This is a genomic window from Arthrobacter sp. AL12 (assembly GCF_029960645.1).
Lineage (GTDB): Bacteria > Actinomycetota > Actinomycetes > Actinomycetales > Micrococcaceae > Arthrobacter.
In genome coordinates, this window is the sequence record NZ_JASBQY010000009.1 from 1 (window position 1) to 57,671 (window position 57,671).

Genomic DNA, 57,671 nt, shown 5'->3' on the forward strand with positions numbered 1-57,671 from the left:
AAACCCCGACGCAACTACTACTTCCGCCCCGCAGACCTCAACACCGCAGCATGACACTGCGCCCGATAAAGGCCGCAGGCGGGCGGCGGGCAGCGAGCGCGAAGATCAAAGGTGGCGTTGGGGCATTCCATGATCCAGCTATCTCGATCATGGAGATAACATCGAACTGTGAAGGATGTCAGACCGGACGACCCCGAACACTCGACGCGCCTTAGCTCGGCAGTCCTGCACTGGAGTGCCGTCGTCGCTGTCTTGGCGCTGATCGTGGTCCCGCTCTGGATGTTGCTTGGCAACAGCGCCGTCCTCGGTGGCCACCCCGCCCTGCACATCCTCCTCTCGGCGGCTTCCATACTGGGCCTCCTCTGGATGTTCAGACTGGTCACACGCTCCCCTCTGCTCGAGCGCCGGAGCCTGGACAAACACCAGAACCTGCGAAGACGCCAACGGCCGCAGCGCCACGTGTCGGGCCTGCAGCTGCTCCGTGGCCTCGCGGGCCGCATTGTTGCTTTGTGCCTCGTCGCGGCTCTGGCGTGGCTCAATCCGTTTACGTACCAGCCCGGAGGTAGCGCCGGTCAGGCACTGGGGTCGCCTGGGACCACGCGTACGAGCATTACCGAAGACGCCACCACCATCACCCTCGCCCCGGAAGGGAGGGCCAGCGCGGGTCTCGTCTTCTACCCGGGGGCGCGGGTTGAAGCGCGCGCCTATCAAGACATCCTGCGCCCGCTCGCGAACGCCGGCTATCTGGTCGTCATCTTGAAAGTGCCTCTGGGCATCTCCCTGCTGCATCCAGGACAGGCCCGCGCAACCATCGACCGGCACCCCGAGATCACCACGTGGGCGGTTGGTGGCCACTCGCTGGGAGGAGTCAGCGCGTCAGCCTTTGCACAGTCGACCCCCGAGGTGTCCGGACTGCTGCTGTTTGCCGCGTACCCCGCGGACAGCATGGCGGAGTCCGGTGGCCTCGCGGTGTTGTCGATCTCCGGCTCGAACGACGGCCTCACCACTCCGGACAAGATCGCGGCGTCGAAGCCTCTGCTTCCCCCGACCGCCATCTTCGCAACAGTGGAAGGCGGCGTGCACGCCTTCTTCGGAGACTACGGTGCCCAACCCGGGGACGGCGAGCCGAGCGTGTCCCGCGAACAGGCACAGCAGCAGATCGCCGCGGAGTCGGTCCGCTTCATGGACCGGCTCGCACCGGCCGGCTGACAGGCGTTGACTCGCCGCCCCGCCGCAGGCAGCCGCCTTCTGCCACGATGGAAGCATCCGCACTCGCACTGCGAGAGAGGAGGCCCGGCATGCTAAACCGCTTCTACGTCAATCCAATCCTGCCCGCCCAAGACGGCTACCGGGCCCGAAGGTTCTATCGTGACGTTCTCGGCGTCGAGCTGCTGACCGGCGAAACGGACGACCCCATGGTGTTCGGCGCGGCAAACGGCTCGAGCATTGCGCTGAGCGAAATGCCGGACCGCGTTCCACCGCCCTACCCCGTGGTCAGTTTCATGGTCACGGGCATCGAGGAAGTCCTCGAGGGGCTCAAGCCCGGGGCGCTCCGTTCAAGCCTGCCGGCCCTGCCAGCTTCGCAGGCGTCGAAGGCGTCGAAGGCGTCGAAGGCAAGGCCAGCGGGGACGTGATGGACTTCGGCCCGGCGAAATCCGCGTTCCTGAACGACTCCGAAGGCAACCTGATTGCGCTCAACTAATTCCTCGGCTCAGACACTAAAACGCCCTGCTCGCTCGAGCCGACACGCCAGGCGGCTCAGGGAGAGGGACGCAGAGCCCACAACTCCGCGCCTAGCGTCCGGCAGCACGCCTCCGCTTGCTAACGCCCAGCGGCGTACCCTTGCGCGCCGCGGGGGTTGGCCGCCGCCTGCAGCACCCCGGTCTCAGGATCCCGCACCACCGCCGACAGCCGTCCCAGCGTCCAGCCGCCGGCCCGGGTGACAACATGGCCGCGGCGTTCGAGTCCCGCGATGACATCCTCCCCCAGCCGGTCCTCGACTACGGCGCCGCCGGGCTCCCAGGTGCGCGGCCAGAACGAACCTGGCATCGATGTCGTATGAAACGTGGGGGCATCGACGGCCTGCTGCGGCGAGTAGCCGCCGACAATCGTGCGCAGCAGGTACGGCAACTGCCACTGATCCTGCTGGTCACCGCCCGGCGAACCGAGCGCGGTGACGGCCTTGCCGCCGCGCAGCACGAGGGTCGGCGTCAGCGTGGTGCGCGGCCGTTTGCCCGGTGTCAGCGTGGACGGTGTGCCCGGTTCCAGCCAGGTCATCTGCAGCCGGGTACCGAGGCAGAAGCCCAGCTCCGGGATGGCGGGCGAGGACTGGAGCCAGCCGCCGGAGGGTGTGGCGGAGACCATGTTGCCCCAGCGGTCCACGACGTCGATATGGCAGGTGTCGCCGCGGGTCTCCCCGCTCGGCGCCACGGTGGGCTCCCCCGCCCCGAGCCCCGAGGATCCCTCCCCCGCAAGTGCCGGCGGCGTGTAGTGGGTGCGCAGCGGCGGCAGGTACGGCGCCCGCCCGGGCACGGTACCGGGCCGGAACTCGTGCGAGGCCCGCTCGCCAATCAGCATCCGGCGTTGGGCGCAGTACTCCTCGGACAGGAGGTACTCCAGGGGCACGTCCGTATCGCCGTAGTACGCTTCGCGGTCCGCGAGGGCCAGCTTCTGGGCTTCCAGGATGGTGTGCGCCCCGAGCTCGGTGGACGGGTCGAGGTACTCGTCCTCGAACCCCTCGAGCAGGGCGAGCGTCTGCAGCAGCGCCGGGCCCTGCCCCCACGGCCCCGTCTTGGCGATGGTGTGCCCACGGAACTCAACGGTGGCTGCCGGCTCGTAGCCTGCCTCGAACCCCGCAAGGTCCCCCATCGTCAGAACCCCGCGGTGGTCGGTGCCCGAGGAATGCCGGTGCGGGGCCTGGCCGGAGTCCACCATGGCCTCGGCCACGAAGCCCTCGCGCCATTCGCGGCGGGCCGCGTCGATCCTGCCCTCGCGGGACTGCCCCACCGGAACCCCCACCGGAGAAACCCCCGTAGACTCCGGCGGAGCGGCCACCCCGGCGCCGATCAACAGCTGCAGGGTCCTTGCGTAGGCCGGGTTCCGGACCAGCTCCCCGTCGGCCGGGATCCGTCCGCCGGGCATCCAGAGCTCGGCCGAGGTGGGCCAGTGCGTCTGGAACAGCTCCGCCACGGCCGCGATGGTCGTCCCGACCCTGCCCAGCATCGGGTGCCCGTCGCGTGCATAGCCGATCGCGAATTCCAGCACCGCGTCCAGTTCCCAGGTCCCGTGGTCGCGCAGCAGCAGGAGCCAGGCATCGACGGCGGCGGGCACCGCGGCGGCCAGGGCCCCCGAGCCCGGAACGAGCTCCAGGCCTTCGGTGAGATAGTGCTCCACGGTAGCCCCGGCCGGGGCCGGGCCCTGGCCCATCAGGACGACCGGCGTGCCCGGCGCCTCCGCGGTGACGAAGACGCCGGTCATGTCGCCGCCGGGACCGTTGAGGTGCGGCTCGACGACATGCAGCACGAACGCTCCCGCCGTCGCGGCGTCGAACGCGTTACCGCCGCGTTCGAGCACGGCCTGCGCCGCCGCCGTCGCCAGCCAGTGCGTTGACGCGCTCATCCCGAAGGTGCCTTGCAGCGTGGGGCGGGTGGTGAAGGTCTCCGCGGGCGTGAACGCGGCGGCAGCGGCGTGTGCGGTTGCCACGGACTCCTGCGCGGTGTCAGCCAAACAGTGCCGCCACCCGGGTCAGGGTTTCGTACACGCCGTAGCCCAGGGGCACTCCGACCAGCGCCCAGGCGACGGTCAATTTCCCGGTGGACTGTTTCACCGATGTCTGTGCAGTGCTCATCTCAGGCCTCCATGGCGGGTTCTTCGGCCCGGACACGGTCCGGGCGTGGTTCGTGGAACCGGGCGTCGACCGGTTTGACCAGGAGGTTGGCCACAAAGCCGATGACCAGCAGCCCCACCATGGTCAGCAGTGCCGGCTGGTAGGACGCGGCGGTCAGCTGGCCGGGCTTGCCCTGGGCGTCCAGGAACGCATTGACGATGAGCGGCCCGGCGATGCCGGCCGCGGACCAGGCGGTGAGGAGCCGGCCGTGGATCGCCCCGACCTGGAAGGTGCCGAAGAGGTCCCGCAGGTAGGCCGGGACGGTCGCGAAGCCGCCGCCGTAAAAGGAAATGATGACGAACGCGAGCGCCACGTAGAGGAAGGTGCTGGAGGATCCGGCGAGTGCCAGGACCATGTAGAGCACGGCACCGGCCCCGAGGTACATCATGTAGATGCGCTTGCGGCCGGTCATGTCCGAGGTTGCGGACCAGGCGAAGCGGCCGGACATGTTGCCGATCGAGAGCAGCCCGACGAATCCGGAGGCGACGGCGGCGCTGACCAGGGACACGCCGTCGGACTGGCGGAAGAAGTCCTGGATCATCGGGGCGGCCTGCTCCAGGATGCCGATGCCGGCGGTGACGTTGCAGAAGAGGGCGATCCAAACGAGCCAGAACTGCCTGGTCTTGACGGCGTTCTTGGCGGAGACGTTGTCAGTGGTGACGAGCGTGGCAGCCTTGACCTTAGAGGGGTCAAAGCCGTCCGGCTTCCAGCCCTCGGCCGGGACCTTGATGGTGAAGGCGCCGAACATCATGTAGGCGAGGTACACGACCGCGAGGGTCAGGAAAAGCTTGCCGACGGAGTCGCCGCTGGCCACCCAGCCCTTGGCGCCGGAGTTCGGATCGTACATTTTCAGCAGCGCGGTGGAGACCGGGCTGGCGATTAGGGCACCGCCGCCGAAGCCCATGATGGCCATGCCGGTCGCGAGGCCCGGCCGGTCCGGGAACCATTTGATCAGGGTGGAGACCGGCGAGATGTAGCCGATGCCCAGACCGATGCCGCCGATGAAGCCGTAGCCCAGGTAGACGAGCCAGAGCTGGCTGCTGAAGATGCCGAGCGAGCCGATCAGGAAGCCGCTGGCCCAGAACATCGCCGAGGTGAACATCGCTTTGCGCGGGCCGTTCTTATCCACCCACGTGCCCATGATGGCGGCGGAGAGGCCCAGCATCACGATGGCGATCGAGAAGATCACGCCAATCTCGGTCAGGCTCGCACCGAAGTGCTTCACCAGCGCCGTTTTGTAGACACTCGTCGCGTATGCCTGGCCGATGCACAGGTGCACTGCGAGCGCTGCGGGCGGCACCAGCCAGCGGTTGAATCCGGGTGGGGCGATCGTTCGGTCACGGTCCAGCCAGCCCATAAGTGCTCCCAATACTTGTCGAAGACGTCGGTGTCCCAACGGCGTAGAGGCGAAGGGACCCGATATGGGCCGTTGCCTCCGGCAATCATGGTGCAAATCGACAGCAAACGTACTACTTATGCGACGAGCGGTAGGAAATCCGCGATAAGTGGTCAGGCTACTTCGCGATGAACGGTCTGCTTACCTGCCGAGTCCAGCCTTCCGGAGTGCCTCGGCCATCGCCGTGTTGGCGGGCGCTGGCACAGGCGCCGTTTTCTGCGGCTGCCTGGCGGGATTCCTCCGGTCGGGTGCCGGCTTGCCGGACGGCTGGCCGGAGGGCGTACTGGAAGGCTGCCTTGTCGGCGCTCGCTGCGACGGCCCCTGCATCGTCGGGGCCTGCTGAGCCGCCTGTCGCGCGCGGTCTGGCCGGTCAGCCGCACGCCCACCGGCACGGGAGCCGCCGGCGGCCGATCCGGCGGCCGCAGGTTCGTCGTCGAGCCGCAGCGTCAGCGAGATGCGTTTCCGCTCCGGATCGGCCTCCAGCACCTTGACCCGCACCATCTGGCCGGACTTGACCACCTCCCGCGGATCGGAGACAAAGCGGTTGGCCAGCGCGGAGACGTGCACCAGGCCGTCCTGGTGCACGCCGACGTCGACAAACGCGCCGAACGCCGCCACATTGGTCACCGTCCCCTCCAGCACCATCCCCGGCCTGAGGTCCGAGATCTTCTCGATGCCCTCCGCAAAGGCCACCGCGGCGAAGGCCGGCCGCGGATCCCGCCCGGGCTTCTCGAGCTCGGCGATGATGTCCTGCACCGTGGGCAGGCCGAAGGACCCGTCAACGAAGTCCCGCGGGTTCAAGGCGGCGTAGCTTCCCGCAGGCCCCTTCCCGCCGGCGGCGGCCTTGATCTTCCGCGCCACCGGATACGCCTCCGGGTGCACGCTGGAGGCGTCCAGCGGCTCCGCTCCCCCGGTGATCCGCAGGAATCCGGCGCATTGTTCGAACGCCTTGGCGCCGAGCCTTGGCACCTTCTTCAGCTCGCTGCGTTTGCTGAACGGGCCGTGTTCGTTCCGGTACGCCACGATGTTCTCGCTCAGCAGCGGCCCAACGCCGGCCACCCGGCTCAGCAGCGCCGGGGAAGCGGTGTTGACGTCCACCCCCACAGCGTTCACGCAGTCCTCGACGACGGCATCGAGGCTGCGGTCGAGTTTGGCGGCCGTGACGTCGTGCTGGTACTGCCCGACGCCGATCGACTTCGGCTCGATCTTCACCAGCTCCGCGAGCGGATCCTGCAGGCGCCGGGCGATGGACACGGCTCCCCGCAGGGACACATCCATCCCCGGCAGCTCGGCGGAGGCCAGCGCGGACGCGGAATAGACCGAGGCGCCCGCTTCGGAGACCACGATTTTCTGCGGTTTGGCTGTGGCCGGCGACGCGGCAGGACCGGAGGCCGTGAGCTGCTTGAGCAGGTCCGCGGCGAGCTTGTCCGTCTCCCGCGACGCGGTGCCATTGCCGATCGCCACAAGTTCGACGTGGTGCTTCCGCGCCAGGCCCACGAGCGTCCGCAGCGCCTCGTCCCACTTCCGGGCCGGGGCATGGGGGTAGATCGTGTCCGTCGCCACCACCTTCCCGGTGCCGTCCACCACCGCGACCTTCACTCCCGTGCGCAGTCCCGGGTCAAGGCCCAGGGTGGCGCGGTTCCCGGCCGGTGCGGCGAGGAGCACGTCGCGGAGATTGGCGGCGAAGACCCGCACAGCCTCGTCCTCGGCGGCAGCGAACATCCGGCTTCGCAGGTCCGCGGTCAGCCGGGCCAGCACCCGCGAGCGCCAGGCGAGCTGCGCGGTCTGCAGCAGCCACGCGTCGGCGGGCCGGCCGCGGTCGGCGACGCCGAGGAACCGGGCCACGGCGGCTTCGTAACGGCCGCGCGCAGCGGTAAGGGCGGCGTCGTCGTTCGGTTCGGCCTCGGCTAGGTCCAGCTCCAGCACCCCGTCCTTCTCGCCGCGCAGCAGCGCCAGGACGCGGTGCGAGGGCATCCCGGACGGCTGCTGGGAGAACTCGAAGTAGTCCTTGAACTTCTGCCCCTCGGCGTCCTTGCCCTTCTTCACGCGGGAGACCATCCGGCCCTGGGTCCAGAGCCGCTCCCGCAGCGTGGCGGCCAGGTCGGGGTCCTGCGCGACGCGTTCCACCAGGATGGCGCGGGCGCCGGCGAGCGCTGCGGCGGCGTCGACGATGGAATGTTCGTCGTTGACGTACCGGGCGGCTTCGCGTTCCGGATCGAGCTCCGGCCGCTGCAGCAGGGCGTCGGCGAGCGGCTCCAGTCCGGCCTCGCGGGCGATCTGCGCCTTGGTCCGCCGTTTGGTCTTGAACGGCAGGTAAATGTCCTCCAGCCGCGACTTCGTATCGGCACCCACGACGGCGGCCTGGAGTTCCGGCGTCAGGGCACCCTGCGCGGCGATCACCTCCAGAACGGTCCGGCGGCGGTCCTCCAGTTCGCGGAGGTAGCGCAGCCGCTCGTCCAGTTCACGGAGCTGGGTGTCGTCGAGTGTCCCGGTGGCTTCCTTGCGGTAGCGGGCGATAAACGGCACGGTGGAGCCGGCGTCGAGCAGGTCCACGGCCGCCTTGACCTGCCAGGCCTGCACGCCGAGCTCGGCGGCGATCTGGGCGGCGATGCCGGACTCCTGCGCTTGCGGGGCCCGCGCTTGTGGGGCCTGCGCTTGCGGGGCCCGCGCTTGTGGGGCCTGCGCTTGCGGGGCCCGCGTCCTGGCGGACGGAGTCCGCGGCGGCGGTGCGGGGGCTGAACTGGCGGGGCGCTGCGGGAGTTGGGTCACCCTGCCATTTTGCCTTACCCGGCTCAGGGGCCGGGCTCGCCTGACTCGGGAAGCGGCTCCTGCACGTCCTGGACAACCTCGTTGCGGCGCAGGAACCACGGTTTGAACGGCGGATCAAAGCGGGCGAATCGTGGCGGCCCCACCGGCGTCAGCCCAGCCAGCACCAGCGCCGCCTGGAGGCCGGTGTTGCGCCGTTCAAAAGCAGCTTCCGAGCCGCTGCCGGAGAACTGCAGAACTGCCGCCAGGGACCCGGGGACCGTCCGGATCTTGACTTGGGGGTTCGCCGGGACCGGAGCCGTCTCCGCCGTCATCTCTGCGGGGAGCACGAAGGCAACCTCAAAGTCAGCGGTACCTTCGCTTCCAGGCAGCGGACCGCTCTGGAGCACCGGGGCGGTCATCGCCAGCTTCTGTGAGGGCCCTGGCTCCTGGATCACCGGAGCCGTCATCGCCAGCTTCTGTCGGGCGCTGTTGCTGCCGCTGATGTAGTTGAACAGGTGCCGGAAGGCAGCATTCCCGGCCCGGTCAAACGTTGCATTGACATGAATCCCGGCCACCACGTACGCGGGATAGCGGCGCAGCTCGAAGTGCGCGAAACGCTGGACGAGTTCATAGGGTTGCTGTTCAGTCATGGTCCTCAGACCCTACGCCGATCCCCCTACGGGAAACAACGGTCTTTGCCCGTTAATGCTTGCTCGTGGCTGGTGGCTGGTTCCTGCTCAATTGTCAGAGGGCTTTGATAGCTTGAATAGCAGACGGACCGGCTGTGCTGCCTGCATGTCTAAGGCGGCAAGCCGATACATCCGCGGCGCATCAACATCGGGGGCACAGTGTTTTTTCTTGAACCGGAAGTAGCCGGTACCGCACAGGACCTGGTTTTCTCCGCGAGCGACCTCGTCACGGCGGCCAGCTGTGAGTACCAGCTGTTGCGCAAACTCGACGAGAAGCTCGGCCGCTCGCCCAAGGCCGCCTTTGACGCCGACGAGATGCTCCAGCATGCAGCCGTGCTGGGTGACCGCCACGAGCACAAGGTCCTCGACGGTTTCGTCGAGGAGTTCGGGCACTGGGATCCGGCCTCCGGTCGCGGCGTGTACGACGTCGTGCCCGCAGCAACCATGGACCGCGCCACCCTGTTGGCCAAGCATCGGGAATCCCTCGACGCCCTGCGCTCCGGCGCCGACGTTGTATTCCAGGCCGCCTTCTTCGACGGCCAGTTCCACGGCCGCTCCGACTTCCTGGTCCGCCAGGCCGACGGCAGCTACGCCGTATTCGACACCAAACTGGCCCGGCACGCGAAAGTGACCGCGCTGCTCCAGCTGGCCGCCTACGGCGATCAGCTACTCAAGGCCGGGATCCCACCGTCCCCGGTGGTGACCCTGGTCCTCGGCGCGACGGTCCCGCTCCCGGGCGGCGGCTTCGACTACGTCCGCAGCCACCATAAACTCTCGGAAATCCTGCCGGTCTTCCGCGAGCGGCGGGACCGCTTCCTGACGCTGACCTCTTCGCATCTGGCGCAGCCCGGGACCGCGCATTGGGGCGCGCCCGGGCTGAGCGCCTGTGGCCGCTGCGACTACTGCCAGGAGCAGGTCGCGGCCACCGACGATCTGCTGCTCGTGGCGCGGATGAACTCGGCGCAGCGCAAGACGCTCCACGGACAGAACATCTTCACGGTCAAGGAGCTCGCGGAGGCCCGTCTTCCCGGGGCGAACGGCGCACTCCTGCGCCTGCAGGACCAGGCGAGGATGCAGAGTGGGGTCGGTGCTTCCGACGGCGGAGTCCGGTACCTCAAGGACGGAGCGGAACACAGCATCAGCTACCGGGTCGTCCTGGAAAACACGCTGGCCGAACTGCCGCCACCCAGCGCGGGGGACATTTTCTTCGACTTCGAGGGCGATCCGCTGTGGCAGGAAAGCGCCACAGGGGTCTGGGGACTGGAGTACCTGTTCGGCGTCATCGAAGCGCCGGCCGGTCCCGGCGTCCCGGGAGTGTTCCGGCCGTTCTGGGCGCACAGCCGGGAAGCGGAAAAGCAGGCCTTCCTCGATTTCCTGGACTATGTGCAGAAACGCCGCCAGGTCCACCCGGACATGCACGTCTACCACTATGCGGCCTACGAGAAGACGGCACTCCGGAAGCTCTCCGTAATGCACGTTGCCGGCGAGGACATCGTCGACCACTGGCTGCGCGAGGGGCTCCTGGTGGATCTGTACCAGAGCGTCCGCAACAGTATCCGCATCTCCGAGAATTCCTACAGCATCAAGAAACTCGAGCCGCTCTACATGGGGACGAATCTGCGCTCCGGGGTTGTGAAGGACGCCGGCGCCTCGGTGGTGGCCTATGCCCACTACTGCGATGCGCGCGACGATGAGCGGTATGAGGAAGCGGCCAGCATCCTCGCCGGGATCTCCGACTACAACGAATACGACTGCCTCTCCACACTGAAGCTCCGGAACTGGCTCCTCGGGCTGGCGCGGGAGCGCGGGGTCAAGCCGTCCGGGGCCGGCGACGGGTCCACGGCCGGCGACGGGTCCACGGCCGGCGACGGGCTGGGGGACGCTGACCTGGACCCACTGGAAGCGTCGCTGGCCGGGCTGGTGGATGCCGCGCCGGGTGCAGCTGACCTGGACCCGCTGGAAGCGGCGCTTGGCGGGCTGGCGGAAGCCGCCGTCGGGCTGTCCGAGGACGACCGGAAGGCGGTTTCCATTCTGGCGGCCGCGGTCAGCTATCACCGGCGGGAGCGCAAGGCTTTCTGGTGGGCGCACTTCGACCGCTGCGAGAACGGCCCCGACACGCATCACCAGCAGGACCGCAACGTCTTCCTGGTCGAGGATGCGGAGGTGCTGGAGGACTGGTGGAAGGATGGCGCCAAACTTCCGGAGCGGAAGGTGAAGCTGGTTGGCACGGTCAGTCCGGGCTCGGACCTCCGTGTGGGCAGCACGTGGTTCCGCATGTATGAGCCGCCGTTGCCGGCCGGGCTGGAGGGCACGGGGATCAACAGGACCGGACGCAACGGCTGGTTCGGCACCGAGGTGCTGGACCTGGGCCACGAGGACGGCAAGGACACCGTCATCATCCGGGACAAGCTGCGCAGGAACACCGAACCGTATTTCCAGGTCCCTGTCGCGCTGACCGAGGACCAGCCCATCCAGACCAAGAGCCTGGAGGACGCCCTGGCGTCCCTGGCCTCCAACGTCGCAGCGGGACTGCAGTCCAACCCGCCGGTGTTCCCGCGACATCCGGCCCTGGATCTCATCCGCCGGGTTCCTCCGAAGCTTGCCTCCGGGGCGGCTCTGCCCGCGCCGGGCGAGGGGCCGGACCGCTTCATCGACGCCATCACTTCGGCAGTGCTGGCCCTTGACCACTCCTACCTGGCCGTCCAAGGGCCGCCCGGAACCGGCAAGACCCATGTGGGATCGCATGTCATCGCCCGGCTGGTGGACCGGGGGTGGAAAATCGGCGTCGTCGGGCAGTCCCATGCGGTGGTCGAGAACCTGCTGAAGACCGCTGTGACCAAGGCCGGCGTCAACCCGTCCCTGGTCGCCAAGGAAGTGAAACACGCGGAGCCGCTTCCCTGGGAGCAGCGTTCGGCGAAGGACGTCGCGCGCCTGCTGGGCTCGCCGGGCGGGGCGCTCATCGGCGGGACAGCCTGGACGATGACGGGAGCCAACGTCCCAGCGGGGTCGCTGGATCTGCTGGTGATCGACGAGGCCGGGCAATTCTCGCTGGCCAACACCCTGGCCGTGGAGCAGGCCAGCAGCCGCCTGCTGTTGCTCGGTGATCCCCAGCAGTTGCCGCAGGTCAGCCAGGGCGCGCACCCCGAGCCAGTGGACGAGTCAGCGCTGGGCTGGGTTTCGGCCGGTCATGCCACGCTGCCGCCGGACCTGGGCTATTTCCTGGCCGACTCGTGGCGGATGACGTCCGAGTTATGCCGGGCCGTCTCCGAACTCTCCTACGAAGGGAAGCTGCGCTCGGCTCCGGCTGCGGTCCGCCGGCGGCTCGAAGGAATACCGGCCGGGATCGAAACCGTCATGGTGGAGCACCGCGGCAACGTCACGTTGTCGGCCGAGGAAGCCGCCGAGGTCGTCCGCCAGGTGCGGCGCCATCTGGGGCTGGGCTGGCACTCGGAACAGGGCACCCGGCCGCTGGCCGTCGCGGACATCCTGGTGGTCGCCGCCTACAACGCCCAGGTCAACGTGATCCGCGACGCACTCGATGCCGCGGCCCTTGCCGGCGTCCGGGTGGGAACCGTCGATAAGTTCCAGGGCCAGGAGGCTGCGGTGGTGATCGTGTCCATGGCGTGTTCCGCGGTGGCCGACGCTCCGCGTGGAATGGAATTCCTGCTCTCCCGCAACCGGATCAATGTGGCGGTGTCACGCGGCCAGTGGCGCGCCGTCGTGGTCCGCGCGCCCGAGCTGACCAACTACCTCCCCGCCCACCCCAAGGGCCTGGAGCAGCTGGGCGGATTCATCGGGCTGTGCCAGCGGTCGGTCGCCGCCAGCTAGACGGGACATGCCCATCCTTCGAGCTCCCACCGCGGGACATGCCCATTCTTCCTGGCCAAGCCCGCGGGACATGCCCATTCTTAAGCATGAACAGTGGGCAGAATGGCATTCTGCCCACTGTTCACCGCTGGGACTGGACATGTCCACCGGGAACTGTGCCGTGTTTCAGCCAGTCTGGCGTGCTTCATCCAACAGGAGTGCCTCATCCAGCACGGCGCCGAAGTTCGCGGGGTTGTGGGCGAACCGGCCCAGGAAGAGGCCGGAGACGCCGTCGAGCCTGGGCAGGAGCCCCGGTTTGGCCGAGCCGCCGTAGATGACCGGCAGACCCTCCAGCCCGGAGGCGGCGAGGTGGCTCCTGAGCCGCCGGACGACGTCGGACACGTAGCCGGCGCCTGCGGGCTCCGCCGCACCGATGGCCCAGACGGGTTCGTAGGCGATGACGAGCCCGGCCGCAAGCGCCCAGTCACTTTCGACCGCCGACCGGATCTGGCGGTACACAAATTCAACGGCGCCGGCGGCACTGCCGCCGTCGGGCTCTCCCACACAGAGCAGCGGCGTCAGCCCCGCGTCAGCCGCAGCCCTCACTTTGCGGGCAATCATGGCGTCGTCTTCGCCGAAGTGCCGGCGGCGTTCGGCGTGGCCTATTTCAACGAGGCTGACGCCAAGCTCGGCGAGCATGGACGGGGCGACTTCCCCGGTCCACGGCCCGTCCGCCCAGCCGCAGTTCTGCGCGCCAAGCAGCAGCGGTGAACCGTGCAGCAGCCCGGCGGCCGCCGGCAGGACCGGGAACGACGGAATGACAAACGGGACAACCCGCCCGGCCGCGAGGGCCGGGCGGGTGTCCACTTCACGGCGCAGCTGCCCCAGCCAGTCCAGGCTGTCCAGGTAGCCCAGGTACATCTTGGTGCTGACACCGACCAGGATGCTGCCGCTGGTCGTCTGGCCGGGGTGGTGCTGCTGCATTGGTGTTGCTTCCTACTTGGATCCGGGTGCGCCGGTCTGGACGGAGGGCTGCTGTTCCAGAAGCTCGTCCGCCTTGTTCTTGAACCGCTTGGTGGCGAACATCATCGCCGCGGCCAGGAAGGGCAGAACACCCAGCGCGTACACACCCATGGTCCCCGTGTCGGAGGCCGTCATCTGGTTGACCGAGGTCCGCAGGATCGGGGCGACAAAGCCGCCGAGGTTACCCAAGGAGTTGATCAGGCCAATGCCTGCGGCGGCGGCCGTTCCGGTGAGGAACGCCGTCGGGAAGGACCAGGCGATGGGGCCGATGGACAGGAAGCTGCAGACGGCCAGGGTGATGAAGATGATGCCCAGTGCCGGAATGTGGTTCGCGCCGGCCCATGCGGAGCCGAAGATGCACAACCCGGTGGAGATGAACAGCCCGGTGCCCCAGTTGCGGCGGCGGGCCACGGTGTTGGCTGCCTTGCCGATGAAGTAGCAGGCGAAGATGCCGAAGAACCACGGGATCGCGGCCATCAGACCGACGGCGAGGCCGACCTTTTGGCCGGTCAGCTGGGCCACCTGCTGCGGCAGGTAGAACGTCACACCGTAAACGGCAATCTGCAGGCAGAAGTAGATGACGGTGAAGTACCAGACCTTGCCGTTCTTCATCGCCGCGAGCACGCCGCGCGGGCCGGTTTCTTCCTTGACGGTGTCCTCCAGCGCCATGACCTCCAGGAGCGCGTTCTTCTCGTCCTTGTTCAGGAACTTGGCGTCCTGCGGGCTGTTGATGAGGAAGAAGAACGCAGCGATACCGGCGACAACCGCCAGCATGCCTTCAACGAAGAACATGACCTGCCAGCCCTGGACACCGGGGACCTGGTCGCCGATGTTGATGAGCCAGCCGGAGAGAGGTGCGCCCATCATCTGCGAGAAGGGCTGCGCCAGGTAGAAGATGGCGAACATTTTGACGCGGACCTTGTTGGGGAACCACGCGGCGAGGAACATAATGACGCCCGGGAACAGGCCGGCCTCGGTGACGCCGAGCAGGAACCGCAGGATGATGAACGAGGTCTCGCCCTGGACGAACGCAAAGCAGGCGGAGACGATGCCCCAAGTGATGGCGATCCGGGCGAGCCAGACCTTGGCGCCGAACTTCGTCAGCAACAGGTTGCTGGGGATTTCGAAGAGCGCGTAGCCGATGAAGAAGATTCCGGCACCCAAGGCGTAGGCGCCGGCGGTGATGCCCTTGTCCACGCCCAGGGCGGCTTCGGCGAAGCCCACGTTGGTGCGGTCCAGGAACGCGACCACGTAGAGGATGACCAGCATGGGCATAAGCCGGCGGGATGCCTTGGAGATCGCCGATTTCAGTACCGGCGTTTCCAGAAGGTCCCTGGTGGACGTTGTTACTACGGACATCAAAACTCCTCGTTGAGTAAGTCAGGTGAGCGAATCAGGGGTTGTGCAGGAGCGGAAATCTTCTAGCGTGAGAGAGCGATGATCATGATTCCGGCCAGGCAGGCGAGGATTCCGACGGCGAGGTAAAGCTTCCGTCCCTTGCTCCAGGACGCGAACCCTGAGGTCGGGGTGTTGTTGTGTTGTGCCACAATGCTTCTTCCCTAGTGCATGTAAAGTCCGCCATCGACATTCAGCGTCTGGCCGGAGATGTAGCCGGCGTCCTCGCTGATGAGGAAGGCGATGGCGGCCGCGATGTCCCGGGTGGAGCCCACCCGGTTCACCACGAGGTCTTTGGTGAGTTCGTCCTTGCGCTCCTGGCTCAGCGTGCCGCCCATGATGTCGGTGTCGATGGGGCCCGGAGAGATGGCGTTGACCGTGATGTCGTACTCGCCGAGTTCGCGGGCGGTGGAGCGGGTCAGCCCGATCACACCGGCCTTGGCCACCGAGTACGGGGTCTTGGAGAAGGTGCCGCCGCCGCGTTGGGCGGAGACGGAGGAGATGTTGACGATGCGGCCGATCCGGTTTTTGACCATGGACTCGGCGACCCGGCGGGTGGCGTAGTGGACGCCATTGAGGTTGATGCTGAGTACCCGGTCCCATTCGGCCGCGTCGAGTTCCAGGTACGGGACCGGGGAGCTGACGCCGGCCACGTTGGCCAGGGCGACGATCTGCGGCAGTTCGGCCTCGATCGCGTCGATGGCGGCGCGGACTGATGCCTCGTCGCCGACATTGGCGCCGGCGCCGAACGCCTGGACCCCGTGTTCCGCGGCCAGTTCCTTGGCCGCCGCCTTGCACCGGGCGTCGTCGAGATCGATGATGCCGATGTTCCAGCCCTGGGCCGCCAGGTAGTTGGCGGTCGCCCGGCCGATGCCGCGCTCGGAGACGGCGCCGGTGATGATGGCGGTGCGTTCAGCGGGGAAAGTGCTCATGGGAGTGCTCCTAAAAGTGTGAAAGTGGAGGGGCTCAGTTGATGGGGGCGGGGCCAAGCTCATCGATGAGCTTCTGCATGGCCACGTACGCCTTGTTCCGGTAGGCGATGAGTTCCGGGGTGCGCTCGGCGGGGACGTTGAGGAAACCGGCACCGGTCTTGGTGCCCAGCTTGCCGGCGTCGACGAGGTCGCTGAGGACCTTCGGCGTCGCAAAGCGCTCCGGGAATTCCGTCTGCAGCGACTTGTAGCAGAAGTTGTAGACGTCCAGCCCTGCCATATCGGCGATGGCGAACGGTCCAAAGAACGGCAGCCGGAAGCCGAAGGTGGTGCGGACCAGGGTGTCGATGTCCTCCGCCGTCGCGATCTCCTGCTCCACCAGCTGGGCGGCCTCGTGGAACAGGGCGTACTGGAGGCGGTTGAGTACGAACCCGGTGACGTCCTTGACGACGGCGGTCTGCTTGCCGGCGGCGTGGACCAGGTCACGGACAGCGCCGATGGTGGCCGCCGAGGTGCCGGCGTGAGGGATGATTTCCACGCCGGGGATGAACGGCGAGGGGTTGGAGAAGTGCACGCCCAGGAACCGGCCCGGGTTGGCGACGGGCTCGGACAGCTCCGCGATGGAGATCGTGGAGGTGTTGGACCCGATGATGGCGTCCGGGCGGGCGGCGGCGCTGATGCGCGCTAGCGTCTGGTGCTTGATGGCGATGACTTCGGGGACGGCTTCCTCGATGAAGTCGGCGTCGGCCACGGCTTCCTCGATGTCCTTGGCGGCCCAGAGATTCGCCTTCAGAATGGCGGTGGAGCCTTCCGGGAAGAGGCCGGCGGCGACGAACTCGTCGGATTCGGCCAGCAGCCGCCCGTAGTTCTTCTGTGCCACTTCGGCGGACACGTCGGCCAGGGCCACCCGGGCACCGCCGAGCGCCAGGACCTGCGCGATCCCGCCGCCCATGTAGCCGGAGCCGACGACGGCGATCTTGCGGGCGGCGTTAATGGCCGCAGCGGTGGTGGTTGATTCGGTCATGATCAGACTGCCTTCGTGTAGACGGGCTCATAGGAGCAGATGGCGTCCACCTTGGCGGCGGAGGAAGAGGTTTCGTCGAAGTGGTGGCCCAGCCATTGGGTGACGAGGTTTTTGGCGAGTTCCAGGCCGATGACACGCTGCCCGAGCGTGAGCACCTGGGCGTTGTTGCTGAGCACGGAGCGTTCCACCGAGTAGCTGTCGTGCGCGGTGACGGCACGGATGCCGGGGACCTTGTTGGCCGCGATGGCCACGCCCAGGCCCGTGCCGCAGATCAGCAGGGCCCGGTCGGCTTCGCCCTCGGCCACTTTGCGTGCGGCTTCGACGGCGACGTGGGGGTAGGCGGTGGAATCGTTGGCGCCGACTCCGATGTCCTGCACGGATGCGACGCGCGGATCGGCCTCCAGCAGTGCCTTGAGTGCGTTCTTGTACTCGACGCCGGCCTCGTCGTTGCCGACGACGATGCGCCAGCCTGTTGTTGTGCTCATGCTCGTGCTCCTTGTTCCGACGGCTCCGAGTTAGCGGGCCGGGTTACTGTGTCTGAAGTTTCGGTGTGGGTGGATATCCGGGTGGCGATGAGCGCGAAGGACACCGCGCCGGGGTCGGGGTGGCCGAGGCTCTTTTCCGCGAGCGGCCGGGCGCGGCCTTTGAGCGGACGCAACCCGGACGTCCCGTCCGCGGCGGCCGTGGCGGCTTCCGCTGCTGCGGCGAGCGAGGCAGCCACTGAGGTGCCTGCGTCGACGGCAGCGAGGAAGGAGTCCCTGAACGGCACGAGGGCGTCGACCATGGTCTTGTCGCCCAATTCGGCCTTGCCGAGTTCGGTGATGGCGTCGACGAAGGCGCTGACTGTGGCGCCCGCGTCCCCGCCGCTGTAGCTCTCCCGGTTTCCCAGGGCCAGTCCTGCAGCGATGATCGCGGAACCCCAGAGCGCGCCGGAGGTACCGCCGGCGCGTTCGCTCCAGGCCTCCCCCGCGGTCGTCAGGACGTGCGCCGGCGAGGCGCCGCCGTCGGCCGCGGCCGCCTTCTCAGCGGCGGTGACCGCTGCGTCCACGCCGCGGCGCATCCCGATGCCGTGGTCGCCGTCGCCGGCGATGGCGTCCAGCTGGCCCAGTTCCTCTTCGTGCTCGACGACGACGTCCCGCACCTGGCGGAGCACTGCGACGGCCTGCCGGCCGAGCTCTGCCGCGGCCGGGGTGGGGCGTTCGACGGCGGACGCCACTTCCGCGCCCGCGGCGGCCAGTTGGCGCGCACGCCGCGGCGCGAGGTTGCCCTTGCGGAACGCCGGGGTGTCGGCCGGGGCCGCCCAGTACTGCTCCAGTTCGTCGTCGAGCCAGAGCAGGGTCAGGGAGAGTCCGGACATGTCCAGGCTGGTGACGAGCTCGCCGCATTCGGGTTCCACCACGGTGAGTCCGGCCCCAAGGAGGAGCATTTCGATTTTTCCGAAGAGCAGGAACAGTTCGTCGTATTTGACGGTGCCGAGGCCGTTGACGATCGCGACGACGCGGTCACCTGCGTCGTGGGGTTTATCGGCGAGGAGTTTCGTGACGAGCAGGTCGGCGAGTTCCGAGGCGGTGGGCATCGGGTGCTCGGAGATTCCGGGTTCGCCGTGGATGCCCAGGCCCAGGGACATCTGTCCTGCGGGGACGGAAAACAGCGGGCCGTCGGCTCCCGGCAGGGTGCAGCCGTCGAAGGCCACGCCGAGTGAGCGGGTGCGGTAGTTCGTCCGGATGGCCAGCTGTTCGACGTCGTCCAGGTTCAGTCCGGCTTCGGCGGCGGCGCCGGCGATCTTGAAGACGGTCAGGTCGCCGGCGATTCCGCGGCGCTTCTCGATCTGGTCCAGAGGGGCGCTGGCGATGTCATCCGTGACAAGGACGGTGCGGGTCTGGATGCCTTCGGCGTTGAGGCGGAGCTGGGCCTGGCCGAAGTGCAGGACGTCCCCGGCGTAGTTGCCGTAGCTCAGCAGCACGCCTCCGCCGGCATTGGCGGCCTTCGCCACGCGGTAGACCTGGCCGGCTGCGGGGGATGCGAACATGTTGCCGCAGGCCGAGGCCGCGGCCAGGCCGGGTCCCACGAGACCGGCGAAGGCCGGATAGTGGCCGGAGCCGCCGCCGACGACGAGGGCGACCTGCCCGGCCGGTATCTCGGTGGAGCGGACGACGCCGCCGTCCACGCGGGCAACGTACCCGCGGTTGGCCGCCACAAAGCCGTCCAACGCTTCATCCGCAAAGTCAGCGGGGTTGTCGAAGATCTGGGTCATGGTTTCCTCATTGAATCCGTGTTGGAGAAGATTGAATCCGTGGTGGAGCAGTAAATACGGGGAATCCCCCGGTGGTGCGGCCGCCCCCCAAACGGCTTGACGGCCGCACTAACCCGGTTCAGACGCCGGCGAGTGCCGTGGCTGCGGGCAGCTGCCGGCCCTGTGCCACCAGGCTCTGGCCCAGGGCGTAGCCGTCGGTCTTCGGCAGGACCTGGCGGCGGAGGTAGTCCTGGTTGCTGGCCGTAACGCTGAGGCCATCGCCGCCGTAGTGCTCGGTGCAGAGGATGCCCTGAAAGCCAACGGAGAGCGCCGTTTTGAACGCCTCGCGGTAGTTGATCAGGCCGCTTTCCATCGGTGCGGGCATGGCGACGTAGCTGTCACGGGCCACATCCTCATCGCGGATGTAGTTCTTCATGTGCCAGTAGTTGGAGTACGGGAGGATCTTGGCGACCATCTCGCGCCAGTCCTCGATCGGGCGGTGCACCCGGATCAAGTTGCCGATGTCAGGGTTGATGCCGACGTTGGCCAGCCCGATGTCCTGGACCAGCTGCACGGACTGGTCGGCGGTGCCGAGGTAGGTGTCCTCGTACATTTCGAGCGAGAGCAGCACGCCGACCTCGGCCGCGTGCCGGCCAAGCTCCCGCAGGCGTGTCACGGCCTTGTCCCAGGTTTCCTTGTCCCCCACCGGGTCCTTGTAGCCCTCGACGGTCCAGAACCAGAGCTGCTTCTGCTGCTCCGCGGTGATGGCCTGGTGCAGCCCGAAGGAGACAACCTCGCAGCCGAGCTCCGCGGCGGCGTCGATCGTGCGGTGGCTGTAGGCCAGGTTCGCTTCCCAGTTGCCTTCCTCGATGACGCTACGGCGGATGGCGGAGATGACGGGGATGCCGATGCCCACGGTTGCGGCGGTCTGCTTGAATTCGGCGAGGCGGGCGGGGCTGAGGTCACCGGGGCGGACCCAGCTGTCGGTGAGGTCCGCGTTGGTGAAGCCCGCGTCCTTGACCTCGGTGAGGACTTCGGCCCACGCGGAGGCCTCGGCGTCGTTGACGTGGTTACCTTGCGCGTCGGTTCCCGGGAACTGCAGCAGCGCTGCCGTGATGGGCCAGTTTTCGGCTGTGTAAGCCATGGGTTCACTCCTTCGTGGAATCCTGTTTCCTATAGGATTTACTATCCAAAGGATGTTGTCAAGATCACATCCGGGTTTCTGGCAACAATCAAAGATCCTATAGGGCAGTCTCCGGGAGGGGAAGGCCCCGCGAACACCCAGGGTTGGCGCGCTGGTCGGACGGCGGATAATCCCCCGGAGTCAGCCCGAATAGAGCTCGGATTGAGCTCAGCCTGGGGCGGGGATCAGCCGGCCGGGGCGTCGGCGATGGCGCGGCCACGCACCTTTTGCACGTGGTCCGCCATCGCATGGGCGGCTTTCTCCGGGTCACCGGAAGCGAAGGCGTCCAGGACTGCCTGGTGCTCGGCAATGGCATTTTCAGCGTCGGTGATGCCGACTCCCCCGAAGAGGCGGAAACGCTGAACCTGCCCGCCGAGGGCCGCATAGGCGGCGACCATGAACTGGTTGCCGGTAAGTTCCGCGATCAGCCGGTGGAACCTCTCGTCCGCTTCCAGATAGTCGCGATACTCGGCGAACGACGGACCTCGCGGCGCGGTTTTGAGGTCAGCGACCGCCTGCCCCAGTTCAGCGAGCCGCCCTGGCGTCAAGCGGCCGCAGGCGAGGCGGGCGTTGACGGGCTCAATCGCCAGGCGTGCCTCCATGAGCTCAGCGAAGTCTTCCCTGGTGAACATGGGTGCAACCCGGTAGCCCTTCAGCGCCACCCGCCGCACCATGCCGGTGTGCTCCAACCGTGCCAGCGCTTCCCGCACCGGCGTCGGTGACACATCGAGCTCCCTGGCGGTGCCGTCGATGCTCACCGCGGCCCCGGGCTCAAGCCGCCCGTCCATGAGCGATGCCAGGAGCTCTTCATAAACGTGATCAGCCAGGACCTGGCGGCTGACGGGACGGCCGGCGGGGCGGGCCTCAGGCCGGCTCCCGGGCGAAGCTGGTTGCATGATCAAATCCTATAGGACTGGCCGAATCCTGAAGTCCTCCAGTCGCTCACACGGGGCATGCCCATTCTTCACCCCCTCGCCCGTGGGACATGCCCATCCTTCACGCCCTCGCCCGCGGGACATGCCCATCCTTAAAGGCGAACAGTGGGCAGAATGGCATTCTGCCCACTGTTGGTGGCGGCGGGGGGACATGTCCCGTGGGCACGGTGGCGGCGGGGGGACATGTCCCGTGGTGGTGGTGGCGGTGCCGTGCCGCCGGACGGTGCTAGTTCTGGTAAGCCGGGTAGTCGGTATAGCCCTCGGCACCGTCGCTGTAGAAGGTGGACGGGTCCGGCTCGTTGACCGGGAGTCCTTCACGCCAGCGGCGGACCAAGTCCGGGTTCGCGATGGCCGGGCGTCCGACGACGACGGCGTCAGCATGGCCGTCGGCGACCAACGCCTTTGCTTCCTCGCGGGTGGTGATGACGCCGAAGCCCGAGTTCAGCAGGAAGGTTCCGCCAAAACGGGTGCGCAGATCCTGCACCAGCTCACTGGTGGTGGGGTCCTTGTGCAGCACGCTCAGGTAGGCGAGCTTCAGGGGCGCCAGGGCATCGACCAGAACCTTGTAGGTCTCGGTGACATCGGCCGCGTCCAGTTCGGTGGCACCCTGGACATTGTGCTCGGGTGAGATGCGGATTCCGACCCGGTCCGCGCCAACCGCGTCCACCACGGCCCGGGCCACTTCAATGACGAAGCGCGCGCGGTTCGCGGGCGAGCCGCCGTAGACGTCGTCGCGCTGGTTGGCGGACGGCGCCAGGAATTCGTGCAGCAGGTACCCGTTCGCAGAGTGCAGCTCGACGCCGTCGAACCCGGCCGCAATCGCGTTGCGGGACCCCGTGACGAACTCCTGGACGATGCCCGGCAGTTCTTCGGCGGTCAGGGCGTGCGGGACGGGGAACGGCTTTTTCCCCTCGTAGGTGCGGGTCTCGCCGTCGATCGCGATGGCGCTGGGCGCGACCACCTGGTGGCCACCGTTGGTGTCCTCGTGCGTGACGCGTCCGGCGTGCATGACCTGGGCGAAGATTCGGCCGCCCTCGGCGTGCACGGCAGCGGTGACCTCGGCCCAGCCCTTGAGCTGTTCCTCGGTGACCAGGCCCGGCTGGCCCGGGAATCCCCGGCCGGCCGGGCTTGGATAGGTGCCCTCACTGACGATCAGGCCGAGGGATGCCCGCTGCCGGTAGTGCTCGACAACCAGCGGGCCGGGAATGCCCTCCTTGCCGGAGCGGACGCGGGTCAGCGGCGCCATCACAAGTCGGTTGGGCAGTTCCAGCTCGCCGAGAGTCATCGGGGAAAACAGCATGCGCAGTTCCTTTCACCAGGGATTGGGTTCACTGGCCACAACTGCGTAGCGTCTGCAACTATTCCGGGTGAGACCCGGATCACTTCGGGTGGACGATGATCTTGACCGCGGTGTCGTTGTGGTGGATCAGGGTGTCGAAGCCCTTGTCCACGAGATCATCCAGGGCGATCCGACCCGTAATGAACGGTTTCAGGTCAACCTTGCCCTCCTGGACGAGCTTGATCGCGGCCGCGTGATCGCCGCAGTAGGCGATGGTGCCGCGCAGGTCGATTTCCTTCAGGACGACCTTCTGCATGTCCACGGTGGCCGGGCGCCCCCAGATCGAGACGTTGACGACGACGCCGGCCGGCTTCACAACATCGAGCATGGTGTCCAGCACGGCATTCACGCCGGCACATTCAAAGGCCGCGTCGGCCCCCGCGCCGGCCGTCAGTTCCAGCACCCGCGCCTTGACGTCATCAGTGCTCGGGTCCAGCACATGGTCCGCGACGCCCGAGGACACCGCTTTTTCCTTCCTGGCCGCCGACAGCTCGGTGACGATTGTGGTGACGCCCAGGCCCTTGAGGACCGCCGCGGTCAGCAGGCCAATCGGGCCCGCACCGCCGACGACGGCGACGTCCCCGGCTTTGACGTCGCCCCTGCCGACGGCGTGGTAGGCCACCGCGAGGGGTTCGATGAGGGCGGCTTCGTCCAGCGGGATGTCGCCGACGGGGTGGACCCACCGGGTGTCGACGACGACCTTCTCACTCAGGCCCCCGCCGCCGCCCGCCAGGCCGATGAAGCCGAGTTTGGTGCACAGGTTGTAGTGGCCGCTGAGGCACGGGCCGCATTCGTTGCAGACGATATAGGGTTCCACCACCACGCTGTCCCCCACGGCGAGCCCGGTCACGCCCTCCCCCAGTTCCTCGACCGTGCCGGAGAATTCGTGTCCCAGGGTGACCGGTGCTTCCTCGTGGGAAACCGGGTGGGGGTGGCCGGGCGGCGGGGTGAAGATCGGCCCTTCCAGGAATTCATGGAGGTCAGTGCCGCAGATCCCGCACCAGGCGACGGCGATCTTCACTGCTCCGGGGCGCAGTTCCGGTTCCGGAATGTCTTCGATCCGGAGGACCTCACGGGCATGGAATCGTGCTGCTTTCATGGGTTGTTCCTTCGCATTACGGGCCGTGGATGCGCCCGGTCGGGCGCATCCACGGCATGTCGTTGGATTCTCACAAGGAGACCGTCACCCCCAGTGTGGTTCCCGGGGCTGTGATTGTCACGGCCCGTCCGGGTCAGCGCGTGTGGTGCGTGGGCTGACGCTCGAAAACCGGCGTCGGCAGCCCCTCCATCCTGGCCTTGAGCTGCAGCGCCAGATAGTTGGAATAGTGGCGGCTTTGGTGCAGATTGCCGCCATGGATCCACAGGTTGTCCACGTTGGTGGGTTTCCACATGTTGCGCAGTTCGCCTTCCCACGGCCCCGGATCCTTGGGAGTGTCGGAGCCGAAGCCCCAGCACTTCCCGACGGCGTCGGCGACCTCGGGTGAGACCAGATCGGCCAGCCACCCGTTCATGGACCCGTAGCCGGTGGCGTAGATGATGGCGTCCGCCTCCAGCTCCGCACCGCCGGCCATCACGACGGCGTTCCCGGTGATCTTGCCGACCTCGCCGTTGGCGAGCTTGACCCGGCCGTCGATGATCAGCTGCGAGGCGCCGACGTCAATGTAGTAGCCCGAGCCGCGCCGCAGGTACTTGAGGAACAGGCCGGAGCCGTCCACGCCGAAGTCCAGGTCAAAGCCGACGGCCTCCAGCTGGGAGTAGAACTCGGCGTCCCGCTCGGCCATCTCCGCATAGACCGGAATCTGCGCTTCGGGCAGGATCCGGTACGGCAGCGAGGCGAACAGCAGATCGGCCTTCTCCGTGGTGACGCCGTTGGCGAGCGCCTGCTCGGAGTACAGGCCGCCGAGGGCCAGGTCCATGAGGGATTCGCTGCGGGCGATGTGGGTCGAGGACCGCTGGACCATGGTGACGTCCGCGCCGTGCTCCCAGAGATCGGCGCAGATATCGTGCGCCGAGTTGTTGGAGCCGATAACCACGGCCTTCTTACCGGTCCAGTCCCCGCCGCCCGGGTGCTTGGACGAGTGGTACTGCTCCCCCAGGAAGGAGTCGGCGCCGTCGAACGCGGGAACGCTCGGATACCCCGAGACGCCGAGGGCGAAGACGAGCTGCTGGGGGCGCAGGGTGACCGGTTCGCCGTCGCGCACTACCTCCACGACCCACTCCTGTGCGGTGTCGTCGAAGCGCGCGTTGGTGCACTCGGTCTTGGACCAGTAGTTCAGTTCCATGATCCGCGTGTAGTTTTCCAGCCAGTCGCCGATCTTGTCCTTGGCCGCGAACACCGGCCAGTCGTCCGGGAACTTGATGTAGGGCAGGTGGTCGTACCAGACCGGGTCGTGGAGGTGCAGGGACTTGTAGCGGTTCCGCCAGGAGTCGCCGGCACGCTCGTTCTTCTCGATAATGATGGTGGGCACGCCGAGCCGGCGCAGCCGTGCGCCCAGCCCGATCCCGCCCTGGCCGCCGCCGACGATGACGGTGTAGGGCTGGTCCTCGTAGCCGAGCCGGGCCTCCTGCTCTTCCTTCAGCTCCAGCCAGGACTTGCGGCCCTTGGTGATCTCGCGGGCGACGCCTTTCTCCCGGTTGGCACCCTTCTTTTCCTCGAAGCCCTTGAGCTCCTGCATGGTGGTGAGCAGGGTCCAGCATTTGCCGTTCCGGAGCCGCAGATGGGCGTAGCCGCGGGCCTGGGCGGTCTCGAAATTCACCCACGCCTCGGCGTTGGCAGCGTCGCCGGTGGCGTCCTCGGCCAGGGTCCAGTTGCTGGGCTGCGCGTCGTCCAGGGTCGCATCCAGCATCCGCCGGATCTCCTCCTTGCCCTCCAGGGTCTTGAGGTTCCAGGTGAAGGAGACGAAGTCGCGCCAGTACGAATCGTCGTCGAATAGCTCAAGCACGTCGTCGGTGTTGTGGCTGCGCAGCGCCTCATCGAACCGCGCCAGCCACGCCCCGACCACGCCATTTGGAGTCTCAGGCATGTTTCCTCTTTCCCTTGCTAACTGTGGGCCGGTCCCTATGCATGACGTTCAGTCCATGCCGTGACCCGCATCACAAGTACAGCTCGCCGGGGGTTACAATCAGGTTACACAGAGCTCTCAAGCTCCTGGCCCGCGCCTCTGCCGGCCAGGAGGGTGGCAGCTGGCCGGGCGCGACGATTCGAGGGCGAGTTGGAACAATGAGCATGCGGCACGGGAGTCGCTCCATCACGCAACTCTCGGACCTGAGGTCTTCTGCGCCGGCGGAATACGCCCGTGCCCTGCGGAAGGCGCACGAAGCAACGGTTTCCGGCACTCCGAACCCTCATTTGTCGCCGTCTCTCGTCAAGTCCTGGCAGCGTTCCCTCGCGCTGGGCATCAATCCGGACCAGCACCGTCCGATCCACCGGCATGAAGTGTCAGAGGCGCGTTCGCTCAGTGCCGGCCACCGGCTGGCGGCAGTGATGCCTGCCCTGACCCAGTTGCTGGCCGATGAGACCGCGACCGGGCGCCACCTGCTGATCGTGACCGATCATGAGGGCGAAGTGCTGTGGCGCGTCGGCAGCAAACAGGCGTTGAAACTCGCGGACTCCCTGGAGTTCGTGGAGGGGGCCGACTGGTCCGAGTCTGGGGTTGGCACCAACGCCATCAGCGAGGCCCTGGTGACGGGTGCCCCCGCGCAGCTCTTCTCGGCCGAGCACCTGGTGCGGACGCATCACGACTGGGCCTGCACGGCCTCGCCGATCCGCGACCCTTTGACGGGGGAAGTCATCGGCGTCCTGGACGTGTCCGGCCCGTTCGAATCCGTCACCCCGGACAGCCTGCGTCTGGTGCGCTGTGGTGTGCGGCTGGCAGAGGAGCTGCTGAAATCCGCCAGCCCGCCCGCGCCTGCCGGCCCCCGGAACGGGCAGGCTTCAGGGCCCGCTGCTGCGGGGCGCCCCGAGGCCGGGGTCCGGTCGCAGCTGACGCTGCGGCTGCTGGGGGACGCGCCGTCCGCTGCGCTCGACGGCGGCGCCCCTCGCCCGCTGACACTGCGCCGTGCCGAGATCCTGGCCCTGCTCGCCTCCCGGACCCAGGGCTGGAGCGCCGATGAACTGGCCTACGAGATCCACGGCGACGCGGGCACTGCTGCGGCGATCCGGACCGAGATGCACCGGATACGCAACATCCTGGGCAATGTCGTAAAACCGAACCCCTACAGGTTCTCCTCCGCCGTCACGGTGGTCACGGATGCCGCCCTCGTGGCTGGCCATTTGCGGGACGGCCGGGTCGCCGAAGCATTCGCGGCGTACCGGGCCAAATTCCTCAACCGTTCGACCAACCTCGCGGTCGGGTTCATGCGCGACGAACTCAATGACGCCGTCGGCGCCTCAATCCGGGCCAGCCGTGACGCCGGGTTGATGCTCCAGTGGTGCGCCAGCGACATGGGCTCCTGGGACGCTGCGGCGGCAGCCACGGCGGCCGTGCTGCTGGGGCCCCTGGATCCACGCTGCCAGCTGGTCAGCGCCCGGATGGAACGGCTCGACCGGGAGCTGCGGGCGTAGCTCCTGCGCCGTTGGTGCATGTGCCGGCAGCCCTAGCTCAACGCTAGGGGCCAGGAGGTACGACGCCGGGGCAGCCTTGGCCCTGCGGGTTGCGGAGGCAGTCGTCAGCGTAGTTCCGGGTGATGGAGCGCCAGACGCTCACGGTCTGCGGCGGCGAACTGAACTGCCCTTGCCCCGGGATGGGCAGCGGCGGCCCGCCATTGACCGAGTAGGTGCCCTGGAAATGCGTGGCCAGCACCACCGCGAAGTCGCCCGTCTGGGTGTAGACGTGGCTGGTGGCGGTCTTTTCGCCCCACCGGTCCTGCGGGAGGGGTCCGCCGGCCGCCGTCTGCGGCCCCAGCGAGGTCCCGTCGCCGTAACTCCAGGTGTAGCGGACGGGTCTGGCGACGATTGAGACGCTCTGGCCGAGCATGTCTACCGTGAATAGCTGCTCAGAGGTTTCCACATAGAAGTTAGTCTCGGCGCCTCTGAGGGTGTGTGGACTCGGTTGCATCACCGAATTTCCTGGGCTGACTGGAAGTTGCTGAAACTTCGTCTGAATCTGAGCGGCGATCTTACCCAATACGTCATCCGGTTTCTCGGAGTATACGCATCGGTCCGGGGCGATCCGGCTCCACAGGGGAGGCGAGAAGACTCGCAGTGATGAGAACCATCTAACCGGACGTCCATTGTCGCCTTGATCGCAGCGGACAGCTCCTGCCAAACACGCGATGTCAAAATCATTCTTAGCCTCATCCAGACACAAGTATTCGAACTTGTACACGTTGGGGTCCTCTGCGAGCTCCCCCGGGGCGTCCACCCAGACCCCCGCTCCAGCGTCGAAGCGCCAGACGCCGAGTCCAGATTTGGTCCAGGAAACATCGGAATCGTCCGCCGCAGCAGCAACCGACGTGACGACCAAGACTGCCAGTGCGCCCAACAACCCGAGGACTCGCCACCACGCGGTAATCCGGAAATTCACTTTTAGCCGCCAAGCCGGTCGACGTTTTTGACGGTCCAACTCCCGTTATCGTGTCTGGCCACAAGGATGTCGCCCAGCATGCCTGATTCCTTAACGGTCTGCGCCTCAGTCCCGTCCGAATTCTTTAGTGAACCAGATGCCTGTTGGGACTGAATCGCGACCTGAAAGTCCCCTGCACCGGTCCTCACGAACGTTGACTGGACGGCGTGCACGGTAATAGTTGACCCAACTATCCACCGCCCTTCGGCGTTCCATTTCTCGATTCCGGGGAACACCTTTACGCAGAGGGCACAAGTCTGGCTCGATATATCTTTTACTAGCGACAGGTCACCTGTCTCGTACCCATAGTTGAGCAGCGCATACCAGTACCGCGCAAACGCCTCCAGCCCTTCCTTCGTCTCCGCCTTTGCAGCTTCCGGCAGCACGGGGACTGGCACGTTCTGGGCCCTGCCCGAGGCATCGGCCGGTTTGTAGCTGGCCGTTGGTGTTGGGGTGGCCGTCTGTGCCGGCGACGCCGCCGGGCTCGAGGACTCCGGCGCGGCCGTCGCGCCGGGCGTTGCTCCCCCGCCGGTGCAGGCTGTGACGGGCAACAGGCTTAGGGCAACCGCGGCGGCGATAATGCGTCTGCGGCGGTCGAAAATTGAAGTGCGAGATGTCATGGTCAGCTACTCCCCCGATAGAAATCAAGACGCCTGAAGCCAATCAATGCCTTAAGGGTAACTGACATCACATTTGGGGCCCTGTGGTTATCCACAGGGCCCCGGACCGCCCCGAGCCGGCGCTCCGAATTGAGACGCCCGGGACCGCTCCCGGCCGACACACACCGACTTTCCCCCCTCGCCTCTGGCGTTTTTCTACACCGCCCAGAACAATGAACCCATGATGTTCGAACATGCAGCCGAAAACCCCATCCTCGTGCTCGATGACGATCAGAGCTGGAAGCTGATTGAGGGCACCAAACACGGCAGGCTCGTGGTCATCGTTGGCGGCGAACCCGATATCTTTCCGGTGAACTACGCAGTGAACGGCAGGAAGCTCTACCTCCGCACCGCACCGGGCAACAAACTCGCTGAACTGACCATCAATGCCAAGGTGCTGTTCGAAACCGACGGCATCCTCTCCGACGAGGCTTGGTCGGTTGTCTTGCGCGGTACGGCCCGGGTCCTTGACCAGTCCGCCGACATCGCGGCGGCAGAGGCCCTGGGTCTCAAACCGTGGGTGCCGACCCTGAAGGACTTCTACGTCGAGATCCAGCCCACCTCGGTCAGCGGCCGCCATTTCCAGTTTGGCGAGCACCCCGAGCGCGAGATCTAACAGCCGCTCGACGGCGGAACTCGACGCCTGAGCAGCCAGCCGCCGCCGTCGTGCATCCCGGCCACCGCCGTGCCGCGACCCGCAGCCTAGACTTAATCCATGGCGGACAAGCTGACCCCCGAGCGCCGCAGCTGGAACATGTCCCGCATCCGAGGGAAGAACACCAAGCCGGAGCTGCTGGTCCGCAAACTGCTCCATGCCAAGGGCTACCGCTACCGGCTGCACGGCACGGCCCGCGGCGGACGGCTCCCGGGCAACCCGGACCTGGTCTTCGCCGGCCGCCACAAAGTGATCTTCGTGAACGGCTGTTTCTGGCATTTCCATGACTGCCGGGTCGGGCAGCACGCGCCCAAGGCCAACGCCGAGTTCTGGGAAACCAAACGTACCCGGACCCGGACCCGCGACGCCGAGCAACGCCGTCTGCTGGAACACTCGGGCTGGGAAGTTCTCACCGTCTGGGAGTGCGAGCTCAAGGATGTTTCCGCGCTGGGGCAGCAACTGGACGACTTCCTGCAGGGAAAGACCGCTTGAGCCGGCCCGTCCGGCCCGCTGAAATCGCTCCCAGACGTCGCCCGCGGACGCCACTCTCAGCGCCAATAATAAATACTTCGAAAACGCTCCGAGACAGACTCGCCTGTCTCGGGTAGTATCCGATTCTGGGGACAAGGACTCTATCGGGTCCGCATTTACTCGTATCTATTCCACGGGAGAGCGCCAGATGCCGCACTTGTTTGGGTCCACCACGTCGCCTGCAACTCGGCCGTCAAAGTCATCCGCCGGCTCACGTCCGCCCGAGCACCGGCGGTCCCCCGCGGCCGGCTGGGCAGGCCAGGCCAACCACGTCGATCCCGATCTCGACCCCCTGCGCCGGCAGGTATCCGCGATCATTGAGACGATCCTCTCCGACACCAGGCCTGACGAGGCTCAGGTCCGCGAGAGGCTCCGCTGGCACGTCGCCAACAATCCCGGCCAGCCGGAGAAGGCGCTCCTGGGCCACCTGCTGTCCGTTTCCGTGGAACAGCCCGCCTGCTAGCCATGGCTCGGCGGACGTCAGCGGCTGATGGTTGCCTGACGGACCACTTCGCCCCATGACTGCTGCGCGAGGTCCGCGACGGAAGCTAGGATTTCCGACGGCGGCCTCGACAGGTCCAGCGGGAACTCCACCACGTCCATGTCCGTATTGAGGATCCGGCGCAGTTTGATCTCCCCCGCGCCCGGATACACCAGCCAGGCCATCGGCACCTGCAGCGAGGTGCAGTACGCCAGCATCCGGTAGTGGTCCCCCGTAAGTGACGCCCCGGCGTCGGCCGCGGCCTGGTATTTGGCGTCGTAGACCACCACCGGCCGCCCGCCCAGCAGGTGCACGGCGCCGGGCTGCACCACGATCCGGTCCGAGTCGCGTACGGCTTCAGTGAGCAGGGCGTTGTACCGCAGCCGCATCTGCCCCGGGTAGGCCGCCATGGCCTCGCGGAGCGCCTTCCCGACGAAGTCCTCGAACACCACGGACATGTCCACGACAAACGACGCCGACTGCTGCGTGCCGTCGCCGGCCTCCGCGGAGGCGTGGCGCAGGATCACCTCGGCGAGCCGCAGCGCGCCCTGATACCGGGTGTTCATCCGGCTCGCCCGCCACACCGGCAAAGGCGCGCCGGACTGCAGCCGGGTCACGGCCGCGAGCTTGCCCTTGAGCTGGCGGAGCCGGCTGAGCACCTCCGGCCGCACGCCCGGGACCTGGGACATCCGCTCCAGCGCCGCCCGCAGGATGCGGTTCTCCGCAATGTCCTCGGTGAATTCGTCGTAGGAAACCTCCAGCGGCACGAGCATGCCGGGCCGCCGCGAGATCTGGTCCGAAATACGGATCCTGCCCTTGACCGTCCGCAGCGCCTCGTCGACGGTCAGGTAGCCCCGCAGCACCCCGCGGCTGAGTGCCCTGTCCGCGAGCTGCGCCAGGGACTCGGCCAGCGCGCTCCACATATCCGCCTCCTCGACCGCGGCGACGGAGTCCTCCCGGAAACCCTGGTCCCCGGCGTAGCCCAGCAGGAACAGGAGCCGGCCCAGGCCGAGCCGGTCCTTGGGCCGCACCTCGAGCTGCACCGTCGGGGTGCGCACCGAGCCGACCTTCCCCACGGGCTCGACCCGGTACAGGCCCATGCCCATCGGCGAGGCGTTGGCCAGGCCGCTGCCATTGACAAAGGCCGCGCTGGCCGGGTCTAGCCGCTCGATCACGCCGCCGGAGAGCTCGTCGAGGACGAGCCGGCGGACCGGCTGCGACCCCGGGGCCAAGTTCCGGCCGGCCGGCCTTGGCCGGCTAGACGCGCGCAAGGCGGCCAAGCAGCTGCTCCAGCCCGAACCGCTCCTCCAGCTGTGCACGGTTCAGCTGGCCGTGGTAATGCTCCTCCAGCAGCGGCATCAGCTCGTACTTCCAGATCCGGCGCAGGCCCTTCGGCGTCTGCGCGGACGGCTTCATGAAGTAGGACGGGCCGATCATCAGGTCCCGGTCCCATTCATCGATGGCGTCGTTGAGCGCGTCCATCAGCAGGACCGGCGTCGTGTCCAGGTCCCGTGCCTGCAGGAACCGCAACAGCGATCCCTGCACGGGTTCGGTCTTGGGGTGCAGCTCGATGAAGGAGAAGCGCCGGCGGATGGCGGCATCCATCATCGCGATGGACCGGTCCGCGGTGTTCATGGTGCCGATGATGTAGAGGTTGTCCGGCAGCGTGAAGGGCTCGTTGGGGCTGTACTGCAGATAGATCCGGTCGTCGCGGTATTCGAGCAGGAAGTACAGCTCACCGAAGACCTTCGCGAGGTTCGCCCGGTTCATCTCATCGATGATCAGGAAGTACGGCTTGCTCTCGTTCCCGGGCTTGGCAGCTTCCTCGGCGATCCGGCGCAGCGGCCCGGCGACCAGTTTGAACGACACCTGGCCTTCTTCGGTCTTGTCCGGCCGGAAGCCTTCGAAGAAGTCCTCGTAGGCGTAGGAGGGGTGGAACTGGACCAGCTTGACGCGTTCGTCGGTGGTGTCGCCGGCGAGCTGGGCGGCCAGGTGCTTGGCGAGGTAGGTCTTACCGGTGCCGGGCGGACCGTACAGCACCAGCTGGCGGTTCTCCTCCAGCAGTTCGGCGATCTCCTGCAACGGCTCCAGGTCCATGTGCAGCGACGCGGCGAACTCCGGCGTCAGCGGGCGGAATCCCTCGCAGGCGGGCTCGACGGCGGCGGCCGGCCCGGTCCCGTCGCCGGGCTGGGCTTCCGCTTCGGCGGGCAGCAACGCCTCCAGGGCCTGGATGACGCGAGTGACGTCCACAACGATGCCGGAGGTGGCCAGCTGCCGCTGCACGTGGCGAGGCAGCTCCGTCATGTTGTGGGTCTCGTCGAACCAGCGGACCTTGCGGCGCAGCCGGCGGTTGTCCTCGTGGTGTTCGGGCTCACCGAGCACCACGCCCACCCGGACGGTGCCGGAACTCTGGTACAGGGCCAGGTCGCCGGGTTTCATCACGGTCAGGAAGGCGAAGACGGCGGTTTTGGTGTCCTCGCGTTCCACGTAGCCAAGGTGCTTGTAGTCCTCATCCACGGCATGCTGGACCAGCCCGGCGCTGACGCCCGGGTCCAGCAGGCGCAGGTGCTCGACGTCGAGCGTGACCGATTCCTCGGCCTGCCAGGTCCCCAGCACGTCGGTGTTGTCGTGGTGGGTCCGCAGCAGCCAGGCCCGCCGGCCGGGGTCGCCGACCTTGCGCCACTGGCTCACGAGCTGCCGGGAGTACCAGTCGATCCGCTGGCCGGCCTGTTCGTCGAGGTGCAGCCGGATGCGGTGGATGTCGGCGGAAATATCCTCGTCGTTGTCGCCCCTCGCCCCGCCCACGAGGGAGGCGAACGCGTCGCGGATCTCCTGGCGCTCGACGTCGGCCACAACGGGCTCGAAGTAGCTGGGCCAGACCAGGAATTCGATGCTGCGGCGGATGGCGGGCTGGTCATCGGGCGTGCCGGCAACCAGCCGGTGGAAGGCCAGCGGATCCTTGACGGCGGCCGCGATTTCCCCGGCCGGGCGCTGGGCGACGTGCGTCACCAGCCGGCAGAGCCATTTGAGGTGGTCCCAGATGGTCCAGTTGAACTCGGCGGTGCGGTCCCGGATGACACCGTGGTCCGTGATGCCCGCGAAGAGCTCATCCGGGAGTTCCAGCGGCGGCTCCAGCCAGGAAGCGGCCTCGGCCACCCGCGCGCGCTTGACCCTGAGGGACTTCACCTCATGGGCCAGTGGCAGGGACTGCAGGAAGAGCAGCTCGACGGCCAACTGCTTGGCGCCCCGGGAGGCGTCCGCCAGGTTCTGCCGCAGGTTGGTCATCATCGGCGCTTTGGGATCCGGCACCCCGCGTTCGAGGCGGCCGAGCAGCTCCGCGGCGGCCGGCACCGACCACGTTTTGGTGCGGCCATCCAGGGCGGAAGCTTTGCCCAGCAGGCCGGGCCCCAAGACAAACCACGCCGCGTCCTCAATCTCCTTGGAGATGCCGAGGGCGCGGTGCATGGCAGGCTTTTTGGCTGGGGTCATGCCTTCAATTTACAGGCTTAAGACCGGACGCCCGCATCACGGGGCGGCCCAAAGTTACTGCCCGGTAGCTCCGTGAGGAGGCGGGACGGGCGTGCTACTTGGCCGCCGGGGTCCGCTTGACGCCGAACGTGAAGTAGCTGCCCGGTCCGACAAAGTTGACCAGGGTCGCCAACCGCCAAAACATCTTGCTACCGCGGATCTGCTCCGCCGGCCGGTGCGAGATATCCTTCTGCGCGGCGAACAGCAGCGAGAGCTGGACGATGGCCGCGGTGATGGTGCCGAACTTCGCTGCCGGCGAGAGTTCCTTCCAGGTCTTCTTCCGCGCGTTCCTCCTGCGGTTCTTCGCCATCATCTGTGCTCGTTTGTTCACCATGATCTGTGCTCCTTGGCTTCGGGGCTAAGTGCCCGCGGGTTGTTTATTCTAGGGACGATCGGTGGACCGAGGTAGAGGCTATCGGACCGGGTAGGCGGGCTCCGGGTGGGCGGTGCCCGGATGGGCGGGTTCCGGGCGGGCGGGGCCCGGAACCGGGGTTGCGGCCGGAGCCGAGTGGACGGCCGCGTACGGAGCCAGCCTGTCCTTCTGCTCCGGGGTCAGCCGCAGCACCCGCCCGGTGGATTCCTCCACGAAGGCCAGGTGGCTGGTGGCCCGGACGCAGTCCTCGCCCGTCACGGGGTCCTGGACGAGGTAGTGGATGTCGAAGCTGGCGCCCTTGACGGCGCCGATCCACAGCTGGACCACAGCCGGGATGTTGCGGTATTCGAGCGTGCGGACGTAGCGGATCTTGTGTTCCACGATCAGGGCCAGGGTCCCTTCCGGGACCTCGCTGAAGAGCGGTACGGGCGGCTCGATTCCGGGCAGTCCGGGACCGCGCGGCGGCCCAAAGGCCGCGATCCGGGCCTCCTCCAGGATCCGGACGACCTGGACGTTGTTAATGTGGCCGTAGGCGTCCATGTCGCCCCAGCGCATCGGGATCTGCACCTCGATGCGCCGGGACTCTGACTCTGCGGACTCGGACTCGGCTGCGGGGGCGGCGGCGCTCAACTGTGCACCGCCGTCGCGTCGTTTGCCGTGTTCGCCGAAAAGTCCGTCTCCGCGTGTTCGCCGGCGAACTGGGACATGTACAGGCGGTAGTAGGCGCCCTTAAGGTCCAGCAGCTGGGCGTGGGCGCCCTGCTCCACGATCCGGCCGGCCTCCATCACGAGGATGGTGTCGGCGTCGCGGATGGTGGAGAGCCGGTGGGCGATCACGAAGCTGGTGCGGTCGGTGCGCAGGGCGGCCATCGCTTTCTGGACGAGCACCTCCGTGCGGGTGTCCACCGAGCTGGTGGCCTCGTCCAGGATCAGCAGCGAAGGGTTCGCCACGAATGCCCGGGCGATGGTGATTAGCTGCTTCTCGCCGGCGCTGACGTTGTTGCCTTCCTCGTCGAGGATGGTGTCGTAGCCGTCCGGGAGGGCGCGGACGAACCGGTCAACGAAGGTGGCCTTCGCCGCCTCCATTACCTGGTCCTCGGTGGCGTCCAGCTTGCCGTAGCGGATGTTCTCGTAGATGGTCCCGCCGAAGAGCCAGGCGTCCTGGAGCACCATGCCGACCTTGGCCCGCAGGCCCGCACGGCTCAGGTGGGTGATGTCGACACCGTCCAGGGTGATGCTGCCGCCCTGGAGCTCGTAGAAGCGCATCACGAGGTTCACCAGGGTGGTTTTGCCGGCGCCGGTGGGGCCGACGATCGCGACCGTGTGCCCGGGCTCCGCGGTGAAGGACAGGTCCTCGATCAGCGGTTTGTCCGGGGTGTAGCTGAACGTGACGTGCCGGAACTCGACGTGGCCGTCGGTCTTGGCCGGCAGCTGCTCCGTGGCGGTCTCGGCGTCCTGTTCCTCGGCGTCGAGGAATTCGAACACCCGCTCCGCGGAGGCGACGCCGGACTGCAACATGTTCGCCATGCCCGCCATCTGGCCTAGCGGCTGGGTAAACTCGCGCGAGTACTGGATGAACGCGGTGGCGTCGCCCAGGCTCATCCCGCCGGAGGCCACCCGAAGGCCGCCGACGACGGCGATGCCCACGTAGCTAAGGTAGGACACGAACTGCATGACCGGCATGATCATGCCGGACACGAACTGCGCCCCGAAACTGGCCCTGTAGAGCGCCTCGTTGCGTTCGTCGAAGCGGTCCAGCATGTCGGCGTCGCGGCCGAAGACCCGGACCAGGTCGTGGCCGGAGAAGGATTCCTCGATCTGTCCGTTGAGCTCGCCGGTGTTCTTCCACTGGGCGGCGAAGAGCTTCTGGCTGCGGGAGCCGATGATGCCGGCGGCGACGGCCGAGAGCGGCAGCGCGACCAGGGCAATGAGGGCCAGCTGCCAGGACACGATGAACATCATGATGACGATGCCGATCACCGTCAGCGCCGAGTTCAGGAGCTGCGCGAAGGCCTGCTGCAGCGCCTGCTGGATGTTGTCCACGTCGTTCGTGACCCGGGAGAGGATGTCCCCGCGCTGGCGGGTGTCGAAGTAGTTCAGCGGGAGCCGGTTGAGCTTTTTCTCGGTGTCGTCGCGCAGCTGGCGGACCACCCGCATGACCAGGATGTTCAGGACGTAGCCCTGCAGCCAGAGGAAGATGTTGGCGACGAAGTACATCACCAGCACCACACTGATCAGGAAGGCGAGCTGCTGGAAGTCGATGCCCACGCCGGGAACGACGTCCATCTTGGCGAGCATGTCCGCGAAATTGTCCTGGCCCTGGGCGCGCAGGCCCTGGACGAACTCCTCCTTGGTGCCGCCGGCCGGCAGCTGCTTGCCCACGACGCCGCCGAAGATCACGTCCATCGCCTGGCCGAGGATCCGGGGCGCCACCACGTTGAGGACGACGGCGACCGTCACCATGGCGAGCACGGCGATGATGCCGGCCCGTTCGGGCTTCAGCAGGCCCATCAGCCGCTTCGCGGAGGGCCAGAAGTGTTGGGCTTTCTTCGCGGGCAGGTTCCCGAACATGCCGCCGTCGGCCTCGCCGGGGGTGTATTCCTCCTCGTGGAAATCGTCGTCGGGCTCGGTAGTGGAGGGCCCGGTGCCGGGGCCGGTGGAGGAGTGGCCGGTGGCAGACGGTTCCGTGGCAGATGGTTCCGTTCCGGAGGGTGGGAGCTTGGTCTTTTCGTTGGTGCTCATGCCACGACCTCCGCGGTCAGCTGGGATTCGACAATTTCCTGGTAGGTGCTGGAGCTCTGCAGCAGCTCGTCGTGTGTGCCGCGGTCCACGATCCGCCCGTTGTCGAGCACCAGGATCTGGTCGGCGTCGGCGATGGTGGAGACGCGCTGCCCAACGATAATGACGGTCGCGTCGGCGGTTTTCGCTTTGAGGGCGCGGCGGAGCCGGGCGTCGGTGGCGACGTCGAGGGCGGAGAAGGAGTCGTCAAAGAGGAACACCTTGGGCTCGGTGACCAGGGCCCGGGCGATGCAGAGACGCTGGCGCTGGCCGCCGGAGACGTTGGTGCCGCCCTGGGAGATCCGTGAGCCGAGTCCGTTCTTCTTCTCGCGCACAAAGTCCTCCGCCTGGGCCACAGTCAGCGCATCCCAGAGCTGCTCGTCGGTGGCCTCCGGCTTTCCGAAGCGCAGGTTGTGTTCGATGGTTCCGGAGAACAGGTAGGGCCGCTGCGGAACCATGGCCACGCGCTGCGTGATCTCCGAGCGGTCCAGCTGGGTGACGGGGACGCCGTCGAGCAGCACCTCCCCCGACTCGGCGTCGTACAGGCGGGGCAGCAGGGCCAGCAGGCTGGTCTTGCCGGCGCCGGTGGAGCCGATGATGGCCACGGTCTGCCCTGGTTCGGCGGTGAAGCTGATGCCGCTCAGGACGGGCGCTTCGGCGCCGGGGTAGGCGAAGGACACGTTCCGGAATTCGACGCGGCCGGCCTTTTCAACCGGTGCCACCGGGGTCAGGGTCTCGTGGATGGAGGGTTCGACGTCGAGCACCTCACCGATGCGGTCGGCGCAGACTGTGGCGCGGGGAATCATCATGGCCATAAACGTGCCCATCATGACGGCCATCAGGATCTGCAGCAGGTACTGCAGGAACGCCGTCAGCGAGCCGACCTGCATCTCGCCGGCATCGACCCGCTGGCCGCCAAACCACAGCACGGCCGCGGTGGAGATGTGCAGGATCATGCCGATCGCGGGGAACATGAGAACGAACAGGGCGCCGATCTTCAGCGAAACGTCGGTGAGGTCCTTGTTCGCGGCGCCGAAGCGCTCGGCTTCGTGCGGTTCGCGGACGAAAGCCCGGACCACGCGGATGCCGATGATCTGCTCGCGGAGAATGCCGTTGAGCCGGTCGATCTTCTTCTGCATGGACCGGAAGAGCGGCATCAGGCGGACCACGAGGTAGCCCACCACCACCACCAGCACCGGAACGGAAACCCAGACCAGCCAGGACAGGCTGAGGTCCTCGCGGACGGCCATGAAGATGCCGCCGATGCACATGATGGGCGTGGCCACCATGAAGTTCAGCCCCATCAGCATGAGCATCTGCACTTGCTGGACATCGTTGGTGCCGCGGGTGATCAGGGTGGGGGCGCCGAAGACGTTGACGTCCTTGGCGGAGAAACTCGTGACCTGGCGGAAGACCCCGCGGCGCAGGTCGCGGCCGAACGCCATGGCCGCCTTGGACCCGAAATAGACGCCGGCGATCGCGGTGGCGACCTGGATCAGGGCGACGACGAGCATGACCCCGCCGGTCCGCCAGATGTAGTCCGTGTCGCCGCGGGAGACGCCCTCGTCAATGATCTGGGCGTTCAGGCTGGGAAGGTACAGCGCCGCGATGGTGGAGGTGAGCTGGAAGAAGATTACTGCCCAGATGTACGGCAGATACGGCTTGGAATAGCGCCGTATGAGAGTGACAAGCATGCCCACGAGTCCTTAGGAAATACCGAGTAAATGAGGCTGGAGAAGAATCTGGCGGGGAACCATCCACCGGATGCTCCCATTACTAGCAGAGGGGGCCGACAGCCATAGCCATCCAACTCTACGAAACGACCGGCCCGCGGGGAACATCGGAGACTGAAAATCATCCATACGGCGTACGTTGCGGGATCTGTGCGCTGCCGGCGCCCCCGCCCGCACTTCGGGGCGGCAGCGGCGCCGGCAGCGGGCTTACCGGGCCCGGCGCTGGCTTTCGCGCTGCTGGCCGAGCACCTCGACAAATTCCCGGTCGAGGTCGACGATGCCCGTCCCGGCCCCGGGGCCGGCCCCGGCAGACCCGGCGGACCGGGCAGACCCGGCGGACCCGGCAGACCCGGCAGACCCGGCAGACCCGGGGGTCCCGGCGGACACGGCGGGCGTGCCGGACCCGGCGGCCGTGCCGCCGTCGCCGTCGCCTTTGGCCGCGGGGCTGACGATGTCCACGGTGCGCCGCAGCGGCTCTTCCTTGATGAAGAGGATGGCAACCAGGGCCACCAGGCCCACGACCGCGGAGACCATAAAGATCTGCGCCGTGGCGTCACCGTAGGCGGCCCGCAGGATCTCGCGGACGGGCCCCGGCATGTCCTTGAGGTCCATGCTGGTGCCGGTGCCGCCGCTGGCGGGAATCCCCGCGGCGGCAAGGCCCTCGGTGGCGAGTTCCTTGACCCGGTTGGCCATGATGGCTCCCAGCACGGAGACGCCGATGGCGCCGCCGACCGAGCGGAAGAAGGCCACCGAGGCGCTGGCGGTTCCGATGTCACTGGCCCGCACAGTGTTCTGCACTGCCAGGACGAGGTTCTGCATCAGCAGGCCCAGGCCGAGTCCGAGGATTGCGGTGTAGAGGCCGGTCAGCCAGAGCTCCGTGGTGTGATCGATGGTTCCGGTCAGTCCGAGGCCGCTGATCAGAAGGACGGAGCCGGCGACCAGGTACCGCTTCCACTTTCCGGTCCGGCTGATCAGCTGTCCTGAAACGACGGAACCGATCAGGTTGCCGGCGATCATCGGCAGGGTCAGGAGCCCCGCTTCGGTGGGGGAAGCGCCGCGGGCCACCTGGAAGTACTGGCCCAGGAAGGCGGAGGATCCGAACATCCCCACGCCGACGGCGATCGAGGCGAGAATGGCGAGGGCGGTGGTGCGCTGCGAGATGATCTTCAGCGGAATGATCGGCTGCGGGACCTTGGATTCGACCAGGACCAGCAGGGCGAGCAGGGCGACGCCGCCGCCCACCATGGCCATGGTCTGCCAGGACCACCAGTCGTAGTAGTCCGGGTTGCCGGCGAAAGACACCCAGATCAGCAGCAGGCTGACGCCGGAGGTCAGCAGGATGGAGCCGAGCCAGTCGATCTTGGCGGGGCGCCGAACATGCGGCAGCTTCAGGGTGACCTGCAGCAGGATGAGCGCCACAACGGCCAGGGGGACGCAGACGAAGAAGGTCCAGCGCCAGCCCAGCGGGCTGTCCACGATGAACCCGCCGAGCAGCGGACCTCCGGCGGTGCCCACGGCCATCACGGCGCCCATGTAGCCGGAGTACCTGCCGCGGTCGCGGGGCGGGATGATGGAGCCGATGATGGCCATGGCCAGCGCGGTGAGCCCGCCCATCGCGACTCCCTGGATGACGCGGGCGGTCAGCAGCAGCGGGATCGTCTCGGACAGGCCCGCCATCACGGATCCGCCCACGAAGATCACAATGCTGAGCTGGACCAGCACCTTCTTGTTGAAGAGATCGGCGAGCTTGCCCCAGATGGGGGTGGTGGCCGCGTTGGCCAGCAGGGCCGCGGTGATGACCCAGGCGAAGTCGGTCTGGGTGCCGTTGAGCTCGGACATGATCGTCGGAAGGGCGTTCGCGACGATCGTGCTGCTGATAATGGCGGTGAAGAACGCGGCCAGCAGGCCGGTCAGGGCCTCCATGATCTGGCGGTGGGTCATCACCGCCGGTGGTGCCGGCGGCATTTCTGTGGTTGCTGCCATGGGGCGCTCCTTAAACAATGTCGGTCGTATCTATGGATCCGGCCGTCGTTGCCCGGGCTGACGTCCTGAGGGACTCAGCAAGTTTCTGCAAGGTTTTCGTTGTCTCTTCGACGTCCTGTTCACTCCAGTCCTGCAGGAAACCAAGGAGTGTGGCGGCGCGCTGGTCCTCGATGGACCGGAGCTTCGCGGCGCCGGACACGGAGAGGGCGATCAGCTGGGCCCGCCCATCCAGCGGGTCGGGCCTGCGGACCACAAAGCCCTGTTCCTCCAGTTCGGCGATGTGCCGGCTGAGGACGGGGGCGCTGACCCCGAGCCGTTCCGCGAGGGCGGTGGCGCGGGATTCCCCCTCCCCCACAAAGCGGAGCACGCCCTGGAGCGCCACTCCGGTGTCCTCCCCGCGGAGCTTGACCGCCGCGACGCACCGCACGGCGCGCTGCAGATCGAAGATTTGATGGACGAGTTTGGCTGCGGTGTCCGGCGCGACTGCCATAACGGCTCCCCTTTGCTTGCCTAAGGCAACAATATATCAGGAATTTAGTTACTTTGGGAAACTAACCCTTTTCCGGCCGGGCTTCACACTTAAACGCCACGCGCGGACCGGCAGCTGTGCTGCCGGTCCGCGCGTGCCTGTCCTAGCAGGGGCGGGGAGCGTAATGCTGGGGCCTACCTCTGGGTGGAAGCGGGGAGCGTGATGCTGAGGCCTCCCTCTGGGTGGAAACTTGGGGCGTGGTGTTTAGGCTTCCATGTGGGTGGGGGCGAACATCCTCAGCAGGGTTTCGACGACGACGACGTTCGGCCCGTCGGCGGCGAACCCGGCCTTGAGCGCGTCCCCGACGCCCTCGGGTGCAACCCGGACAGCCGGCACGCCGAAGGCTTCGGCCAGCTTGACGAAGTCGGGACGGGCGAGTTCCGTGGCGGTGGCCTTGCCGAAGGCACCGACCATGTATTCGCGCAGGATGCCGTAGCCGCCGTCGTCGACGATCAGCCAGGTCACCGGAACGTTGTGCTGTTTGGCCGTGGCCAGTTCGGAGATGGAATACATCGCCGAACCGTCGCCGGAGACGGCGAGCACCCGGGCAGAGCCGCCGGGCGTGCCGGTGGTTTCGAGGCCGACGGCGCCGCCGATCGCCGCGGGGAAGCCGAAGCCGAGTCCGCCGGCGCCCTGGGCGGAGTGGAACTGGCCCTCGCGGGCATCCCAGCAGCTCCAGGCCCAGTACGCGGAAATGGTCATGTCCCAGAATGTCTGCATGGTGGCGGGAACGGCCTCCCGGATGTCCGCCATGAACTTCAGTTCCTTGCCGAGATCCTGGGATTCCAGCCGGGCTTTGACCTTGGCCAGCGTTTCCTTGACCAGGACCTCGGGCGCTGTGCCGTGCCAGTCCGCGCGCCCTCCGCGCGGTTCCGTCAGGGCGCCGTCGAGCGCCGTCTCGAGGGCAGCGTCGAGGGCAGCGAGCGCCTGGCCGGCGTCGGCCCGGATGCCCAGGCCTGGCCTGTTGGATTCGAGGACGCGCGGTTCGGCGTCGATCTGGATGATCCTGCCGCGCGGTTCAAAGGTGAAGTAGTTGGACGTGACTTCGCCCAGCGAGGAGCCGATCACGATCAGCACGTCGGCGTCCTCAAGCAGCTCCGTCATGTGCTGGTCCTCGATCCAGGCCTGCAGCGAGAGCTCGTGGTTCCAGGGGAAGGCGCCATTGCCGCCGGGGGTGCAGATGACGGGAGCCCGGAGCTTCTCCGCGATGGAAAGCAGCGATTTCTCGGCGCGGCCGCGGCGTGTTCCGCCGCCGGCGATGATGGCGGGACGTTCCGCCGTCGCGAGCCATTTCACGGCCTCACGCACCAGCTCGACGCGCGGCGGATTGTCGGCCGCCTCGGCGAGGGCGTCCTCCACCGGCGGCACCATGATGGGGTCCAGCAGCACGTTCTGCGGGATTTCCAGCCACACGGGACCCTGCGGGGAGGAGATCGCCTCAGTCCACGCGTCCTGGATGCCGGAGGGAATGCCGGACGCGTGCTGGATCAGCCGCTGGCTCTTGGTGACGTTGGCGGCGGAGGCCTTCTGGTCATCGAGCTGGTGCAGCATGCCCTTGCGGCGCGCCCCGAGTCCCTCGAGCGGGATCTGGCTGGCGATGACCACCATCGGAACGCCGGTGGCGTAGGCCTCCTGCAGGCCGGCCAGGGACGTGAGCGCGCCGGGGCCGGTGGAGAGGAAGAGGACACCGACCTCGCCGGTGGCCCGGGAGTAGCCGTCCGCGGCGAAGGCCGAGTTGTTCTCCACCCGCGAGGAGACGAAGTGCAGGTTTCCGCGGCCCATTGCATCAAAGAGACCCAGGGCGTGCTGGCCCGGGATGCCGAAGACGGTTTTCGCGCCGAGTGCTTCGAGGGTTTCGACGACGAGGTCTCCGCCGTTGCGCCCGCCGGTCACTGGGAGGCCCCGCTCCCGGCGCGCTGTGCCGCCGGAGTTGCGAAGCCGGCCGGCCGGCGGGATTCCTGGCCGAGGGCCTGGGCGGCATAGCCGGTGGCCGCGCCGAAGCGGTCGCCTTCCACCGCGCGGTCCGCCATCAGGGTGACGAGTTCGTAGGCCACGTGGCTGGCGGCGACACCGGTGATGTCGGCGTGGTCGTACGCGGGGGCGACTTCGACGACGTCGGCGCCGACCAAGTTCATGCCGCGGAAGCCGCGGATGATTTCCAGCAGCTCACGGCTGGTGATGCCGCCGGCTTCCGGGGTTCCGGTGCCGGGGGCATGGGCGGGATCGAGCACGTCGATGTCCACGGAGATGTAGAGCGGACGGTTGCCGATCCGGTCGCGGACCTTGGCGACGGTTTCCAGCACGCCCTGGTAGTAGACGTCGGCGGAGGTGACGATGCCGAAGCCGAAGCGGTGGTCGTCGTCGAGGTCCTTCTTGCCGTAGAGCGGACCGCGGGTGCCGATGTGGCTGATCGCCTCGGTATCCAGTATCCCTTCCTCAACGGCGCGGCGGAACGGGGTGCCGTGGGTGTATTCGGCGCCGAAGTAGGTGTCCCAGGTGTCCAAGTGCGCATCGAAGTGCAGCATGGCGACGGGCTGGCCGGCGCGTTCGGCGGCGGCGCGGAGCAGCGGCAGGGCGATGGTGTGGTCCCCGCCCAGGGTCACCAGCTTGCTGCCGGAGGCGGTCAGGTCCAGCGCATTCTGCTGGATGGTCTCGATCGCTTCATGGATGTTGAAAGGGTTGACGGCCATGTCGCCGGCGTCGGCCACCTGGATGTTTTCGAAGGGGCTGACATCCCAGGCCGGGTTGTACGGGCGCAGCAGCCGGCTGGCCTCGCGGATGTGGTTGGACCCGAAGCGGGCACCGGGCCGGTACGAGACGCCCGAGTCAAAGGGGACGCCAACAACTGTGACGTCCGCCTTGGCGACCTGGTCCAGCCGCGGCAGGCGCGCATAGGTGGCGGCTCCCGCGTAGCGCGGAATGCGGGATGAATCGATGGGGCCAAGGTTGCCATTGGCCTCGATGCGCAGCTCTTCCAAAAGAAAGCCTCTCCTTCGAGGATTGACCGACGGGTGTGACAGCCATCATACACTCGAAGTTGTCCCTTGAGCATCAAATGTTTACCAGGGCTGGCAACGAGTAACTTTGCGGGAACGCAAACCCGCAAGCCAGACTCGGGAACTCAGCGGCTCGCGGCGGGGACCAGCACCCAAAGGACCTCGACGGCTTCATCCGTCGGATTGACCCAGGTGTGCGGCTCGCGGCCCGGGAAGGTCACGGTGTCCCCCGTGTGAAGTTCGAATTCCTCATTCGTGAGGATCAGGCGGATGCTGCCCTTGACCACATGCAGCACGTCGACGTCGCAGTCCACGGCATACAGCTCCGATTCGCCGCGGCCGCGGGGCTCGATCACGGCCTGGATGATCTGGACCCGGCGCTCTGAGCGGGCGGTCAGCAGCCGCTCCACGATCCCTTCGCCGCCCAGCGAGATCCGGGGGCCTTCGTTCGTCTTGGTGAGGTGCGTTTCCGGGGCGGCAAAGAGGTCGCCGATCGAGATGGAGAGCACCTGGCACAGCGTCACCAGGGACGCGACCGAGGGTGAGGTGAGGTCACGCTCGACCCGGCTGAGGAAGCCCTTGGTCAGACCGGTCGCGTCGGCCACCTGCTCGATAGTGAGCCGCTGCGACTGGCGGGCGGCGCGGATCCGGGAACCGATGGCAACAGGAACGTTGCTCGGTTCAACTGGTAGAGCCTTCATTTTGGAACCTTTCACGGCCGGCCGCTCGGCCCCATCGTTGGAGCAATACTAGCGGGACGGCATCCCCGGTCGCCGGATCCACCCGCGCCGCGTAATGCGTCTTGACTGTTACCGGGATCACAACATACTGTGTGGCAACAAGTGTTGCCTAGTGGGCAATTACCGCCACGTGGATGCGGTGGAGTCACCCGACCCGAGCGGCTCCCACCGGCAACCCGTCACCGTACCCGTCATGAAGCACCTGACCCGGCACCCGAGCGAGTCCCGGCCGGTTCAGGCCTGCTCCGAACAGCTCCGAGGAGCCCTCAATGGACGCAAGTTTCGTCAACATCGCCATCGTGGTGGTGTATTTGGTCGCCATGCTGGCGTTCGGGTGGTGGGGTAAATCCCGCACCAAGAACAACAGCGACTTCCTGGTGGCCGGCCGCCGCCTCGGCCCGTTCCTGTACACCGGAACCATGGCCGCCGTCGTGCTCGGTGGCGCCTCCACCGTAGGCGGCGTGGGCCTGGGCTACAAATTCGGCATCTCCGGCATGTGGCTCGTGGTCGCGATCGGCGCCGGCGTGCTGCTGCTCAGCCTGCTCTTCGCCGGCACCATCCAGAAGCTCAAGATCTACACCGTGTCCCAGATGCTGAGCCTGCGGTATGGCAGCAACGCCACCCAGACCTCGGGCATCGTGATGCTCGCCTACACGCTCATGCTCTGCGCCACCTCCACCGGCGCCTACGCCACCATTTTTGTAGTGCTCTTCGGCTGGGACCGCGCCCTCGCCATCGCGATCGGCGGCGCGATCGTCCTGGTCTACTCGACCATCGGCGGCATGTGGTCCATCACCCTGGCCGACCAGGTCCAGTTCGTCATCAAAACGGTCGGTATCTTCTTCCTGATGCTGCCGTTCACGCTCAACGCCGCCGGCGGCTTCGAGGGCATCCGTGCCCGCGTCGACGCCAGCTTCTTCCAGATCGACGGCATCGGCATCCAGACGATCATCACCTACTTCGTCGTCTACACCCTGGGCCTGCTGATCGGTCAGGACATCTGGCAGCGCGTGTTCACCGCCAAGACCCCCACGGTCGCCCGCTGGGGCGGCGCCACGGCCGGCATCTACTGCATCCTCTACGGCGCGGCCGGCGCCCTGATCGGCCTCGGCGCCCGCGTTGCCCTGCCGGACATCGACGTCAAGGCCCTGGGCAAGGACGTGGTCTACGCCGAGGTCGCCACCAACCTGCTGCCGATCGGAATCGGCGGCCTGGTGCTCGCCGCAGCCGTCGCCGCCATGATGTCCACCGCCTCCGGCGCCCTGATCGCCGCCGCCACCGTGGCCCGCGCGGATGTCCTGCCCTTCGTCGCCAGCTGGTTCGGCAAGGACATCAACACCGACGACACGGACAACCCGGAACACGATGTCAGGGCCAACCGCATGTGGGTCCTGGGCCTCGGCATCGTCGCAATCGTCATCGCGATTATCACCAAGGACGTCGTCGCGGCACTCACCATCGCCTACGACATCCTCGTCGGCGGGCTCCTGGTCGCCATCCTCGGCGGGCTCATCTGGAAGCGCGGCACCGGCGTCGCCGCGGCCGCCTCTATGGCCGTCGGCTCGGTCATCACCCTCGGCACCATGATCATCCTGGAGATCAACGCAGAGGTCCCGCTGGACGGCATCTACGCCAACGAACCGATCTACTACGGCCTGCTGGCCTCCGCGGTCGTCTACATCGCGGTGTCACTGCTGACCAAGCCGACCGATCCCGCGGTTATGGCCAACTGGCACCGCCGGGTCGCCGGCGGCGCTGCCGAGGAAGAGCAGGTCCCCGTCCTGACGCACTAGGATCCTGACAGCACTAGGATCCTGACAGCACTAGGATCCTGACAGCACTAGGATCCTGACAGCGAGTTAACGGTCGACGGCGGCGCTCCCTTTGAGGGGGCGCCGCCGTCGGACATTCAAGCCGTCCTGCGTTAAGCCGCAGAGTACTCAGGCCTTGGGGGCATCATTCGTCCTCCTCGGGCTCCAGGATTTCCTCGCCGTCGAGGGGCACCACCGGCGTCTCATCGCCCAGGAAGTCCTCCTCCCCCAAGGGAACAAGCCGATCGGCCTCTTCGAACAGCTCCTCTTCCTCGGTCTCCGCGCCGTCCGTGACGGGCGCGTCGTCGGCGTAGTCGTAGGCGGGATCGGACTCGAGGGAATCCCGGGCCGGCTGGATTGGACGTGAGCCGATGTTGTCCATGATGCGACCTCCGTGTGATGCGGTGGCGGCCAAGGCCCCGGAGAGCCCGCCCTGGCTTTCATTCGAACACCACCGGCCCGGACGGTCAAGGGCTCCCGCCGCGCGGCACTCCGGCGGCCGCGGGAGGCCCCGAGACGCCGACGTTTTTTACGGTCCGCCTAAACCGCGCACCGAGGTTCACCGGCCGAAAATCCGCGGAAATACGGGGTACGCTGGATACGCAATGGGGCCGAACCATGCCCTTTCAAGCCCAGGAGCTTCCGTGTCCCAGCACGCCACATCTGACTCGTTCAACCACGAACCACCCCACGAATCCGGCCACCAGGCGCCCGCCGCGGCACCGGGCGCCGCAGTACCCAGCCCCGCGGACATCAAGCGGTGGCGGCAGTACCTCGCCGACGAACGCGCCGAGGCAGCCGTCTACCGCGACCTGGCCCAGAACCGCCGCGGCGAGGAGCGCCGGATCCTGCTCGCCCTGGCCGAAGCCGAGGGACGCCACGAGGCGCACTGGCTGCAACTGCTCGGTGACCAGGCCGGCCGGTCCCGCCCCGCCTCGCTCCGCAGCCAGTTCCTGGGCTTCCTGGCCCGCCACTTCGGCTCGGTCTTCGTCCTGGCCCTCGCCCAGCGGGCAGAAAGCCGTTCCCCGTACGCCGCCGACCCCACTGCCACCCCGGCCATGGTCGCGGACGAACAGATCCACGAGGAAGTCGTTCGCGGGCTCGCCACCCGGGGCCGCAACCGGCTGGCGGGCACCTTCCGCGCGGCCGTCTTCGGCGCCAACGACGGCCTGGTCAGCAACCTGTCCCTGGTCATGGGTATGGCCGCCTCCGGCGTCGGCAGTTCCGTGGTCCTGCTCAGTGGTGTCGCCGGGCTGCTGGCCGGAGCGCTGTCCATGGGAGCGGGCGAATTCATCTCCGTGCGCTCCCAGCGCGAACTGCTGGCGGCGACCCGCCCCACCCAGATCACCCTGGCCGCCGCCCCGTCGCTGGACATCGAACACAACGAGCTCGTGCTGGTCTATTTGGCCCGCGGCATGTCGCGGGAGGCCGCCGAGCACCGCGTCGCGGAGCGGATGGGCCTGCTGGACTGCGACTGCGATCCCAGTCTGTCGCTGCAGCCGGAACTGCCGGAGGCCCGTGACGAACATGTTGCCGTCGGAACCGCCTGGAACGCCGCGGCGTCGAGCTTCTGCTTCTTCGCCTCCGGCGCAATCATTCCGATCCTGCCCTTCCTCTTCGGCATGACCGGCGTCGCTGCCCTCGTGCTCTCAGCGGCCCTTGTGGGGCTGGCGCTCCTGTTCACCGGCGGCGTCGTCGGGCTCCTCTCCGGCACCTCCCCCGCGTCCCGGGGCCTCCGCCAGCTGGCCATCGGCATGGGCGCGGCAGGCGTGACCTATCTGCTGGGCCTGGCCTTCGGCGCCGTGGTCGCCTAGTGGACGGTCCTGGTTTCCGGGACCGGACAGCGCGGAATGGCCGCCCCCGCACCACGTGGCGGATCGTCCGGGGCCTCGCCGCCGCCACCCTGGTTGCCGGCGCCGCGTTCCTGGCCGCAGGCGTCATCTCCGGGGATCCGCGGTTCGCCGGACTGATGGAAGTCAGCCGCGGAACCGGGCCGGGCAAGGCTACGGCGGGCCAGCCCGGACGGCCGGCAGCCGCCGAGGCCATGCGCACGGACACTCCCCCGCCCGGAGTGGAGGAGCAGGACGAGCCGCTCGGACGCCCGCAGAAGCCGGCCGCTGCCAGCAGCTCATACCGGTTCCTGGCCACGAACGACGACGGCACCCCGGTGGGCTATTCGCCATGCCGGCCGCTGCACTATGTGGTGAACGCGGCACTCGCCCCGAAGGGCGCCGAACGTCTGGTCGAGGACGCGATCAGGACGATTTCCCGCGCCACCGGGATCAGGTTCGTCGACGACGGGCCGACCGCGGAAGCGCCTTCGCCGTCCCGCAGCCCTTACCAGCAGGACGCCTACGGGGACCGCTGGGCGCCCCTGCTGATCGCGTGGACCACCCCGGAACAGGCCCCGCAGCTCGCCGGACCCGTGATCGGCACCGGCGGCAGCACCCACTTCAGCTTCGGCGGCGGCCCCAGGAGCTTCGTCACCGGCAGCCTGGAACTCGATGCCCCGCAGATCGCCGATGACCTCAGCCGGACGGACGGGTCCGCGTACGCCACCGCGGTGATCCTGCACGAGCTCGGCCACGTCATGGGCCTGGAGCATGTGGATGACCCCGTGCAGCTGATGTACCCCGAGATCGGCGCCCCGGACGGCCTGGCCGCCGGGGATCTTAGCGGCCTGTACGAGCTGGGCTCGGCGCAGTGCCGCAAGGACCTCTAGGCCCCTAGCGGTCCAGGACGGCGAGCGCTTCCTCCACGGTGTCCACCAGGAAGATCCGGCTCTCCATCTGACGTCCCGCGGCGAGGCTCTGCAGCAGCGGCCAGGCCGGGTAGCGCCGCAGCCAGTGTTCCTGGCCCACCAGCACCATCGGCATGATGGTGCCCGGGGTGCCGTAGTAGTTCTCGCAGGCATCCTGGAAGATCTCCTGCACGGTGCCCCCGGACCCGGGCAGGAACACAATGCCGCCGTTGCACAGTTCCAGCAGGATGGCCTCGCGGACGGCGTTGGCGAAGTACTTGGCGATGTGGGTGGCGAAGAAGTTCGGCGGTTCGTGCCCGTAGAACCAGGTGGGGACGCCCAGGGACGGTGTGCCCTCCGGATGGCGTTCGACGACGGCGGCGGCGGACCGCGCCCACGCGGACACCGAGGGCAGGAACCCGGGAACCGCCGCGAGGTCGTCCAGGGCGCGCCGGAAGTCCCGGTCCGGGGCCTCGCTCAGGTAGGCGCCGAGGTTGGCGGCCTCCATCGTGCCGGGGCCGCCGCCCGTGGCAACGACCCGGCCATCCCTGGCCAGCAGCCGCCCCAGCATGGCGGCCTCCTCGAAGACGGCGGACCCGCGGCGTGCGGCATGTCCACCCATCACGCCCACCATGGTCCGGCCGGCGCAGAGATCCGAACGGGTCAGCTCGTCGAGGGCATCGCCGATCGAATGGTCGTGCAGGGCCGCGGCCAGGGTCGCGTCCAGGCGGTGGCGCTGTCCCGGCCGGATGCTCCACTGGTACACCTTGGCGTCGGGGGTGTCCTCATAGCGCGACTCGGCGATTCCTTCGTAAAGCTCCTGCGGGGTGTACAGCCGGGCGCGGTACGGGTTGAACGGCACCGCCTCGAGCTTGGGGAAAATCAGGGCGCCACGGCTGCGCAGCGAGTCCTCCACGCCGTGGCCGAACGTGCACCCGAGGAAAATCCCGCCCTGCGGGTTCATGGCCTCAAGCTGCGCGGTCCGTCCGCGCAGGTCAAGCGACTGGGCGTGCCAGCCCTGCATGGTCCTGGCCCCGGCCGCGACCAGCCGGTCGAAGCCGTCCAGGCTTTCGACCTCCAGCGTGCGCGGGCTGGGGTGCAGGCTGCGGGCGGCGTTCATAGTGCCAGCCTAGACTGCGGCCCGGGCCCGACCCGGCAGGCACAGTGCCCCCAGGCACCGCGGTCGGCAGGGGCGCCGGGCCCGAACACGAAGGTGCCGCCGCCGAATCCGGCGGAGGCACCTCTGCTAGGGTCGGGATCCCGGTCAGGAGACCTGGAGGCCGCCATTGATGTCGTATGTGGCGGCGGTGATGTAGCCCGAATCCTGTCCCAGCAGGAAGGCGATCAGGGCGGCCACTTCCTCGCGGGTGCCGACCCTGCCCATCATGATGCCCTCGGACATCTGCGCCTTGCGCTCCTCGGTGAGGGTTCCACCCATGATGTCGGTGTCGATCGGGCCGGGGGCAATGGCATTGACAGTGATCCCGAACTCGCCGACCTCGCGGGCCAGGGCACGGGTGAATCCGAGGATTCCGGCCTTGGTCGCGCTGTAGGCAACCTTTGAGAAGGTGCCGCCGCCGCGCTGGGCGGAGATCGATGAGATGCTCACGATGCGGCCGAGCCTGCGCTCGATCATGCCCTTGAGGACCCGCTGGGACACGATGAAGGTTCCGCGCATGTTGATGGCGAACACCTTGTCCCACTCCGCCACGGTGGTTTCCATGAACGTCGTCGGGGAGCTGATCCCGGCAAGGTTGGCGAGGGCAACGATCGGCGGGAGCGAGGCTTCGATTTCGGTGATCGCCCGGTCCACGGACGCTTCATCGGACACATCGGCCCCGACGCCGATCGCCTTGACAGCGCGGTTGGAGCCGATCTCGGCGGCGGCAGACTTGGCGTCCTCCGCGTTGATGTCGAGGATGGCGATGGACCATCCCTCGCTGGCCATGCGGTCAGCGGCGGCGCGGCCGATGCCGCGAACGGACGCGGCGCCGGTCAGGACGACTGTGCGTTCGGAGGGGAAGGTGGTTGCGCTCATTTTGGTGTTTCCTTCAGGGATTTCGGGGTCAGGAGATCTTGGCCGAGGCCGCGGGTTCAGTGGTCACGGCTGCGGCAACTGCGGGATCCAGCGCGGCATCACCTTCAGGCCGTTTCCGGGCGTAAAGGTAGGTGGCCACCGCGGTAATGCACAGGCAGAGCGACAGGAACAGCAGGCCGCTTTGGTTGTTGCCCGTGGCGTCGTTCAGGAGTCCGACGGCGTACGGGGCCACGAAGCCGCCCAGGTTGCCGAGCGAGTTGATCATGGCCAGGCCGGCAGCAGCAGCCGCCCCGGTCAGTGCAGCAGAGGGCATGGACAGGAAGGGGGCGATGGCGCCGTAGATGCCCATGGCCGAGGCGGTCAGGCCGATCAAGGCCAGAATCGGGTTCACGGGCAGCAGGTATCCTGCGGCCAGCAGGCCCATGCCGGCCAGCACCATGCTGACGGCGGTGTGCCAGGCGCGTTTGCCTGTGCGGTCCGCACGCCTGCTCCAGAAGTACACGAAGACGGCGGCAATGGTGTACGGGATGCAGACGATGAAGCCGATCTGGGCCGTGGAGAACTTGCCCAGCGCAGCGACGATGGTAGGCATCCACAGGCCGAGTCCGTAGATGCCGCAGACCAGTCCGAAGTAGAGGGCCGAGTAGATCAGGGTGCGCTTGTCCTTGAGCCCGGCCAGGAAGTTGTGGCTGCCCGAGCTGGACTTGGCGGCCAGCTCGGCTTCCATGGTGTTGGTCAGCCATTCACGCTCGTCGTTGTTGAGCCATTTGGCATCCCGCGGGCGGTCGGTCATGAGGATGGGGGTGAGCAGGCCCAGCAGGATGGCCGGGATGCCTTCGATGATGTAAAGCCACTGCCAGCCCTGAAGCCCCATAATGCCGTCCATCTGCAGGAGCAGCCCGGAGACCGGGGCCCCCAGGGCATTGGACACCGGCTGGGCCAGAATGAAGATGCCGAGCACGGTCACACGCTGGGCGGCGGGGAACCAGAGGGTCAGGTAGAAGAGGATTGCCGGGAAGAATCCGGCCTCGGCCGCCCCGAGCAGGAAACGGATGATGTAGTAGGTGGTTTCACCGTTCACGAGGCACATGCCCGTGGCGAAGATGCCCCAGGTGATGAGGATGCGGGCCAGCCACTTGCGTGCGCCGAACCGGTACATGCCTGCGTTGCTCGGGATCTCCAGGAGCGCGTAGCCGAGGAAGAAGATGCCGGCGCCGAGCCCATAGGCGGCGGCGGTCAGGCCGATGTCCTCGCTCATGGTGAGTTTGGCGAAGCCCACGTTGTTGCGGTCGAGGTAGGCAACGAAATAGAGCAGGACGATCAGCGGCATTACGCGGCGGCGGACCTTGCGGAGCGTGCGCTCGCCAAGCTCGCCGAGTCCTGCGGACTTGAGGGAGTGGGAAGTCATCTTCGACCTTCTGTGTAGCGGGAGCGGCACCGGCGGCGGTGGCGGACTCCGTGGGATGATGGGGAGGTTCAGTCCAGGGAATCAGCTCCAGTGAACTGGATCAGATGTCAGACATCTGATGGAAGAACGTAAATATGAGCATAAGAGAGTGACGTGGATTACGTCAAGCCCCGGCTGTGGGTGCGTCCTTACCCTCAGGACGCGGGGTTGTGCACGTAGCGTTCGTAGTCCCGGTACGTCTGGTCCATGTGTTCGTCCATGCTGCGGCGTGCCAGCTCGGCGTCGCCGCTGAGAATGCTGTCCATGACCTTCTGATGGAACTCGATCGCGTGCACCTGGATCTCCTCGACGGCTGACGTCTCGCGCCGCTTCACGTAAAGGAGTTGCCCCAGCTGGGCGAACAGCGCCCGGATAAAAGGATTGCCCGAGGCCTTCAGCACCGCATCGTGGAATCCGATGTCCGCCGCCACAAATGCCTCCAGGTCGCCGGAATCATGGAAGCGCTTCATGTCCGCGATGCACTTGCGCATCTGAGCGGCATGTTCGGCAGTATGGCGTTTGGCCGCCAGCGCGGCGGCCCCGGTTTCCACCATGCGGCGCATCTCTATCAGTCCGACGGCCACCTGCTCCGCCCCGCTGTCGTGCGAGGCGGCCTTGAAGATCGCATCCAGCCCGGTCCAGTTGTCGGACGGATTGACGAAGGTTCCCCGCCCGGCTTTCACGTACAGGATGTTCTGCGCCCGCAGCGCCTTCAGTGCTTCGCGCACGGTGAGGCGGCTGACATCGTAGGCCTTGGCGATGTCGGCTTCGGGCGGAATGGCCTCGTGGGGCTGCAGCTTGCCGTCAAGGATGTCGGCCAGCAGGCCGTCGACGAGGTCGTCAACGAGTGTCCTGCGGCCCATCGCGGTTCCCACCTTCAGTTTTCCCTTTTGCTCCCGGTGCCATCCACCTTACCGAAGCGGCCGGACACGTCGGGACCAGCACGGGGCGGCGCGGTTCGTATCCGCGCCGCCCTGGCGTCAGGAAACCCCGGCGTTTCCGGCTTCGCGCTGCCCGGAGGTCATGTAGGCGTCCAGCTTGGCGAGGGTCTGCTCGATGTTGGCCGGGTGGCGGCGGACGTAACCGGCCAGGCGCAGCAGGAGCCTGGCGCGTACTTCCCGCGCGTCCCACTGTTCGATGACGAGGGTGCCCGGGTTGCCGGCGGCGTCGGCCGCCGGCTCCAGCAGGTAGCGCCAGACGTGGCCGCCGAAGTGCCGCCACGCGATCCGCCGGCCCTCCTCGAACTCGCAGACCGTATTGAGGATCTTGTAATCCAGTTTGATGTTCATTTCCATGCCGAACTTCGCACCAAGGGCGAGCCTTTCGGGGCCGCGCGGCTGGGCACCTTTAACGGTGTCGGAGCCGTCGATAACGCTGTGCAGGGCGGGGTTGGCGAGTACGTCGAAGATGGCTTCCGGAGCGGCCGCGATGAAGCGGCTGCGGGACACGAGGTATCTGTTGGTCATCCGGCAATCCTAGACCTGCGTTGCGGCACATAAGTTGTGTTGCAGAATAGACCATGCAGATTCCGCCCCTTGCCCGCAGCATCCGGCCCCGCATCGGCATTCCCGTCCGGCTCAGCAGCTCCACGGACCCGGATCCGCGGGTGACTGAGGCCAATGCGCTCTTCGATTACATCGTGGAATTGGTGCGCGACGGCGGCGGCGAGCCGGTGCTGCTCACGGCGCCCGGGGAGCCGCTTGAGGCGCTCGACGGCGTCGTCCTTCCGGGCGGCGGCGACCTGGACCCCCGGCTCTACGGTGAGGAACCCGGCGCCGCCTGCTATGACGTCAGCCACGCCCAGGACGAACTGGATCTGGCCATTGCGCGGCGGTCGATCGACGCCGGGCTGCCCGTGTTCGGCGTCTGCCGCGGGCACCAGCTGCTCAATGTGCTCTATGGCGGAACGCTGATCCAGGACATGGATCCGGGGACCGTAGCGCACCGGGAACCCAACCCCGCGCACGGGGCCGGACCGTGGGCCTGGCATGAGGTCCAGGTCCAGGGCTGGAGCAAGGTTTCCTCCCTGTACGGCGGCGGATTCGGCCGCACCGTCGACGGCGGCAATGGCGACTGGGGCCCCGGAAACGGCAGCACCGTCGGCGACGCCGGCACTCCGGACCGCGGCGCCTCCCACGCCGTCGCGGTCAAGATCGCCTCCGGCCACCACCAGGCCGTGGCCCGGGTAGCCGACGGGCTCGTGGTCACAGCCGTTGCCGAGGACGGAACGGTGGAGGCGCTCGAGGACCCGCAGCGCTGGGTGGCGTCCGTGCAGTGGCACCCCGAGGCGCTGGAACTCCCGGCCGAAGAGCGGCTGGCCCCGTTCCGCGCCTTTGTTGAGGTGTGTCGCAGATCTCCCCTGGCCTAAAACGCCCTGTTACCATGGACTTAGGCAGTATGTCCTATCAAACGAAAATAGGCTGAAGAACGTGACCGGCTGCCCGACCTGGGCCCGGGTCCGGGGCACAAGGGAGCGCTTCAACAGTGGCTATTCAAAAAGTGGCGAATCAACTTAATCTCAACGTCGACCGGTCCTCGCCCGTACCGCTCTACCACCAGGTGGTCCAGGGCATCGAGGCCGCGATCCACAGCGGGATCCTGCCGCCGGGCAGCCGGCTCGACAACGAGATCGACCTCGCCGCGCAACTGAACCTCTCCCGCCCCACCATGCGCAAGGCCATGGACGAGCTGGTCCGTTCGGGCCTGCTGGTGCGCAAGCGCGGCGTCGGTACCCAGGTGGTCTCCAGCCAGGTCCGGCGCCCCCTCGAACTCTCCAGCCTCTTCGACGACCTCAGCAACAACGGGAGCAAGCCCACCACGGAGGTGCTGAGCTTCTCCCACGATGAGGCCGATGCCGCCACCCGCACCGCACTCCAGATTCCCGCCGGCTCAAAGGTCTACCACTTCACCCGGCTCCGGAAGGTCGGCGGAAAACCGCTGGCGCTGATGGAAAACTGGGTGCGCGATGACATCACCGCCATCGACGAGGCGCTCCTGGGCTCCCAGGGCCTCTACGCGATCCTCCGCAACGGCGGCGTCAACTTCCGCCTCGCCTCACAGCGGATCGGCGCCATGATCGCCAACGACTACCAGGCGGCCATGCTGGAAACCACCCCGGGCTCGGCTCTGCTCACCATGGAGCGCACCGCCGTTGACGACACCGGCCGCCACGTGGAGACCGGCCACCATGTCTACCGCGCGGATTCCTACAGCTTCGAAATGACGCTCGTCCAACGCTAGGTGCGGCCTCCACGCCCGTCAGCATCCGCGCCTCCCTCCGGCGCGACAACGAAAAGGCAGAACTCATGGCCAACTGGGTCTATCCGCTCGGCACCGCCGCCCAAGGCACCTGGGACGTCTCCCTGGGCACCTCCGATTCCACGCTGGCGGTGAACGGCTGGGCGCACACCGGGCTGAAGGTCGCCACCCTGGCGGCCGCGGCCGCCGTCGAGCTTTCCGCCGCGGGCGAGGAACGCATCGTGATCCCCCTCAACGGGGCCTTTGCGGTGTCCGTCGACGGCGAGGACTACCGGCTGGCCGGCCGGGAGAGCGTGTTCAGCGGCCCCAGCGATGTTCTCTACACGGGGACCGGCAAGGCCGTGACGATCAGTTCGGCCAACGGCGGACGGGTCGCCGTGGCCACTGCCCCGGCGAAGGCCTCCCATCCCACGCGCCTCATCACGGCCGCGGAGACTCCGGTGGAACTGCGCGGGGCCGGCAACTGCTCCCGGCAGGTCCACAATTTCGGCACCCCCGCCGCTCTGGAGGCCGACCGTTTCATTGTCTGCGAGGTCCTCACGCCGGCCGGCAACTGGTCCTCCTATCCCCCGCACAAGCATGACGAGGAGAAGGACGGCGAAACCAGCCTCGAGGAGATCTACTACTTTGAAACCCGGGTGACGCCCGGCGCTCCCGCACGGCCGGGGCCGGACGACGCGATCGGCTACCAGCGTGTGTACGCCTCGGACGAGCGGCCCATCGATGTCGCGGCGGAGGTGCGGACCGGCGACGTCGTCCTGGTGCCCTACGGCTGGCACGGCCCGGCGATGGCAGCCCCGGGCTACGACATGTACTACCTCAACGTGATGGCGGGACCCGGCCCGGTCCGCGACTGGCTCATCAGCGACGACCCGCACCACGGCTGGATCCGCCAGACCTGGGAAGGCCAGGACCTGGACCCAAGGCTGCCCTTCGACGCCTGACGGCACCGCGCAGCCCCTTTCAGCCGGCCTCGGCCTGGACCACGCGGACCGGCACGCCGGTCGCGAGGGATTCCTGGGCGGCATCGGCCACGCGGGAGGCGGCCACGGCATCCTCCGGCGAGCAGGGGTTGTCCCGGCGCCCCAGGATCAGCTCCACAAAGGCAGCCATCTCGGCGCGGTAGGCCGTCTCGAACCGCTCGGCGAAGGTCCGGTGCGGCTCCCCGGCCGGGAACGAGACCCCGGCTTCGGCCGAGGCCAGGGCCGCTTTGTCGTCCAGGCCGACCATAAGCGAGCTCC

At 67.4% G+C, this 57,671-nt stretch carries 49 protein-coding genes and 1 pseudogene (1 of these 50 running past the window's edge); 13 read left to right on the forward strand and 37 right to left on the reverse strand.

The annotated features are described in order from the left end of the window. Positions 1-168: 168 nt before the first annotated feature. Together QK291_RS11275 and QK291_RS11280 are read left to right on the forward strand one after the other, a co-directional pair. On the forward strand, positions 169-1,209 hold the full coding sequence (locus QK291_RS11275) for an alpha/beta hydrolase (protein WP_282381797.1): 1,041 nt from the start codon (positions 169-171) through the stop codon (positions 1,207-1,209). 89 nt (positions 1,210-1,298) lie between these two features. After that, positions 1,299-1,634, forward strand: a complete 336-nt coding sequence (locus QK291_RS11280) for a hypothetical protein (protein ID WP_282381800.1) — start codon at positions 1,299-1,301, stop codon at positions 1,632-1,634. A gap of 187 nt (positions 1,635-1,821) precedes the next feature. Here the strand turns inward: QK291_RS11280 and QK291_RS11285 are convergent, their stop codons facing one another. The 5 genes from QK291_RS11285 to QK291_RS11305 form a co-directional block, all read right to left on the reverse strand. Further along, entirely contained in the window at positions 1,822-3,618 is a 1,797-nt protein-coding gene (locus QK291_RS11285; protein ID WP_282382098.1) for a gamma-glutamyltransferase, read from the reverse strand. A gap of 100 nt (positions 3,619-3,718) precedes the next feature. Then, positions 3,719-3,847 (reverse strand): hypothetical protein, encoded by a 129-nt coding sequence (locus QK291_RS11290; RefSeq protein ID WP_282381802.1) that lies wholly within the window; start codon positions 3,845-3,847, stop codon positions 3,719-3,721. Position 3,848: 1 nt separating this feature from the next. Next, a complete protein-coding gene (locus QK291_RS11295; RefSeq protein ID WP_282381804.1) occupies positions 3,849-5,243 on the reverse strand; it encodes an OFA family MFS transporter in 1,395 nt (464 codons plus the stop codon). 180 nt (positions 5,244-5,423) lie between these two features. Next, complete coding sequence (locus QK291_RS11300; RefSeq protein ID WP_282382099.1) at positions 5,424-7,892, reverse strand: Tex family protein; 2,469 nt, start codon at positions 7,890-7,892, stop codon at positions 5,424-5,426. A gap of 182 nt (positions 7,893-8,074) precedes the next feature. Beyond that, a complete protein-coding gene (locus QK291_RS11305; RefSeq protein ID WP_282381805.1) occupies positions 8,075-8,680 on the reverse strand; it encodes a heme-binding protein in 606 nt (201 codons plus the stop codon). A 198-nt stretch (positions 8,681-8,878) separates the two neighbouring features. Between QK291_RS11305 and QK291_RS11310 the strand changes: the two genes are divergently transcribed. Beyond that, on the forward strand, positions 8,879-12,547 hold the full coding sequence (locus tag QK291_RS11310) for a bifunctional RecB family nuclease/DEAD/DEAH box helicase (protein ID WP_282381806.1): 3,669 nt from the start codon (positions 8,879-8,881) through the stop codon (positions 12,545-12,547). A gap of 165 nt (positions 12,548-12,712) precedes the next feature. Here QK291_RS11310 and QK291_RS11315 read toward each other — a convergent pair whose 3' ends face one another. The 12 genes from QK291_RS11315 to QK291_RS11370 form a co-directional block, all read right to left on the reverse strand. Next, on the reverse strand, positions 12,713-13,510 hold the full coding sequence (locus QK291_RS11315) for a triose-phosphate isomerase family protein (RefSeq protein ID WP_282381807.1): 798 nt from the start codon (positions 13,508-13,510) through the stop codon (positions 12,713-12,715). 12 nt (positions 13,511-13,522) lie between these two features. Further along, the gene (locus QK291_RS11320; protein ID WP_282381809.1) at positions 13,523-14,908 is read right to left on the reverse strand and encodes an MFS transporter; all 1,386 of its coding nucleotides are present in this window, start codon (positions 14,906-14,908) and stop codon (positions 13,523-13,525) included. Between the two features lie 62 nt (positions 14,909-14,970). Next, on the reverse strand, positions 14,971-15,096 hold the full coding sequence (locus QK291_RS11325) for a hypothetical protein (RefSeq protein ID WP_282381810.1): 126 nt from the start codon (positions 15,094-15,096) through the stop codon (positions 14,971-14,973). Between the two features lie 12 nt (positions 15,097-15,108). Beyond that, the gene (locus QK291_RS11330) at positions 15,109-15,876 is read right to left on the reverse strand and encodes an SDR family oxidoreductase (protein WP_282381813.1); all 768 of its coding nucleotides are present in this window, start codon (positions 15,874-15,876) and stop codon (positions 15,109-15,111) included. Between the two features lie 34 nt (positions 15,877-15,910). After that, positions 15,911-16,897 (reverse strand): 3-hydroxyacyl-CoA dehydrogenase family protein, encoded by a 987-nt coding sequence (locus tag QK291_RS11335; RefSeq protein ID WP_282381815.1) that lies wholly within the window; start codon positions 16,895-16,897, stop codon positions 15,911-15,913. 2 nt (positions 16,898-16,899) lie between these two features. Beyond that, positions 16,900-17,382 (reverse strand): ribose-5-phosphate isomerase, encoded by a 483-nt coding sequence (locus tag QK291_RS11340; protein WP_282381817.1) that lies wholly within the window; start codon positions 17,380-17,382, stop codon positions 16,900-16,902. Continuing rightward, a complete protein-coding gene (gene dhaL / locus QK291_RS11345) occupies positions 17,379-19,151 on the reverse strand; it encodes a dihydroxyacetone kinase subunit DhaL (RefSeq protein WP_282381820.1) in 1,773 nt (590 codons plus the stop codon). Before dhaL ends, QK291_RS11340 begins: the two co-directional genes overlap by 4 nt. Positions 19,152-19,269: 118 nt before the next feature. Further along, a complete protein-coding gene (locus QK291_RS11350; RefSeq protein ID WP_282381822.1) occupies positions 19,270-20,274 on the reverse strand; it encodes a sugar phosphate isomerase/epimerase family protein in 1,005 nt (334 codons plus the stop codon). Positions 20,275-20,498: 224 nt separating this feature from the next. Continuing rightward, positions 20,499-21,209: a GntR family transcriptional regulator gene (locus QK291_RS11355; protein ID WP_282381825.1), complete on the reverse strand. Its 711-nt coding sequence runs from the start codon at positions 21,207-21,209 to the stop codon at positions 20,499-20,501. Between the two features lie 265 nt (positions 21,210-21,474). Next, on the reverse strand, positions 21,475-22,548 hold the full coding sequence (locus QK291_RS11360) for an alkene reductase (protein WP_282381827.1): 1,074 nt from the start codon (positions 22,546-22,548) through the stop codon (positions 21,475-21,477). A gap of 79 nt (positions 22,549-22,627) precedes the next feature. Beyond that, entirely contained in the window at positions 22,628-23,686 is a 1,059-nt protein-coding gene (locus QK291_RS11365; protein WP_282381829.1) for a 2,3-butanediol dehydrogenase, read from the reverse strand. A 133-nt stretch (positions 23,687-23,819) separates the two neighbouring features. Next, on the reverse strand, positions 23,820-25,610 hold the full coding sequence (locus tag QK291_RS11370) for an NAD(P)/FAD-dependent oxidoreductase (RefSeq protein WP_282381832.1): 1,791 nt from the start codon (positions 25,608-25,610) through the stop codon (positions 23,820-23,822). Between the two features lie 203 nt (positions 25,611-25,813). Here QK291_RS11370 and QK291_RS11375 point away from each other — a divergent pair, with 203 nt between their 5' ends. Next, positions 25,814-27,151 carry a GAF domain-containing protein gene (locus QK291_RS11375; RefSeq protein ID WP_282381837.1) on the forward strand — a complete coding sequence of 446 codons (1,338 nt, stop codon included), beginning with the start codon at positions 25,814-25,816 and terminating at the stop codon, positions 27,149-27,151. A 43-nt stretch (positions 27,152-27,194) separates the two neighbouring features. On the opposite strand, the gene QK291_RS11380 is transcribed toward QK291_RS11375, so the two are convergent. After that, positions 27,195-27,596, reverse strand: coding sequence for a hypothetical protein (locus QK291_RS11380; RefSeq protein WP_282381840.1), 402 nt, complete (start codon positions 27,594-27,596; stop codon positions 27,195-27,197). 518 nt (positions 27,597-28,114) lie between these two features. Then, positions 28,115-28,771, reverse strand: coding sequence for a DUF6318 family protein (locus tag QK291_RS11385; protein WP_282381842.1), 657 nt, complete (start codon positions 28,769-28,771; stop codon positions 28,115-28,117). Between the two features lie 220 nt (positions 28,772-28,991). Here QK291_RS11385 and QK291_RS11390 point away from each other — a divergent pair, with 220 nt between their 5' ends. From QK291_RS11390 to QK291_RS11400, 3 genes are all read left to right on the forward strand, one after another. Next, a complete protein-coding gene (locus QK291_RS11390; RefSeq protein ID WP_282381844.1) occupies positions 28,992-29,426 on the forward strand; it encodes a pyridoxamine 5'-phosphate oxidase family protein in 435 nt (144 codons plus the stop codon). 99 nt (positions 29,427-29,525) lie between these two features. Beyond that, positions 29,526-29,957, forward strand: a complete 432-nt coding sequence (locus QK291_RS11395; protein WP_282381846.1) for a very short patch repair endonuclease — start codon at positions 29,526-29,528, stop codon at positions 29,955-29,957. A gap of 187 nt (positions 29,958-30,144) precedes the next feature. Next, on the forward strand, positions 30,145-30,459 hold the full coding sequence (locus tag QK291_RS11400) for a hypothetical protein (protein ID WP_282381849.1): 315 nt from the start codon (positions 30,145-30,147) through the stop codon (positions 30,457-30,459). A 17-nt stretch (positions 30,460-30,476) separates the two neighbouring features. Here QK291_RS11400 and QK291_RS11405 read toward each other — a convergent pair whose 3' ends face one another. The 11 genes and pseudogenes from QK291_RS11405 to QK291_RS11455 all read right to left on the reverse strand — a co-directional run bounded on the left by QK291_RS11405 (position 30,477) and on the right by QK291_RS11455 (position 45,097). Next, entirely contained in the window at positions 30,477-31,709 is a 1,233-nt protein-coding gene (locus QK291_RS11405; RefSeq protein WP_282381851.1) for a restriction endonuclease, read from the reverse strand. 25 nt (positions 31,710-31,734) lie between these two features. Continuing rightward, positions 31,735-33,966 (reverse strand): AAA family ATPase, encoded by a 2,232-nt coding sequence (locus QK291_RS11410; RefSeq protein WP_282381853.1) that lies wholly within the window; start codon positions 33,964-33,966, stop codon positions 31,735-31,737. 94 nt (positions 33,967-34,060) lie between these two features. Further along, entirely contained in the window at positions 34,061-34,339 is a 279-nt protein-coding gene (locus QK291_RS11415) for a hypothetical protein (protein ID WP_282381855.1), read from the reverse strand. A 186-nt stretch (positions 34,340-34,525) separates the two neighbouring features. Then, positions 34,526-34,933: pseudogene (locus QK291_RS11420) on the reverse strand (thioesterase family protein); the annotation flags it as partial. Between the two features lie 71 nt (positions 34,934-35,004). After that, the gene (locus QK291_RS11425; protein ID WP_282382100.1) at positions 35,005-36,948 is read right to left on the reverse strand and encodes an ABC transporter ATP-binding protein; all 1,944 of its coding nucleotides are present in this window, start codon (positions 36,946-36,948) and stop codon (positions 35,005-35,007) included. A 167-nt stretch (positions 36,949-37,115) separates the two neighbouring features. Next, positions 37,116-38,849: an ABC transporter ATP-binding protein gene (locus QK291_RS11430; protein ID WP_282381857.1), complete on the reverse strand. Its 1,734-nt coding sequence runs from the start codon at positions 38,847-38,849 to the stop codon at positions 37,116-37,118. Between the two features lie 246 nt (positions 38,850-39,095). Continuing rightward, complete coding sequence (locus QK291_RS11435; RefSeq protein ID WP_282381858.1) at positions 39,096-40,871, reverse strand: MFS transporter; 1,776 nt, start codon at positions 40,869-40,871, stop codon at positions 39,096-39,098. Between the two features lie 10 nt (positions 40,872-40,881). Then, positions 40,882-41,361, reverse strand: a complete 480-nt coding sequence (locus QK291_RS11440; protein ID WP_282381859.1) for a MarR family transcriptional regulator — start codon at positions 41,359-41,361, stop codon at positions 40,882-40,884. Between the two features lie 243 nt (positions 41,362-41,604). Then, entirely contained in the window at positions 41,605-43,293 is a 1,689-nt protein-coding gene (locus tag QK291_RS11445) for a thiamine pyrophosphate-binding protein (protein ID WP_282381861.1), read from the reverse strand. Then, positions 43,290-44,378: an agmatinase gene (gene speB / locus QK291_RS11450; RefSeq protein WP_282381863.1), complete on the reverse strand. Its 1,089-nt coding sequence runs from the start codon at positions 44,376-44,378 to the stop codon at positions 43,290-43,292. Before speB ends, QK291_RS11445 begins: the two co-directional genes overlap by 4 nt. 143 nt (positions 44,379-44,521) lie before the next feature. Continuing rightward, a complete protein-coding gene (locus QK291_RS11455) occupies positions 44,522-45,097 on the reverse strand; it encodes a cupin domain-containing protein (protein ID WP_282381864.1) in 576 nt (191 codons plus the stop codon). A gap of 308 nt (positions 45,098-45,405) precedes the next feature. On the opposite strand from QK291_RS11455, the gene QK291_RS11460 reads away from it, so the two are divergent. Beyond that, positions 45,406-46,929 carry a sodium:solute symporter gene (locus QK291_RS11460; RefSeq protein ID WP_282381865.1) on the forward strand — a complete coding sequence of 508 codons (1,524 nt, stop codon included), beginning with the start codon at positions 45,406-45,408 and terminating at the stop codon, positions 46,927-46,929. Between the two features lie 163 nt (positions 46,930-47,092). Here QK291_RS11460 and QK291_RS11465 read toward each other — a convergent pair whose 3' ends face one another. Beyond that, positions 47,093-47,329, reverse strand: a complete 237-nt coding sequence (locus QK291_RS11465; protein WP_282381866.1) for a hypothetical protein — start codon at positions 47,327-47,329, stop codon at positions 47,093-47,095. Positions 47,330-47,591: 262 nt separating this feature from the next. Here QK291_RS11465 and QK291_RS11470 point away from each other — a divergent pair, with 262 nt between their 5' ends. Both QK291_RS11470 and QK291_RS11475 read left to right on the forward strand, forming a co-directional pair. After that, on the forward strand, positions 47,592-48,761 hold the full coding sequence (locus QK291_RS11470; protein ID WP_282381868.1) for a VIT1/CCC1 transporter family protein: 1,170 nt from the start codon (positions 47,592-47,594) through the stop codon (positions 48,759-48,761). Next, positions 48,761-49,669 (forward strand): matrixin family metalloprotease, encoded by a 909-nt coding sequence (locus QK291_RS11475; RefSeq protein WP_282381870.1) that lies wholly within the window; start codon positions 48,761-48,763, stop codon positions 49,667-49,669. Before QK291_RS11470 ends, QK291_RS11475 begins: the two co-directional genes overlap by 1 nt. Before the next feature lie 4 nt (positions 49,670-49,673). Here QK291_RS11475 and QK291_RS11480 read toward each other — a convergent pair whose 3' ends face one another. From QK291_RS11480 to QK291_RS11500, 5 genes are all read right to left on the reverse strand, one after another. Beyond that, positions 49,674-50,807 (reverse strand): Rossmann fold nucleotide-binding protein, encoded by a 1,134-nt coding sequence (locus tag QK291_RS11480; protein ID WP_282381873.1) that lies wholly within the window; start codon positions 50,805-50,807, stop codon positions 49,674-49,676. A 144-nt stretch (positions 50,808-50,951) separates the two neighbouring features. Beyond that, a complete protein-coding gene (locus tag QK291_RS11485) occupies positions 50,952-51,725 on the reverse strand; it encodes an SDR family NAD(P)-dependent oxidoreductase (protein ID WP_282381875.1) in 774 nt (257 codons plus the stop codon). Between the two features lie 28 nt (positions 51,726-51,753). Further along, positions 51,754-53,133 carry an MFS transporter gene (locus QK291_RS11490; RefSeq protein WP_282381877.1) on the reverse strand — a complete coding sequence of 460 codons (1,380 nt, stop codon included), beginning with the start codon at positions 53,131-53,133 and terminating at the stop codon, positions 51,754-51,756. A 194-nt stretch (positions 53,134-53,327) separates the two neighbouring features. Further along, complete coding sequence (locus tag QK291_RS11495; RefSeq protein ID WP_282381880.1) at positions 53,328-54,035, reverse strand: FadR/GntR family transcriptional regulator; 708 nt, start codon at positions 54,033-54,035, stop codon at positions 53,328-53,330. 117 nt (positions 54,036-54,152) lie between these two features. Further along, positions 54,153-54,638, reverse strand: coding sequence for an SRPBCC family protein (locus QK291_RS11500; RefSeq protein ID WP_282381884.1), 486 nt, complete (start codon positions 54,636-54,638; stop codon positions 54,153-54,155). A gap of 53 nt (positions 54,639-54,691) precedes the next feature. Here QK291_RS11500 and QK291_RS11505 point away from each other — a divergent pair, with 53 nt between their 5' ends. The 3 genes from QK291_RS11505 (at position 54,692) to iolB (ending at position 57,374) form a co-directional block, all read left to right on the forward strand. Continuing rightward, positions 54,692-55,540, forward strand: a complete 849-nt coding sequence (locus QK291_RS11505; protein ID WP_282381886.1) for a gamma-glutamyl-gamma-aminobutyrate hydrolase family protein — start codon at positions 54,692-54,694, stop codon at positions 55,538-55,540. Positions 55,541-55,671: 131 nt separating this feature from the next. After that, on the forward strand, positions 55,672-56,412 hold the full coding sequence (locus tag QK291_RS11510; protein ID WP_282381887.1) for a GntR family transcriptional regulator: 741 nt from the start codon (positions 55,672-55,674) through the stop codon (positions 56,410-56,412). 65 nt (positions 56,413-56,477) lie between these two features. Next, on the forward strand, positions 56,478-57,374 hold the full coding sequence (iolB, locus tag QK291_RS11515) for a 5-deoxy-glucuronate isomerase (RefSeq protein WP_282381889.1): 897 nt from the start codon (positions 56,478-56,480) through the stop codon (positions 57,372-57,374). 19 nt (positions 57,375-57,393) lie between these two features. Here iolB and QK291_RS11520 read toward each other — a convergent pair whose 3' ends face one another. Further along, positions 57,394-57,671, reverse strand: partial view of a Gfo/Idh/MocA family oxidoreductase gene (locus QK291_RS11520; RefSeq protein WP_282381891.1) — the 3' portion only. The gene runs 757 nt beyond the window's last position; only the last 278 of its 1,035 coding nucleotides appear in the window; its start codon lies off the right edge, out of view; its stop codon occupies positions 57,394-57,396.

Coding starts and splice junctions, on each gene's coding strand:
- QK291_RS11280 (WP_282381800.1), top strand. CDS start 1,299: ATGCTAAACCGCTTCTACGTCAATCCAATCCTGCCCGCCCAAGACGGC.
- QK291_RS11285 (WP_282382098.1), bottom strand. CDS start 3,618: ATGAGCGCGTCAACGCACTGGCTGGCGACGGCGGCGGCGCAGGCCGTG.
- QK291_RS11290 (WP_282381802.1), bottom strand. CDS start 3,847: ATGAGCACTGCACAGACATCGGTGAAACAGTCCACCGGGAAATTGACC.
- QK291_RS11295 (WP_282381804.1), bottom strand. CDS start 5,243: ATGGGCTGGCTGGACCGTGACCGAACGATCGCCCCACCCGGATTCAAC.
- QK291_RS11305 (WP_282381805.1), bottom strand. CDS start 8,680: ATGACTGAACAGCAACCCTATGAACTCGTCCAGCGTTTCGCGCACTTC.
- QK291_RS11315 (WP_282381807.1), bottom strand. CDS start 13,510: ATGCAGCAGCACCACCCCGGCCAGACGACCAGCGGCAGCATCCTGGTC.
- QK291_RS11320 (WP_282381809.1), bottom strand. CDS start 14,908: ATGTCCGTAGTAACAACGTCCACCAGGGACCTTCTGGAAACGCCGGTA.
- QK291_RS11330 (WP_282381813.1), bottom strand. CDS start 15,876: ATGAGCACTTTCCCCGCTGAACGCACCGCCATCATCACCGGCGCCGTC.
- QK291_RS11335 (WP_282381815.1), bottom strand. CDS start 16,897: ATGACCGAATCAACCACCACCGCTGCGGCCATTAACGCCGCCCGCAAG.
- QK291_RS11340 (WP_282381817.1), bottom strand. CDS start 17,382: ATGAGCACAACAACAGGCTGGCGCATCGTCGTCGGCAACGACGAGGCC.
- dhaL (WP_282381820.1), bottom strand. CDS start 19,151: ATGACCCAGATCTTCGACAACCCCGCTGACTTTGCGGATGAAGCGTTG.
- QK291_RS11350 (WP_282381822.1), bottom strand. CDS start 20,274: ATGGCTTACACAGCCGAAAACTGGCCCATCACGGCAGCGCTGCTGCAG.
- QK291_RS11355 (WP_282381825.1), bottom strand. CDS start 21,209: ATGCAACCAGCTTCGCCCGGGAGCCGGCCTGAGGCCCGCCCCGCCGGC.
- QK291_RS11360 (WP_282381827.1), bottom strand. CDS start 22,548: ATGCTGTTTTCCCCGATGACTCTCGGCGAGCTGGAACTGCCCAACCGA.
- QK291_RS11365 (WP_282381829.1), bottom strand. CDS start 23,686: ATGAAAGCAGCACGATTCCATGCCCGTGAGGTCCTCCGGATCGAAGAC.
- QK291_RS11370 (WP_282381832.1), bottom strand. CDS start 25,610: ATGCCTGAGACTCCAAATGGCGTGGTCGGGGCGTGGCTGGCGCGGTTC.
- QK291_RS11375 (WP_282381837.1), top strand. CDS start 25,814: ATGCGGCACGGGAGTCGCTCCATCACGCAACTCTCGGACCTGAGGTCT.
- QK291_RS11385 (WP_282381842.1), bottom strand. CDS start 28,771: ATGACATCTCGCACTTCAATTTTCGACCGCCGCAGACGCATTATCGCC.
- QK291_RS11390 (WP_282381844.1), top strand. CDS start 28,992: ATGATGTTCGAACATGCAGCCGAAAACCCCATCCTCGTGCTCGATGAC.
- QK291_RS11395 (WP_282381846.1), top strand. CDS start 29,526: ATGGCGGACAAGCTGACCCCCGAGCGCCGCAGCTGGAACATGTCCCGC.
- QK291_RS11400 (WP_282381849.1), top strand. CDS start 30,145: ATGCCGCACTTGTTTGGGTCCACCACGTCGCCTGCAACTCGGCCGTCA.
- QK291_RS11410 (WP_282381853.1), bottom strand. CDS start 33,966: ATGACCCCAGCCAAAAAGCCTGCCATGCACCGCGCCCTCGGCATCTCC.
- QK291_RS11415 (WP_282381855.1), bottom strand. CDS start 34,339: ATGGTGAACAAACGAGCACAGATGATGGCGAAGAACCGCAGGAGGAAC.
- QK291_RS11425 (WP_282382100.1), bottom strand. CDS start 36,948: ATGTTCGGGAACCTGCCCGCGAAGAAAGCCCAACACTTCTGGCCCTCC.
- QK291_RS11430 (WP_282381857.1), bottom strand. CDS start 38,849: ATGCTTGTCACTCTCATACGGCGCTATTCCAAGCCGTATCTGCCGTAC.
- QK291_RS11435 (WP_282381858.1), bottom strand. CDS start 40,871: ATGGCAGCAACCACAGAAATGCCGCCGGCACCACCGGCGGTGATGACC.
- QK291_RS11440 (WP_282381859.1), bottom strand. CDS start 41,361: ATGGCAGTCGCGCCGGACACCGCAGCCAAACTCGTCCATCAAATCTTC.
- QK291_RS11455 (WP_282381864.1), bottom strand. CDS start 45,097: ATGAAGGCTCTACCAGTTGAACCGAGCAACGTTCCTGTTGCCATCGGT.
- QK291_RS11460 (WP_282381865.1), top strand. CDS start 45,406: ATGGACGCAAGTTTCGTCAACATCGCCATCGTGGTGGTGTATTTGGTC.
- QK291_RS11465 (WP_282381866.1), bottom strand. CDS start 47,329: ATGGACAACATCGGCTCACGTCCAATCCAGCCGGCCCGGGATTCCCTC.
- QK291_RS11480 (WP_282381873.1), bottom strand. CDS start 50,807: ATGAACGCCGCCCGCAGCCTGCACCCCAGCCCGCGCACGCTGGAGGTC.
- QK291_RS11485 (WP_282381875.1), bottom strand. CDS start 51,725: ATGAGCGCAACCACCTTCCCCTCCGAACGCACAGTCGTCCTGACCGGC.
- QK291_RS11490 (WP_282381877.1), bottom strand. CDS start 53,133: ATGACTTCCCACTCCCTCAAGTCCGCAGGACTCGGCGAGCTTGGCGAG.
- QK291_RS11495 (WP_282381880.1), bottom strand. CDS start 54,035: ATGGGCCGCAGGACACTCGTTGACGACCTCGTCGACGGCCTGCTGGCC.
- QK291_RS11500 (WP_282381884.1), bottom strand. CDS start 54,638: ATGACCAACAGATACCTCGTGTCCCGCAGCCGCTTCATCGCGGCCGCT.
- QK291_RS11505 (WP_282381886.1), top strand. CDS start 54,692: ATGCAGATTCCGCCCCTTGCCCGCAGCATCCGGCCCCGCATCGGCATT.
- iolB (WP_282381889.1), top strand. CDS start 56,478: ATGGCCAACTGGGTCTATCCGCTCGGCACCGCCGCCCAAGGCACCTGG.